Genomic DNA, 57,671 nt, shown 5'->3' with positions numbered 1-57,671 from the left:
CTATACTTCCAATTTGAAGGGTGAATACAATGCATATAATATGCTAACAGCTATAAAAATTGGAGAGTTTGTAGGTTTTAGTTATGAACAAATTCAAAAAGGATTAAGAGAATATCACACGAGTAATGGACGTATGCAACAGTTTTTTATTTCACAAAATATATACCATCTAAACCTAGCTAAAAATCCACAAGGGATGAACTGTACGCTAGATTATTGCATACAAAATAAGAGGATAAAACAATATGTTTTTATATTAAATGACTTGCTTGCTGATGGAAAAGATATCTCCTGGATTTGGGATGTTGATTATGAACTATTAGCAAACTCCAATGTAAGCCATATAATTTGTGCAGGAACACGTGCCCACGACCTTGCAGTTCGTTTAAAATACGCGGGGATTTCTGTAAATAAAATAAAAGTTATCTCAAATATTTCGACTGCCTTACAGAATAGCATTGTGGCAGGGAATGAAACATCTGTAATTAGTAATTACACAGGATTAAATACTGCCCGACAATTTTTAAATACTAAAGGAACTGTGTCTCCTTTATAAATAAGATGGTATCTACATATATTTAGTCTAATAACTTAACTACGCGCACATAGATTTCAAATGCACCGAATAAAGATTTAAAACTAAAAATAACAATATAAATTAGGTATTACCCTAAAATATATATAAGATTTGATTACGTTTTTAACATCAGGAGGTACTATGAAAAAATTAATTATCTATCATTACTTCCCCAATACTCTTAATCTATACGGCGATCGAGGGAATGTGACTATTCTACAAAAACAATTAGAATGGAGAGGAATCGAAGCCGATATTCATTATGTGGAACAAGTAAAAGATTATCCTATATCTCAGGCTGATCTAATTTTTATTGGGGGAGGGAGTGACAATGAACAGAAAATAGTCCAAGAACAATTATTTTCAATTCGAAAAGAATTGAAAGTAGCAATAGAGGATGGCTTAGCAGCATTGTGTATTTGTGGAGGATATCAACTATTAGGGGAGTATTATGAAACTGCAAACAGTGATATCATACAAGGCCTAGGAGTATTACCATTTTATACATCATGTAAGAACACAAACTCATTGAATCGACTAGTAGGGAATGTAAGAGTACAATCTGAAAAGTTTGGAAGAATAGTAGGGTTTGAAAACCACAGTGGCCAAACGTTTCATTCTTTTGAATATCTGGGTCAAGTTCTACAGGGTTATGGAAATAATGCAACAGAAAAAAAGGAAGGGCTTTTGTACAAAAATTTGATAGGTACGTATTTACATGGGCCATTTTTAAGTAATAATATTCATGTATCAAACTGGTTAATATTGCAAGCACTAAATAGAAAATATGGACTTACAGAATTAGAGCCATTAGAATGTAATTTGGAAAAGAGAGCATCCGATATCTCATGGGATACGAGGTAAAATAAGGTTTAAGTGCTAATATAATTGAATTTGAAAAGAGATGTGACTTTACCCATAAAGTTGACGCTAAGGGAAGCATAACCTTGCCGTGAATGCTGTTGCTTTGTAATAAAGTTTGATAAAAAAACTGTGATTACAAGAACATTATCCTTAAATATTGCGAAAATTTGATTTGATATCTTAAAGCAACTAGATTTTGAATCAAGCAAATTCTGGTTATTTTTCCACATTATGAGTAATCCGTTGAACATTCGCTCTTCATAAAAAACGGGGGATTGTCTAATGAATGTAGAAATGAATTGTACAACAATAAGAAACCTGATAGAAAATAAGAGAGCAGAAATGATTCAATTAACAAAATATGGTTCTGGTACGAAGGTAAACTAAAAGAGAATATAGCACATATATTTCTAGCGGAATTGTATTTTATGCTGATAGCCCGAATAATTGATGGATAAATTCTTTCTGTTTTTGAACAGACTGATCATGTAAATCAATCTGTTCTTTTTTAATCATATGCATGGCTTCTACTCCTGCAAGAATAGAAGTAGCTGTGCTAAAAGACTTGAACCCTAACATAGAACGCACACGTTTTATTAAAAAACGTGTACCTTATGAAGTGGTTGTTAAATAATTAATTTACTAAATATTTCGGAATTTCATCCGAATGAACGGAAGCTATTGTTCATGGAATAATCTTAGCATTCGTACTTATTTTACCTTTAGGGGTACAGAATGTATTTGTATTTTCACAAGCAAAATTAATTCTCGCAGGTACAGTCATGAAAAAGATAGATGGTACAGGAGGTTTAATGAACATATTCAACAAATGTTCCGCACTTTTTATCTGGGGAACTGCAATTTATCTTTATATTGGATTAATATAACGTTAAGTTATAAAAATATTGTGCTCATCACATAACCCATAAACAATCGTTTATAGGACTGTATTTCTTTATTTTTACCCAAATAAAGAAAAATACTGTTTAAATCCATTTTCAAAACTCATTACCAAAAATAGAAGGCCCTACATATTAGTCATATATAATATGTAGGGCCTTCTATTTTAAGTTTTTTTGGGTTTTAGGTCTTAATCATATACAATTTTCGCATATGATTTGAGCACCGTTAATGGATAGTTGTTTTCTTAACGTATAGGGAACGGGCCAAATTGTGTCTAAAGTACAATTTTCCCGAAATGATATAGTCACCCCTTATAGAACGTTGCTGTTCTCGTAAAAGAGTCAATTCTTCTTTTCCCTTTTTATGTATCCTGGCAATCCTTTTTTAAAACATATCTATTAAATTATCTCTGGTGACAAACGAAAATGAGGTCATTATTTACTTTTATTTAAAGGAACGACTAATTCTAATTCCTTTATTTCTTTACTAAATCCTTCACTATTTGTTCGACTTGGCTTGAGTGTAAATGATTTTGGTATGGTATCCATTGAAGGCAAAGTCAGTACCATATGATGACCATAGTTCCCAACAGCCATGCCTTCCTGTAGTTTTAGTTTATCATATACCTGACCATTATTATCGACTACAGAGAAATTAAACCATGGCCAACTATCGTTTTTATCCATTTCGGCAGGGTAATCAATCGTTAGGTCTATTCTTGTTGATAAAGGTGAGAATGTTACTTTGTCGGCTGTTAGTGTATACACTTCATCAACCGTTTGTGTTGTAACTTCTGGATAAAACTCAAATACATCACCTTTTATTTTTTCAAGTGGGAAAGCCACCTTCAACTTACCTTCATAGCCAAATAAATCTTCTCCATGGACCTCAATCTCAATGTTATCGCCATATTCATTATACTTAGAAAAGGTAAATTGATGATGTTCAATTATTGTTTTCGAGTTTACGTCATCTTGCCCTATTGAACCCATCGCTGGTTTAACTTCTTGTTGTCCATTAATTGTTATATAGCTAAATCCGGCCTTTTCTTCTTTCATCGAAAGTTCTTTTTGACCTGTGTAAACAACTGTTACGATTAACCGGTTTCCATCATAAGCTGCTTCTTTTACAGTCATTGTTAAGCCGTTTTTACTATCTTGTTTATCAATTACTGTCGTAAGTTGATCGTGTTCAATTTTATCTGAGGCAATGTCTCTAAAATCTTTATAAATTGGACCAATTAGGGGAACATTTGATAAGGCTTCCGCCATGCCTGTTGAAACAAATCCAGAACCAAGCAAAGATAGACATAACCCACATGCAACCAAGATTGACCGTTTTGTGGTTCTTTCGGCTTTTCTTTTTTTCTTGGCTTGAAAGATAGCCGCCTTCTCCCTAGCCATTAGCTTTTCAACAGGTACATTTATGTTGTCGATGGACCAATTGAATTTGTCTTTATTCATAAAGATAGCCCTCCTTTAAAATGGGTCTTAACTCTTTTTTCGCCCTATTTAAGTGTGATTTCACGGTTCCTTCCGGGTAATTCATGATGGTGGCAATTTCCTTAATGGACAAATCGTGATAATACCTTAACAAAATAATGGTCTTAACAGTAGGATTTAAGAATTTAAATGCTTCTGATAAATCCATCGAATGCATGATAAAATCAACATTTTCAGAAGCGATTAATTCAGTAAAGATTTCCTCATTATCTGTAGTAAAATGGCGAGACTCTTTCCGAATAAAATCAATCGATTTAAAAACTAGAATTTTTGTAATCCAACTCGAAAAATGTTCAGGCTTTTTTAATGTCTTTATTGAAATATAGGCTGTATAAATTGTTTCTTGATAGACATCAAGAGTATCTTGTTCATTTCTAACATATGCATAGGCTGTTCGATACAACTTTTGTCGAACAGAATCAATCAGTTGTTCAAATGCTTCATCATCACCCTTTTTTGCTTTTTTCACTAATTTTGCTATATCCATTTTGGTTCTCCTCTCCGTTACACAATAAAGTCGAATGAGGAAGTAAATTGGTTGCAAAATAATTAAATATATTAAAATTGTTATCCATTATCTTTTTCCATTTCCTTTAGCCTACGATAAAATGCCGCCTGACTGATTCCTGTAATTGCACATATCTCCTTTACAGTTTTATTGGTAGTTTTACGTAATTCAATGGCATGATTCATACCTTGATGCTTATCTGTATATTTTTTAACTCTTCCTCGATATTTCCCCTTTTGCTTGGCCAATTTAATTCCTGAACGTTGCTTCTCTTTAATCATTTCTCGATCTAGTTCACTAAAGGCTGCCATTACCGTTAAAAAGAATTTACCAGTTGGTGTTCTGGTATCTATTCCTAAGTTTAAAATAACAAAGTGTATATCTCTTTCTCTAAGTTGTTCAACTAACTGCAGTAACTGAATAGTGTTTCGACCAAGACGATCCATTCGTGTCACAACTAATGTATCATTAGGAGCTACCTTGGAAAGAAGTTCATCTAAAAGTGGCTTTTGTTTAGAAACGCCACTTATTTTCTCCTCCACAAGTTCATCTACTCCGTATTTTGTAAGTTGATCAATCTGGCTATCTAGATTTTGATCTTGTGTACTTACTCGAGCATATCCATAAATCATTTTTATCCCTCTTTTAATCTATATTTTTGATAAGTGTTATTGAGAGTCTATTAAGTTAATAATATCAAGGAGCCAAAATTCTATCAATAGAGTACACCCTATTGAGAAGATGGATATGCAATTATGCATATCCTTATTTATTATTTTAATAGTAATAAAATCTAATATATAATTAAAAAGTTTTTAATAAATTAATAAGGAGATGCGAGTATGAAGAAAGTCATAGGACTTATAGTATCATTATTTTTATTATTTTCTACCTATGCACCAACATTTACAGAAGCAGCCGAAGTTTTAAATAAGGTAGGCTGGGTCAAAGAAAATGAGAATTGGTACTACTATCAAAAAGATGGAAGTAAGCAAAGAGATAACATTACTTTGGATGGAATAGAGTATTCCTTTTTTAAAGATGGAAGGCTATATGAAGGGAGAAAACAGGAAGGGAAAGACACTTTACATTATAGTGAACCTGGTAAATTAAAGACCGGATGGAGTTTTTCTGCAACTTCATGGAGCTATTTAAAAGATGGGAAGTATGTGACAGGTACATTTACCTATCAAGGAAAACCATTTGAAATTAATAAGTACGGGGATATGGAAAAGGGATGGATTACACTTCGTTCTGCTGTTAAAAGAATCTATCCAAAGCCAGAAACAAAATTTCTATTTAAATCTAAATCTGTAAAGGATGGAGATGTTTTAGAAGTCATCTCAAAGCAAGGTTTATGGTACCAGGTCAAATATCAAGGAGAAGTCGGTTATGTTCGGGTATTTGAGTCTGTTGTGATTGGTGAATCACCAGTTCGTTCCTGGGATGTAACAAAGGAAGCGACGAATTTATCTCATTTTATGATAACTGAGTATCATAAAGATCCCGAAAAGTACTTTCCGCCCAATATTCAAAAGAAATTTGATAAACAATTAGATAGTGATTTAACTCTTCTTGCGAATGGATTACAATGGATTGATCAATTAAAAGAAGCACTCTATTTAGATAATAAGCAAGGGTGGGTACAAGAAGAAGGAAAATGGACGTATTATAAAAAAGACGGGCAAAGAATTACTGGTTTCCAAGCAATTGATGGGAAACGTTTTTATTTTGGTACCGATGGTTATATGCAAACGGGATGGGTACATACAAATGGATCAGATTATTATCTGGGAACCGATGGTGTGGTGCAAACCGGAATTCAACATATTGATGGGAAAATCTATTATTTCAGTCCATTAGGTTCTGTGCAATCAGGTTTTACAAATGTTGATGGGAAACCATATTATTTTGATGCTTCTCATGAATCAAAAAATGGTTGGATGAAGCAAGAATTTAATTGGTATCTACTACAGCCTACAGGTGCATTACAAACAGGTGATTTTACTTATAAGGATAAGAAATTCTCCTTTAATCAAGATGGAGAAATGATTAAAGGGTGGGTTACATTAGAATCCGTTGTTAAAAAAGTATATCCAGAGCCAGATTTAAAAAAAGTATTGCGTGCAAAACGTGTTAATAATAGTGAAGTGATAGAAGTAACTGGGAAAGTCGGTTCTTGGTATGAGGTTAATTATCAAGGAGAAAAAGGATATGTGCGTATCCATGATGCAATTATTTTTGATCAGGAAGCTAAAAGTCCACTTACGCTGCTTGATGGAAAAGTAAAGATATTTGAAGGTGTATTTAATTATTTAAAAAGTGACGAAACACTTATAAATAACACCATTAAGATTTTAGAAGAAGAAGAACAACGTTGGGTAGATCAGGCAGAAAACTTTGAGAATCTTTCCAGAGACATTAATGATGCAAAGCAAGATGTACAGTATAAAATGCAAGTGATGAAAGAATCACATGATAAATTGCAAGAACTAGTGAATGCAATGAAGGGTGATATAAAAAATCTAACAGTTACTCAAAGAAAAGAACTAGTAAAATTACTTGGGGCTGACGGAAAAGAGTTATTAGATTTTGGTGTAGAAACATACAGTTTTATACTTCAGTACTATGAATCACTTATTGAGGCCTATGTTGGTTATTATCAAGCATTAGATGTAGTTGCGGCCAAAGCCATTGAATGTCAAAATGAGATTAATAAAGACATTCATCAAATCACATTGAATATGCAAGAGTTATCGAAGGGATTTTCTGGTGTAGTTAAAGATTTAGGGCCAGTTGTAAATAGTTCCATTCGTTTGAAGCATTCTATTGATGAAGCAAAACCTGGTATGGAGGAACTTGTACAGGTAACAAGAAAAAATGTTCCAGTCATTGCGCAAGATTTACAAGCGTTAGATGCGAAAGTCCCAGGATTCTTCACAGATTTCAATATGGGAATAGATCTTGCAAATATCTTTATGGACTCGGCTAATAAAATAGCAAGTCATAAAGTTGATGTATCTGCTGCAGCTAGAAATATTGGTAATATTGATTTAAGTAGTGCATTGTATGATTTGGGTGGAGATCCATCTCGTATCTATAATCGTGCGAATGATGGGGATTTATCATTCGTATTGGGCATTACACCAATAATTGGTACAGGAAAAGAAATTGGACAACTTATCAAAGGTGAAGACTTAGTAACAGGTCAAAAATATGGTCCAGATGATTATGCATGGGGCACATTGGCCGTCGTATCTGGTGGTACAACACGAGTTGTTGGTAAAGTTGTAGGGAAGATTGGCGATCTTGAAAAGAAAGGAAAAGCACTTGAAGCAGCTGCTAAAGGTGGTCGTTCTGGAGAGATTGTTCTGGATAAGGTTCAAACATATGAACAAGCAAGAAATAAAGCAATGAGTTTATTGGGAGATTTAGGGGCTAATTCACAACCATTTATAGGAACAATGGAAAAAAGCGCTGGTTATGGTAAAATTGTTGGTAGAAAAACAGCCGATAATAAAGCTAGATGGCGTTTAGACTATGATCCTAATAAAGGAATGCATATCAATGTAGAAGATTTTAGAAATGGAAAGAAAGAGCAAGCAATAAAATATGCAATTCCTTTTGAAGGAAATGAAGAAACTTTTAAAGCATTATTAAAACATTTAAATAATTAATCAGGTGATAAAATGGCAACATTATTAGAAGAATGTATAGAGGCATTAGGAGTAAATATTGAGATTTTAGAAGAAACACAAGGAAGAACAATAATAAGAAAATTTGAAAATACATTTCCTATCACATTTTGGGGAAGAATTGATTGGGAAAATATTCAAAAATATGTTGAGCTATACAATGAGGATGAAATAAAAGCATATTTACAGAATTGTTTTGGAACATATTCTCATATGGTATATCTTATTTGGGATGACGCGACATTACCAGTAATTAAGACAGAATTGCATCAAGTTTTGGAAGTAATATATGATGTTACAGCTGTTAGTTTTGATACATGGATATACTCACCAGATATAGGGTTTGTTATTGAATATCATCATGATGGTGATATTCGTATTGGAGACATAAAAAATATTATTAAATAAATAGTTTTTTATAAACAAACGTAGGATCATTGATTCCTACGTTTGTTTAGTGTTAAGTAAAAATTTAATCACCTGAAAGTATTAGGAAATACGGGTAACTATGACAGATCCTAGATGGCCTCAGGAAGACGGATGGGTCAAAATGGCCCATAATGTAAATGGTGTGGAAATACATTATGTTAAAAATACAAAAACTGGTGAATTTGATGATTTTAAATTTAATGATAAAAAATAAATAAGGGGCATTTATTATGAAAGTAACTTGTTTGTACAACACTGGAGATTATCTAACAAAGGCAACCGAGGAAATATTTAATTTAGTTATTAAAAAGGAGTATATTGTTTATGGCATATGCAAGTTACAAAGTGGTGAGTTGACATATTTAATTTTAGGAGAACGTGAAAATATGCCATCATGGTATCCAGCAGAATTATTTAAAATATCCGATGCCCTACAACCTTTAGAATGGTACTGTGCAGATCACAGACATGCTAAAAATACATATATAGATTATATATGGGGATATAAAGAGTTAGCTTTGGATGATACACACGCTCTTGGATTAATAGAAAGAGAAAATAAAGATATGGAACTATTTTTAAAGCGTAAAGCTGAAATTGATGAATTTGAGGAATTGTAATAGTAAATGAATGAATTCGTTTACTTATAAAAAACGTAGGAATTAAATATTCCTACGTTTTTTTGTACATAACATTTAAATAAACACCTTGTTTTTTGAAAAAGTTGAAGGATTAAATGGAAGATTTTCTGGTATTCGATTTGAATCAATATGATACTTTCCAAATCGATTTACGTGCGCTGTCATGTAAGGACTCAAATAACAAATCGTTTCACCTATATATCAATCTAAATTAATATAGATTACCTATAATAACATGAAGTGTTCATATAGTGGACACCTTTTATTTTGTAAGAGAAAAAGCATTGCAACTTTTTTTCAAACAGTTAATTTTTATTTTAAATCCCACAATAAGAAAAATTATCTATGATTATTAAAGTGGCCCACCTTCAAAACCGATTGGCCATCCATTGTCTTTAAATTTCACTTTATACTGCAACTCATAAGTGCCATCATAAATAAATGCTAAACTGAAACCTGGCAATATATAATCGTCAATATTAGCCATCTTTCCAAAAGATATTGTGGATAGGTAGTAGTTCTTCATTTCTTGATTAGGGAAGAATTTCTGTAGATATTTTAATGCACAGCTTATATGGAGATAGAGTTCATCGAATATTTTTTCTGCCATATCAATACTCTCAACATTGGGATTTTCGTTATTTCCTTGAATGATAACTTCTACATCTTCCCACTCTCCGATATTCATACTACAAAACCACCGTGCCTGTATGAGATACTTCTCATTTTCGCATACAGTAGGATTAACTAGGTTTAATTTTTTTACCTCATCTTTAGTTATCGGTTTATCAAGAATGAGCTTTTTATACAGAATATCTTTGATGTTAGAGATAATATACTTAGATTTATTTATTTCTAAAGAGTCCATTTCCCACCTCATAAATTATAAAATAAAGTAAATTCCCACTTAATTATATCATCATCCTAATTGAAAATTCCGCCTCATTCCTTGCTACCGATAATGAGACGTTATGTGAACATTGCATGCATAGAATATACAACCTAAAATACAGAACATATCACTTCTCTCAAATGGTACAATAAGGAAAAAAGGGGGTTCTGAATAATGTCTTTAGGAACCACTATTTCTTACACTATTATTGCGATAATTATTGGCGTACTGTTTGGCGGGATTATACGTATAATTCGGCATACCAGCAATCGTAAAAAGCAAGATCCAGTTGAGCAAAAGTTAGATAAGATTATTCAACTGTTAGAAAAACATAACAAAGATTGACCATCGCTCCAAACAGGAAGGGGCTGCTTTAATATTAGGAGGCGAAAAAATATGATTAAACAGGCTAGTAAAAATGATCTTAATGAAATTCTAGTAAGATCAAATAATGCTTTATACGAAGGAACTGCTAAGACCTTTAAACCTACACATGAACGGGTAAAAGAAATTGTACAAACAACATTAGAGCAAGGGGCATACTACCTAGTATCCAAAGATGGTGACGACTTAAAAGGATGGATTCTAATTGGCAGTGGTAAAGATTACTTTTCACAAGAAAGTGTAGGATTCATTTACGAATTATACATTTTACCAGAGTATCGTGGCCAAAAGCTTTCAAAGAAATTGATGCAAGCAGGTATAGACGAATTGTTTTTAAAAGGATATAAAGAAATACGATTAAATGTTCATGTAAAGAACTTTGCAAGAGAATTATATAAAGAACTTGGTTTTATAGATCGACAGATTTCAATGAGTTTAACCTGTAAATAATGAACTTTCGATAAAGAAAATTATGTAAATAAGTAGTCTAAATAGATAGCTTATTTTATTTTTTGCTTAGCGTGGTTTTTTTCTAAACTACTGACTGTACCTTGACTTTTAAAAAATGATAGGAGTGAAACACATGTATTATAAAAAAGATAGAGATTTTCCACCAATGAAGTTCCAATTAGATGAAAAAGTATCGTTTAAATTCGGAAATAAGATGCTCATTGGAACAATTGACATTAGAGATTTTGGCGGCTCGATTGAACACGACTATCATTCTTATGATATTCTTGTCAAAGAAGAAAACATGCTATATAAACACATTCCAGAGCGTGATGTTTTCAAACTTACACATTCGGAAAATTCCCACTAGGAAAATGGAAACTATAAATGGTTTTGATTCAACTTTTTTATAAACGGTACGGCTTTATTTTAATTTTACATTAAGGGGTACCAACGCATGCCCATCAAGCTAAGCTTATATAAGTTTAATTTCATATGAGAGTTTTTCTTTTTTCTAAAGATCCAGTGTAAGTTCTTTAAAAATTTGCATACGAAATAAACCCTATCGGGTTTGATTTTTTTGATTACGCTACATGATTTTGAGATATAGAAAAGTTGTATACGACACCTAAGATATCAAAGACTGTTTTCTTCTCATACCTATGAGATTTTCGTCCGTTTTTCTGTAAGAGATTGAACAGGCGAAACAATATCTTTGTTAATTCTTGAGTGTCTTTTTCTAGAGAGTGATATATTAGCGGAAAATAATCTTTTATGATATAAATCGCTTTATATTCGCTTAATTCTCGTTTCTTCTTGATGAGGAGTAATTGGCGCATTTGAAACATGGTGGAGGAACAAAGAAGGATACTAATTAATTGTCCATATAAATGACATTCTAGCCGTTCTAATTTTATAGAATTACAATGATGAATACGAAAAAATGATTTCCATGTTTTAAATATCAATTCAATTTGCCATCGTAAGGAGTAAAAATCGTATACTTGTTCCCTTGGTAGGTATCCCGAAGGGATATTCGTAATGTAAAAGTTGATGGCACTAAGTCGCTTACTGCGTTCTTTATAGGTGATTTGCTTCTTGTGTTCTTTAAAGGCTAAGTCCTTTTGTCTACGTTTCATTTGCGTTTTAGTTAATTTATACAGAATAAGTCTTGCAGGAAGTTTTTGATACATTCCAATATAAATCTCAGGAATCTCATATGTTTCACCAGACTGTAATTGGTCAATGAATTGCTCCATATCTAGTTGGACGTACTCAGATTGCTTTTTTATTGTTCCATTTTGAAAGTATTCAGGCTCTCTATTCTTCTGATATATACGAGTATTGAGCTTTAATCGTGAAATAAAATAAGCACCACACTCGTCTATCGTATGCAGATCTTTCAAATCAAAATATCCTAAATCACGTATACATACATCGTGCGGTTGAAGAGACGTTAAGCAAGTAGAACCATAAGTTTTATCATTGTGCTTTCCAGACCCTACATGAACATGTAAAAACTGACCACTAAGTAAATCATACTCTAGTTGAATTTTCACACCAGCACTATGACCACTACCTCCTGAACCTTGATATGTAGAAGCAAATTTATCTGGAATCTGAAAATGTGTAGAATCCAATACACGAATACTGCGAAAATGGTTTGTATATAAAGTTGAAATCTTACTAGATGTACAGAGTTGGTGGTGGAGTAAAAAGGTTAATATTTGTTGTGAAAACTGCACAGCCTGAGAATTAAATCGTTGATTGAGTCCTTCTGGACTCATAGAAATACCTGTATTCGTTTCTAAGCGACTACATAATTGTGTCAATGAAGTATGAGCTATATTTTGGCTTAACCAAACACATAGAGCCACTAAATCTTGAGCACGGTATTTACTTTTTCGTTGAACAAATCCTATCTCTCTAGCTAACTGTTCTAAAACATGTGGTGATATATATCGTTGTAATTCTTTAGAAAACAATTCTAGTTCATCTAAAATCGATAAATTCATACAAAAGCGCCATCCTTTCTGTATATTTCTACAAAAAGAATAGCGTTTTTTTCGCTTTATGAATACAATTTCTTTTTCGTTTGAAGATGACAAGATGTGAATAATCAAGATAAAAGGTCATCCGCTAAATTTAGCGGATGACCTTTTATCTTCCTCGATGTTTTGCTTTTCGTTTTTGAATTTTCAGTTGTCTCTTTTTTTCTTTTAATTCTTCTTTTTTTTGACGTGTAATACATTTCTTCGTTTTCTTTTTTTGTTCTAATTCTATTCTCAATGCTTCATACGATTTGTTAGAAACTCCTTGATTTTTCATCTCTTTAGCTGCTAATTTTATCAACCTTTTAGGATTGATGGTCTTCTTTTTTTGGTTACCAATAGAGTTTTTAACACCTGATGTACTATTTAATAACGGAATCAAATCATGAAAAATAAAATCCAATACTTCACTATCTTTGGGTTCTGATCTAAAAGTATACTTACATACCTTCAATTTATTATTTTCCATCATTTCAACTATTCCAATCCAAAATTGTCCATCAAAATAAATTGTAAGTTTCATTGAAAATCCCCCTTTTTACTACATGAGTAATGGACATCCCAGGGGGGAAGGTTACTGACAATAATTATTAAATTATTGCGTTCGGACTACCAACCGAACTGTGTTTTTTTACTCTACACTTATTATATTTCAAAATTCAGATTTGTAAACTTTTAGATAATATCAACTAGGTTAAATTATTTTCTTTTAACATCTACAAAAGTATATTCGAGTAATCATTCATTAAATTTCTTATTAATCACCAAAAATTAATTATCACGAGGGAGAGGTACGGAACCTTTTAGTAAAGAAATTACTTATTCTCGAAAACAAAAAATGAATTAGATCTCCATAAATAATTGTCTTTTATAACAACGAATTTCATTTTTATTACAAGTTAGGACAAGATCTCGTTCTGGGGGAGTTGTATTTTCTTAGCTTGATAGCGATGGGGTAGGCTCCCTTGTTAACTTAGGGGTAATTTATGTCGTATTTAGCAATTATTAATTACATAATGCAAATGATTGTTTACGTTTTGTTAGTAATCATTTACAATTACAGTAATTGTAAATGAGGAAAGGGAAATTATGATGCTAGAAAACAGAGTTAGAGAATTACGAGCACGATTTAGATGGACTCAGCAAGACTTGGCCGATGCAATTGGGGTCACAAGGCAGACAATTGGATTAATAGAAAAAGGTGATTATTCTCCATCTGTCACTATGGCGTTAAAAATAGCTGCTGTATTTCAAGTTACCGTAGAAGAGGTTTTTTATTTAAAGGGAGAGGATCGATTATGATAAAACAGGTTTTAAGATCCCCACTTATAGGGGCCAGTATATTTGTGCTGATTATTGCATTTTTACTATTTTCTCTTATGAATACACAAGTCATTTTAGCAAAGTTATGTTTCGGGATTTTAGTGACGGTTACTTTTTTATGGCTCATTCTCACAAGGATTTATAACCGAAAGAATCCTCATGATAAGATTAGGTTATTTGGTTTTATACCATCTGAATTTCGTGAAATAGATGAAGGGCAGCAGTGGATAACCTATAAGGCTTGCCGAAGTGTGTATATTTACTATAGCATTGCGCTTCCAGTAACGGCAGGGATTTGCTTCCTCTTTTCTCAACATAATTTTGTACCATTATTGTGCATTGGTTTACTAGGTGCAGGTCAATACATTGTCTATTGGTTAACTACTGTTCTTATTTTAAATCGTATTTAACAAAGGGGATGAAACAATATGGTGGAGTGGGCTCAAAATGCGGGTGCATTATGGCAATATGTAGTGTTATTTCTTTTAGCTTTTGCCCCATGGATGGATGTATCAATCGTTGTACCACTTGGTATCGCATGGGGGTTACAACCATTTGCAGTAGGAGTAACAGCATTTACAGGAAATCTTATCTTGGTTCTATTACTCGGTTTTTTCTTTAAACAGTATGCAAAATGGCAAGCAGCAAGAAAACTAAAAAAAGGTATAACAACACCTTCTAAAAAAGAAACCCGCTCAAGAAAAATATGGGAACGATATGGTATTCCAGGTTTGGCTCTTCTAGCTCCAATTCTCGTAGGAACTGATATTGCAGCCGTATTAGCTTTAACATTTGGATCTAACCGGACACACGTCATAAGTTGGATGACGGTCAGTCTAGCAGTATGGACAGTCATTTTTACAGTTGCTGCGATGTATGGGTTTAGCTTTTTAAATATTATTTAGGATATCATGATGATTTTAGGTAATCTAAAATCGCTCACTACCTAAAATTATGGAGTGATATAGTGAGTTCATATAATATCAAGACAAAAGCTTTGACCAAAAATATTTAAAGACTCAACTAGCTGTATGATATGGTCATAGTACCGTAGCTCACGAACTTATATGGGTAGAGACACATTGCTATCAAGCTAATATTTTGAAGCATCCCCAAAACAAAAAAATTGTACATTTTCATCTGGAGATGTCAATTTTCTCGTTTTGGGGTATTTGCTTTTCTTAGGTTGATGGCATGGGGTAGCGTCAGGATTTTGCGAATTTACAACGTTAAAGTAGAAAACCGTGTCTCAATAGATTAAGGTTATACGGAGTTCAAAACAGAAGACTTGTAAAAATATTAGAACGAAAAATGCATCGCTATTGAACGGCGGTGTATTTTTATCTTACAAAAATGTAATAAAAGTACGATAGTTATTTTGTAATGCCGTGCTTATACTGTTATTAAGGAAACAAAATCACATTGAATGAGCAAGGAGACTAGACATTATGACTGTTACACACATTGTATTTGGAGATTCAGCATTTGGGAATTTAAAGCACGCTTTCCAACAAAGAAATGAAAAAATTATTTGCGTGAATGATGATTTTTCAATAGGGTCGTTAAATTTTACAGACGGAATGCGAGCTAGGAAGAAATGGCTTAAAGAGGTGTTGACATCAACAGGGCAAGAATCAAACTTAGACTATGTGGAATGGGTGGAAGCAAAACTAAAGCAAAACCCAAAAATAGAAGAGGTTCCAAGTAATAGCAAGGTAGTTTTATGGTACGGAGAAAATGCTTCAGACGTTGTTGGAGTGAGTTATGTAGTAGCACTACTTCAAGACAAAGGCATAGAATTTTCAGAAGTGAACGTTACAGATTTCAGCCGCCGCATTGATTATAAAGTTCAAGATGAACACGGAAAGGAACTGTTTCATATGTTTAAAAGTTTGGCAGAAGTGCCGTCCGAGTTTATCCTAGGTGCAATTCAAATGGAAAAAGAGTTGTCTCAAGAACAGGTTCAAGAATTAGTGCAGGATTGGGAAAACTACTCGCAATCTAACGGATTACTGAGAGTGTTGGAAAACGGAAAAATAGTTACGGAATCAGAAGATTATTATGACACAGCTATTTTAGAACAGGCTACCCAAGAGTACCAACAAGCTGTTGTCATCGTTGGAGAAGTAATGGTGAAAAGCGAACAACGTATGGGCGATACTTATTTAAACTTCCGTGTGCAGCAGTTAATCAAACAAGGAAAATTGATTTTTAAAGGGAATTTCTCAAAAATGGAAATTCGTTTACCATAAATTTCAAAAAAAGGGGAGGCAAGGCTCCCTTTTTTTGTGCTAAAATAAATATATTATGCATCAACGGATTGGTATTAATCAAAGGAAAAAACCTGATTAAGTACAGATGAATAAACCCTATTGAGACACAGTTTTAACATTGTAAGTAGCTTAGCGTTGTAAATCAGCATTTTCGGGACTGAACCTCTTAATCAACTTCCAATAACGATAATTATGTAAATCAGCTGTCCAAATGGATAGTTTATTTTATTTTTTGCTTTGTGTGTTTTTTTTTAATGCTGTTGGTGCCTTGGCTTAAAAAATGTTAGGAGTGAAGCTCATGTATTGTGAAAAAGATAAAGATCTTCCACCAATGAAGTTCCAATTAGGTGAAAAAGTTTCATTTAAATTCGGAAATAATATGCTCGTCGGAATAATTGACATTAGAGATTTTGGCGGCTCGATTGAACACGACTATCATTCCTATGATATTCTTGTCAAAGAAGAAAACATGCTATATAAACACATTCCAGAGCGTGATGTTTTCAAACTTACACATTCGGAAAATTCCCACTAGGAAAATGGATACTATAAATGGGGTTACAGAAATAAAAGGTGTTTTCACATATAAAAAACACCTTTTCAGTCTACAACTATTTTTTAATAGGTTAATACTTTTTTCTATAGTCTAAAACATTTTTTAAATCAAACATTAGAATTATAACTTAACTCTGTATTTTTATTAGGAACAGCAAAATGTTGCTTTTCTAAGAGAGCTTTTTGGAATATAAACTTTATCGTTTTCAATTTTGTATTCAATATCATTCTCTTCTAATATTTCAGTGTTAACAGTATGTATACTATCGCCCCATCTAACGAATTCTTCATTTTGATTTTTTTGATAAAAATAATATGCTATTAACAAGCTGAAAATTAACAAGCATAAAAGAACAATAAATTTCTTTTTCAAATGTATTCCCCCCCAATTGATTTAAATTATAACATCGTTTATTAAATTAAACTGCCAGTTAGCGGAAGAAGGAAAACTGACATAATAACATTTTGATTCAACTTTTTTATAAACGGTACGGCTTTATTTTAATTTTACATTAAGGGGCACCAACGTAAAAACACGGTTTTTATACGCTAAGATATTTTTATAAGTAAAAACTCTAACATAAAAAATAATTATTTACGACGCCTTCTCTTTGCTTTTTTTCGTCGATTTGTTTGACTATATTTTTTTATAGGAGTGCTTTTATTTTTCTTATAATCGGGTAACTTGAGTATAAGAACAGAAATTGCAGTAAAAATGCAAAATATAAGCATTGCAATGATCCAGAGGTTAATGTCATATTCATATAACTTACTAAAATACTTTTTGTGATGAGTAATATAACTTACATTACTGTCAATTGCTTCAAGGGTGTAGGGAATTACCAAAACGTAACCAATTATCATAACAAATGTTCCAAGTAGGAAACTAGCTATATGTCTTATCAAGTTCAGTTCTCCTTTAATTATGTTTTCTATATAAATTCATATAGAATATAACGTATTTCTGCAAAGATTGTCTTTATTTAAAATAATAATATAAATTTCTATTAAGTTGATAGTGCATGTGGTGATTTCATGGAAATGAATATCTAAATTGAATATTTTAAAAAGCGTAGAAAGATTAAATTCCTACGCTTTTTCTTCTTAATAAATATTTACTGTTGTTCTAAATTTTTTATATAAGATTTCACAGCTTGCAATAAGAATTCTTCCTGCCCTATACCTGCACTCGCTGCCATTTGAACTATTTTCTGCTTAAATTCATGATCTGCATGAAAAGTTAATGGCTCTACATTACTTTTAAAGTAAATTCCTTCAACATGTGGAAGTATCGTACCGGATTTCATATGAGAATGTAAGTATTTAATCTCTTCTTGAAATTGCAACGGATCAACTTTTAATACGAAAGGTTTAATTTCTAATTTAATAGTATCAGATGAAACACTCAATCGCATATTTGTGACTCCTAGCTCTTTATAAAATAAATTTATTAAATTATAAGTAATGGAATTAAATAGTTGAGGTTTTTTTAATGAAAAAGATAAATACCCTCGTTTTGTAATTACAGCTTGCTTACGGAAAGGTTCAAAGGAGTAATCATGTTCTTTATACGTGGATAGAGGGAAAATTTCTTCGTCTTCTGTAAGAATCTTACCGTCTGCTCCATTGATTTCTATTACTCTCGCTATTTTTCTGGTATGTTGATGTGTTAATAATTGATATAAATATATATCTTCGTCTTGAATCTTAGCAATGAATGTTTTTCGCTCTTTTGATGTAGTTTTTTCATAAGTAAGTTGAAAAGTTTCAAGGTCATCTTTATCAATGATATATACTTCTTTTCCACGCTTTTCAATCTTTGAAGCAGGTAGTTTTCCAGATTTGATATATGTAAAGACAGTAGATGGTGCTACATTAAGAATCTCAGCTGCTTCTTTTGTACTATAACCCTCAATCTCTTCGTTATTTTTTAAACGTTCAATATCCTCTAAATAAAAAATCTTACTACCGAATTGCTTCCAGTTATCTTTATATACACATTCTATTAATCCATCTTTTTCTTTCTTTAAAATTGTTTGTACCGTTACTCCTAATAAGTCGGCTGCCTCTTTTGTCGTTACAGTAGGTTTTGTAATGAACAATAAATCTTGTGTCATGAAAGGACACCTCCATAACTATTGTTTACTAGTGTTTTAGATATGTATATATAATATCAGAATATGAGATATATTTAAAATGAGAAATAAAATTTATTAAATTTCTTATAAATTATTGTATTTTTAAGGAATTTTAGATTTGATTTATATCTTAATTTAATTTTAAATTTATCTTCTTTGTAAAACAGATTTGAAATCTAATGTATTAACTATTAAATAATATCTATTTACTAATAATTTATAAAAAAATATATGTATGTTTAGATAGAGAAGAATATAGGATTCTTACAGAAAGAATATGAATTATCATTTGTATAATAGATAGAAGTGAAATAAAATAAGACTTATAGGTAATAAAGAGAATTATATTCATAATCTTCAATAGGAGAGGTGAATTCGAATTATGGGTAATAACAATACAAAAGAAAATGTACCTATTATAAACAATAAAAGTAAGTATATGAATACATATGTAGAGAATATAAGTGGTATCATTCCATTTCTGCATAACAATCGTTATGTAGATAAAGTGGAAGAGAAGATGGAGGTTGCAGAAAAAGAGGGAAAGAGTAAATATACGTATTTAAGTGATATAGAAGTCATTTATCATTTTGTGCATTTACAAAAAGATATGGATGAAAAGAAGAATAGAAAAGAGGATACGAAAAAGAGTTATGTGTCCGAAATCTTGTCATTTTGTCAGTGCATGGTGCAGCACGCAGAGGAATTCGAATTGAATGGGGAAGAGGTACAGCAAAACGACTCTTTATTAAAAACATTGCAACCTTGGCATATTCGTAAATATAATGCTTGGTTGAAGCAGGTAGAGAACGGTAGAAAAGGAGATACGTACGCGGTCGCAACACTTGCGAAGAAAACAGTACTCATTCGTTCTTTTTTAAAACATCTTCATGTTTTTTCATATATTGAGAAGCCTCTTCATGAGGAACTGCAGCGCGCTAATGTAAATGAACAGGATCGGCCAAATCGGGACCTATCCTATGATGAAGTAATGAAAATTTTAGGGTTTTATAAAGAACAAGGGCATTTAGTAAACTATACAATTTTACTAGCTCTAGCCAGTACTGGTGCAAGAATTCAAGAATTGTGTACCGCGAGAGTAAAAGACTTACATTATGACGGAAAGTATTGGTTAAAAGTCACAGGAAAAGGAGATAAAGCACGTGAACTTTTCATTCCTGAGCATTTATTCCAATGTATTAGCGAAATGAGACGGAGAAGAGGATTCCAAACTATATTGGATCAGGGAGATGAATGTCCTTTATTCTTAAATCAAAGAGGGAATTTTTATAATCCGAAAACGTTATCAAATCAGGTAACAGATATGATAAAAAAGACACATTTAGATTTTCTAAAGTATCGTGAAAATCCTGTAACGGCACATACATTTCGTCATGCATTTGCAATCATGGCAGTTGAACAAGGAAATGCGGATCTATATCATTTAATGCAAACACTGGGTCACGAAAATATCCAAACAACAAAAATCTATTTAGAGAAACATATGAAAAGAAAGAATAATGTGGGGACTTCATTTGCGGATATGTTGATCTGAGATTTTAATATAAGAACCTAATTTTATTATGTGTTTTTTATATAATTAACAAGGGTTTTATTGGTATGAAAAAACAATAAGAAAGTGATTCGATTCTATTGATAAAAAAATACATTCAATCAAAGTACTTTTGTAGTTAAGTTTAGTGACAGCTTGTAAATTAGGGGCTACACTTGGAATAGATACATTAGTACGTGCGATTGGCTCTGTCAGTGGAGAGAGCCAATCCCTCAATGATTAATAGTTGAAGCAAACTGACTTTTAAAATTAGATATTTTCCTATCTAATTTCATTGCTACTGCCTATTTTTGGGTGGGAGTCTTACTGTTGAATTTGGAGGTTTTTGAAAATAAAAGAGCCTTTTTAAAATAGGAAAACAGGCTTTAAAAGCTTAAATAAGAATTAAAAGTATGAATATATTTTTGGGTCAAGAGGTGGGAGAATTGGGATATTTAATTTTAGCATTTATGGTTGCAGTTAGCGTATATTTCCTAGTTTTTGATAATCCTTATATAACTATTTTTATTATATTTCTCATCATGGTAGGGAAATCGTTATATGACAGCAGAAAGAAGCAGCAGTAATCAAGAATACAGGGGCAATAGGGGAGTAAGGTAGCGAATTATTGATATAATATAAATTATAAAGTAGGTGGTTTTTGAAAATAATTCTTGAAAATGTTAGTACGATAGGGGCACTCGCTTTTCTATTTTTAATAATTTATCTTGCGACAAATCCTAAAGATGTAAGCTTGCTAACAATCCCAGCTTACTTTGGTGGAATGTGGGTGACTCATCGGCTTACCGAAAATGGATTTCAAGGTACATTTATTTATACGAGTTGATTAGTAATCTACGTCGTTATAATGATTTGCCTTTTCTTCGCTTCAATCCGTTTAGGCATACGTAACATAAGATATATTAAAGAGAAAATAAGAAAACGTGGAGCTATAAAAAAATAACGCAAAGAGAAACCGTCCTTACAGGCGGTTTTATTGTTATACTGAAGTGCAATTTAGATTATTTTACATGTGAGGAGGGTTAATTATAGAGTACTCAAGAATCTACACATTACGAAATGGCCAAGAAAAATCAATAAAGGTAGAGCCCTGGCGTCCATTTAGAGAAGAAATGAATGTGTTAGGAATTCAGGATCCAGATGTGTTTCAAATTTAGTTAGTGGAATATGGTAAAGAGAGAATGAAAAAGAGTTCTCCTAAAAACAATAGAAGAAAATAGTTTACGTATAAATATTATAATTAAGCACATGTTATATACAAATATAGTGGAGGTGCAACTATGAATATTCAAAGACACGAAAGTAATACAAATGAAATTCTTATTTCTGCTGCTGCAAGTGCCATTGAACAAATGAAGTATGAAATTGCCCGTGAATTAGGAGTCACACTTGGACCTGATACATCATCACGTGCAAATGGATCTGTCGGTGGAGAAATTACAAAGCGCTTAGTTCGAATGGCGGAAGAACAATTATCAGGACAATACAGATTACATTAAGTTAAAATAACAACAGGAAAAAGGCTCCATAAAACGGATTCTTTTTCCTGTTATTTATATAAAATCTGAAAATTAATTTTTATAACTTAAAAACGCCCTTTCAAATTCCTTTATAAGAGGTTTTATTCAATAAGGTAATACAATAGGGCTAAATTTAAAATAATCAATTACAAGTAGATTAAGAGCTATTTTATATATTCTTATTATATTTTATAAAATTTTTACTAGTTTATTAAAAATTTATAATTAGTGAAGTCATCTCTTTAATTAACCATTGATATTGATCGATAAATGGGGGTCACCATATCATTTCGGGAGTCTGATAATCAAGCGGCTTAATTCAAAAAAATGAAACCCGTTAGGGTTTATTTCGTATGCAAATCTTTAAATTCCCTACACGTAACCTTTAGAAAAAAGAAGCAACCTCTACTATGATTGATGTTGTATGAGCTTAGCTTGATAGAGATGGGGTTTACCGTATGAAAAAATATAGATTGGGATTACGTCGCCCCACCATCCGTTAATAAAAGCGGAAAGTCGAATCTTCAACTAGCTTTAGATGGCGGGGTACCTTTTACAACAGGATAGCTACAAAATTGAGTTGCATTATTTAACGCAAAAAGAACCTGGAGCAATGGTTGAAATACCAGCCAATAAACATGATGAATTTACTAAAGCATTACATGGTTTAGTAGAATCAGGAGAAAGTTTTAGAAACGACAAAGAGCTATATAAACATAAACAGTATAATAATTTTAGAAACAACTATTGGAAAATGAGAACGCGAGAACATATAGAAGGGAAATAAAAAGATGAATGACAAGATTATTTCAATCATTACCAAATATGAAAAAAATGGCGATTTTATGGGAGGGATAAATGAAGATACAATTCGAGAAGCAACACAAATGCTAAACATTAATTTCCCAGACAGCTATCATTGGTTTTTAAAACAGTACGGTAGCGGCGGACTGGATGGTATGGATATCCATGGTTGTGAGACAACAGCTGTGGATTCTTCCGTTGTTTACCACACCAAGTTATATAGAGAAACATATAACCTTCCTGAACAATACATTGTTTTAAATGATATCGATGGTACTGTGACATGTTTAGATACCAATCAAATGAAAGATGGCGAGTGCCCTGTTGTTTTTTGGAGTCGTTTTTCAAAGGAACTGTATACCATTACTTATGAAAACTTCAGCGACTATCTATTAGATTCTTTACAAGAATCTGTAGATAATTTGTATGATGAGGATTAATTGATTATAGAATACTAAGAATCATATTTTATGTAATAATATATATTTATAGGTTTCATATGATTTTATTTTTTTGATTTACAAAGAAAAAGCCGATTATCTCTCTAAACTTAGAGTAAACGGCTTTTTTTCTATGGAAATTTGCCTAGCGTACGAAATTCGCGTTTTGTTGGTGCTACTCCATCGCCATCAAGCTAAAATTTTAGAGCACCCCCAAAACGAAAATTTTTTAATCCTACTAGTACACGCAAGGTTAGAAAATTATTTACAAGAATTTAAACCATTAAAATAGGAATTAGTTTATATTAAAATTAGTTACATAGATTGAATATTGGAGGTATAGAATTAAGTTGGAAAAAGAATTTATGGTAATCAATAGCTTTTCTGGTGAAAATTTGACTGGAAATCCTGCAGCTGTTTTTTTTGAACCCAGTGGTTTAGATAATAATACTTTGCAAAACATCGCTAAACAGATAAATCTTGTGGAGACAGTATTTGTATATCCCTCTTATAATGCGGATTTTCTATTTCGTTATTTTACTCCTAATAAAGAAGTATCGCTTGCTGGACATCCAACAATCGCAGCATTTATGGCACTAGTAAATTCCAAGAAGATTGATCTCAGTAAAAAAAATATATATCAAATTGAAACTCAAAATGGAATACGTGAAGTTGTTATTGAAAATGTTAGAAATCAAGTGCTTGTAAAAATGAAGCAAAGCTCTCCTAAGTTCATTTCACCAATAATAAACAAAAAGACAATAGCCAATACTTTGGGAATTAATGAAGCAGATATTGCTTTCAATCTTCCAATTCAAACGATTGATTTAGGCGTGAAATATTTAGTGATAGCAGTAAATTCTTTAAATGCATTAATGTCAGTTAAACGCGATATTCAATTGTTACAAGAGTTGTGTGAGAACTTGGGTGTTCGCGAAGTACAAATATTCACATTTGATACTTATGGAGAGGATTTTGATTTCCACACTAGAAATCTATGCCCTAGGGAAGGCATGGAAGATCCTGCTTGTGGAATGGGAAACGCTGCTGTTGGAGCATATCTTGCCAATAATTATTATAATAAGCAAAAGTGTATTCACCTTCGAGCTGAGCAAGGTACGATTGTAAAAATGCCTTGTTTAATAGAATTGTTTATATCCAAAAAAGAAAAAGATATAGAACTTTATATAGGTGGTACTGGTAAAAAAGTGGTTGAGGGTAAGTTCTTTATTTAATTTATAGTAGGGACATCAATCTAAGATGAATTTATATCTATAATTCCCAAAAAACGCTATTCTTTTTGTAGAAATATAGATAGAAAGGATAACGCCTTTTTTGCTTTATGGATAGTGCAAAACTTTAGTTTTATAGCGATGTAGCGGTACCAAATAGCCGTTTAATAATTATTTATGCCACCTTTATATATCTATATAATCAAACGTTATTACTCATTTTTAATTGCTCTAAAAGATAATCACAGACATTCACAAAAATACATTGTTTTTTTAAACTTAATAATAAGTATTTCAATTCAAATTCTTGATAAAAAATCTTCGTGATATATAGTTTAAACTCATCTAAATTAGGCTTTTCTGGGCTGTATAGCATATCTAAAGGAAGTTTAAATTTAGAAAATAAATGATCGTTTTGGGCAAAAATCGAAACTTCTTCTCTAGTTAATCGATCATGAAATGCAATTAAAATTTTTCTTAAGGCATTTACTTGTTCTTCTTCAAATTCATGATCTATAACAAATCTATAAAATGGGAATTCATCTGACTGGATCATACTTTGCATAAGTCTAAATTGATATCTTAATAAAGTCACTTCTTTGATTAAATCCATATTTCTCCTCCTTTATTTCCCTAAATTAACCAGTTTATCATAACAATTTATAACTTGAAATACAAATACTTATGATATATCACCCATACAATTTTTATTAACATAACCTATCATTATCAATAGTTAACGATGTATAAAATTTTCGTTATGGGGGTAATTAAAACTATTAGCTTGATAGCGATGGGGTAACGCCACATGCCCATTAACTTAAGATTTTAAAGTAGCCCCTAAACGAAAATTTTTCTTTTTTTAAATTGATTGATAGTAAACAAGAAAGGTTGGCAAATTACCAATCTTTCTCGTTTGGAGAGTTTTAATTTTCAGTTATCAAACCAAAAATAACCAAAATAATATCCTACGCAGTATTCTCCTCATGACTTTTTTTTAGAGTTTAACGGTTTTTGAGAATCTTTGTAACAGAACCCAATATTTCATTTTAAATAGCTTTAGGTATCAATAAAGAGAATTTATCATCCTTGAAACATTTTAATAATCAGAAATTTTAGACGAATAAAGGGATTGTATGATAATATATTTATATGCATTACTTTTCCATCTTTACAATAAACTTACACACGATTAAAAATATTGAGGTGATTCATTAGTGGTTAATAATACGTGTGAAACTAGAAAGTATAATTCAATACATAAAAAACGTTTTTATAATTCTGTTTTTTCAATCCCTTTAGTTGCTTTAGCTTTATTTATATTATCTTCTGTACAACTAGAATTAACTACTTTTTTGCTTATTACTTTTGTTTCTGTTGTTATAGTGCTCTTTCAATTGATTTATTTTTACAGTAAATGGAAATTAGTGTAAAAAGTTAAATTTTAGTCAGTTACTAATAACAGTTCTAATTCATTGTACACCGAAAAGAAGGAAGCGTTCCTTTTGTCAAAATGATAGCAAGCATCTAATTATTACGCTCTTCTCCGCAGAAAGTGAGGTTCTGACCATGACGAGACGTTCAGAAGCTGAACATTGGAACGAGGTGTTTGCCGATGTGAATCTCGGCAAGCCGCAAGTAGATTTTTGGCTGGAAAAATACGAGCCGATGCTAGAATTGGCCCAAGATGGACCGGTCATTGATCTTGGCTGCGGATATGGCAGCGACTCTTTGTTTTTAACAGAACGAGGTTATCGGGTCATCGCCTGCGACTTCTCCTCTGAGTCGTTGGCGATTATACGCAAATATGTGCCAGGCGTTGAAACAAACCTATTCGATATGACAGGAGGATTGCCGTTTCCGGATGGTAGCGCGAGGGCGGTTGTCGCGGATTTGTCCCTGCATTATTTTCACTGGGACGATACTGTTTCTATTGTTAGCGAAATTGCGAGAGTTGTCGGCACTGGCGGATTGCTGCTAGCCCGCTTGAATTCCACGTGCGATGTTCATTACGGTGCCGGTCAGGGCATCGAATTGGAACCCCGTTATTACGAGCATGAGGGGCGGCGGAAACGTTTTTTTGACGAAGCAGATATGCGTCGGTTGTTTGACGGATGGGCGATCAACGTGTTGACGGAAACGGACATGCACCGCTACCGGAAGCCGAAAATTTGCTGGGAGATGGCAGCTTGCGTCCGCTGATGGCGGGGGCTGTGTGTGCCGACGAACTTGCCGATGTGAATCCGACTGTCGGGACAGCTGGTCGAAAGCAGCCGGACAAAGAGACTCAAACCTTTTTTGTTCCGCTCACGGGGATCGATAATGCAATAAACCAAAAAACAATCTAACACTTTATTTTCGTGTTATTGACTAGTTTTTGGTTTATAAATCCGGATTAGTATAAATTTTCCTCGAACAGAGTTAATTAAACAACTTAAAACTACATTGAATACATGTAAACAAAGTGACAACCATTGATTTAACAATGATTGTCACTTTGGAGTTAAGATAATCGGAAAAAACCCACGCTAATACATTTTCTAGAAAATCAAGGTTGCTTTTTCTACGCTAAAGAAATTCTAACCTATAATCATCAGATTAAAGTCTTAAAGCCCACAAAAGCAAAAATAACAAGTATAACAAAAAATGAAAAACCAACATACACCCTACAGTGTTATATTGGCTTTAAAGCATTATATGTTTAGGCAATAACATCTTGGTTAGGGTTTTTATTTCCACAAACAATCTTTTAGGCGAAATTACTCCATACCCATCAAATTAATATTTTGAAACCCACCATAACGAAAAGTTTGTTTCCATTTAAATAGAAAAATCTTACTTTCACTTTTATCGTTTGGAGGATTGTCTGTTTCTTAAACTGTTAATAGACGTACAGTTAATCTTCTTTATAAAATTTATATTTACCAGACAGGTCTAAACTTCAATGGTGAATTACTTTCATTTGCTTCATAAACTAATTTTGTTAAATCTTCCTTGAGCATTTGCATTCGTTCAGCACCTATGTTTTCAATCCAGCGCTCTTCAATCTCAGTTAGTATCTTCTCTTTTGCTTGCACTACTAACCAACCCCGTTCAGTCAAAACAATAATTTTCCCTCTCTTATCAGTGGGATGAGTTTTACGCATTACATAACCACTTTTCTCAAGATAATCCACCATTTTACTTACAGCTTGCTTTGTAATTCCTAAATATTCAGCTAGTTCTATACCTGTCGCTCCATTAGGGGTGATGTATTTAAACATAAAACCATGTATAGGTCTAATATCTCCAAATCCCAATTCACTCAATCTGTCATGTAGTTCATTAATCGATGTACTAAAGGATAATGACAAAAGGGATGTAAGATCTAATTCACTAAATACTTGATGATTCATACATAAGACCTCCTTAAAAGTCAATTAAGTTGACTTTTTGATTCATTGTACTACGAATAACATAATCCATCAAGTTAACTATGTTGTTTTTGTTATGAAAGTAATATGCCTCACTTACAACATCAAGAAATATTTATTCACATAAAAACTTAGTAAAATTACATATTAAATAAGAAATAACATGATAAAAATATCGATTTTTTCAAAAAATTTTCCTCATTACAAAAATATACAGGTTACTTTAAATATCCAATTAATTATAATTTCCTACCAAAATAAAGGAATTGTTTTATTTATTTGATATAATTTATGTGATTACAATAAATACACGGGGAATAAAAGATTACAAATCATCTATACGGAGGTATGAAAGATGGATGAAAAACGAGACATAGGACCTAAAATAGAAAAAAGCTTTGAATTAATAGGGAAAAGGTGGACAGGATTAATTATTTATGTACTAATGAGTGGTCCTAAACGTTTTAGTGAAATTCATTCAATGATTCCAGATTTAAGTAAACGTATGCTTACAGAAAGAATGAAAGAACTTGAGGATAACGATATGGTAGTGCGACATGTGAGCACGGAACGCCCTGTACGAATAGAGTATTTACTAACAAAAAAAGGAACAGAATTAGGGAAAATTCTTGGACCAATTAGTCAATGGGCTGAAAGTTGGATAAAAGAGTAAATATAAAGGTTCTTACAAATACAAAAATCAAACAAATATTAAGAATAGACAAAGTGCAATCTCCTAAAAAATATAGTCAATACATTTAATAAGTAGACAATTCATATTAAAAAAATTACACTGTTTCATATTAAAGTAATAGCTGACCTCATTTTAGAAAGGTAGGAAGAAACAAATGGCAAATCTTCTTTATATTACAGCGCATCCATTTGATAATACCGAATCATACAGTTTGACAGTTGGAAAAGAATTTATTAAGTCCTATAAAGAATTAAATCCCTATGATGAAGTTGTTCATCTTGATTTATACAAAGCGGATATTCCATATCTTGATGCTGATGTATTTAATGGTTGGGAGAAACTTAGATCTGGAATTCCTTTACATGAATTAACACCTATTGAAATATCAAAAGTAGGACGTCTAGCTGAATTAGGCGGACAATTTCTATTAGCTGACAAGTATGTATTCGTCACTCCAATGTGGAATTTTTCTATTCCAGCCATTTTAAAAACATATCTTGACGCTGTGGCTGTATCAGGAAAAACATTTAAGTATACAAAAGAAGGATCGGTAGGATTATTAACAGGTAAAAAAGCATTGCACATTCAAGCACGTGGTGATATTTACTCTGAAGGACCAGAAGCGCGTAAGGAGATGGGCCATCGGTATTTAGAAGTTATGATGGAATTCTTTGGAACCTCTTTCTTTGAAGGGATATTTGTCGAGGGACATAACAAATTTCCAGAACAGGCCGAAGAGATTAAGAAAAAAGCTATTATTAGAGCTAAAGAAGTTGCTAAATATTTTTAAATATTTCAATCTAAAAACACAGTATTGCTAATTATATTTATTATAGTAACAATACTGTGTTTAATAAAAACTCTCCTAGGCTTTTCTTCACTTACCTTGTATCTAATTTATCCCACAATAGTATCTAGCACTATAGTATTGTGTATATCAACTTAATCCACCAAAATAATTTTCAGTTGTTTACTCGAATCATTTTAGGACTATAATTATAACCGTTATCAGCGGATACTAAAAGAGATGGCCCCGGTAGAATACCGAGACCATCTCTTAAGCGCTTGATTTTTTAAGGCCTTTTTATTAAACTTTCCATTTTATAGGGTACCCTTCAAGCGTCTGAGGGGAATTTTAAGGACTTTACAACCTCAATTGATTGACAGTAACTTTATTTACATCAACCAAGAAATGAAGAAGGGCAGGGTAACAAGAGACATAAGCGCACTAATAAAGAAGGAAGAGGCTGTCTCACCTGCTAGACTGTCAAATTTCAACGAAATCATAGCAGCTACTGAAGATCCTGGGAATGCTACTAATAAAACTAACTTTGTTACGTCATCTGAAGATAATCCTATTGCATGTGCAATTCCAAGCATGATAAGTGGTTGAACGACTACTTTAAGAATTGAAATCCCAAATGCAGTTGGGCTAAATTGAACTTTACGAATTCCGATTGTAACCCCAACAGCAAATAACGCTGCACCCGATGTAATACCACCAATTTGCTCTAAACTCTTCTCTAATAAATGTGGTGACTGGAACCCGCATAGCACAAGAATAACCCCAATTAAAGGAACACATGCTAGCGGCTCTGAAAGACCATGTAAAATTGATTTAACAGTTACTTTCAAAAGACCTTCTTTCTCGTCGGTCTCTTCATTCTGACGTTGACCCACTGCACCAATAATAGTAGCTAATGGATCTAGTATGGCATTCACAACGATTCCTGTAATAGCAATTGGAAGCGCGGCCACACTTGCTCCAAACAAACTCCCTAAAACCGGAGTCCCCATAAATGCAAAAGTTGGTTGGGCTGAGTTTAAAGAAAACATTGATGCTTTTGTTAATGAAAACTTAAATACGTATTTAGCAATTAATAGGAAAACAATATAAAAGCCTACAATACCAATAACTAAGGCAAGTAAAAATGGCCATTTTTCAATTAATGTTTGCTTAGGGGTTGTTGTAATCCCCACAAACAGATGGGCTGGTAATGCAAATTTAGTTACTAATGTATTTAATCCTTTTGATGTCGTCGCATCAAATTTTTTAAAATATCCAGCTAAATATCCTAATAGGATGGTAAAGAAAATAGGTGTTAAAATAATAAAGATTTGACTAGTTTCCATTTTAAAATCCTCCATAATACATATCTAAATTACGATTTAACTTCATAGTGAATAATTTCCGGTAAATACCGATGCCTATCAAGGTGATAGGCATTCATTTAAACCTACATAGTTATCTCCGAATTTTCACTAGATTTGATTGATTTATAAGTTGGATGCCACATAGCATCTTTTACAGCTTGTTCAACATCTTCTGGAACCTGTTGAGCCACGCCATCTTGAATAGCTGCTTTAGCAACTTGAATTGCTACTGCTATAGAAACAGAACGCAAGTCCTTTGTACTTGGAAGTAATGAAGCACCAGCTTTACGACTATCAGTCATATCAGTTACAGCATTTGCAACAGCAGTAAACATACCACTTGTAATCACTTTTGCTTTTACGACAATTGCACCAAGTCCTAAACCAGGGAATACAAATGCATTGTTAGATTGACCAATTTCGTATACGGTACCTTTATAAGAAACGGGCTCAAATGGACTTCCTGTTGCAATTAGTGCTTTTCCCTCTGTCCAAGTAAGTAAATCTTGCGGAGTTGCCTCTGCTAATGGCGTTGGGTTTGACATTGGCATAATGACTGGGCGTTCCACATGCTTGGCCATTTCTTTTACGATTTCTTCTGAGAAGGCTCCCTTTACACCTGATGTTCCAATCAGAATAGTAGGTTTTACTTGTTTAATCACTTCTAGAAGAGTTATTTTACCGGATTCATCACGCGCCCAACCTTTTACTTCTTCCGTTTTTTGTAAGTAAGGTTTTTGGAAGTTTAAAATACCATCCATATCGTCTGTTAAAAGTCCTCGGTAATCAACAGCCCAAAATCTACTATATGCTTCTTCTTTCGAAAGACCATCAAACACCATCGCATCATGAATTTGATCAGCATTACCAATCCCTGCAGCTCCTGGTCCAAATACCACTACTCGCTGCTCTCGTAATGGGACATCAGTAACTTGAACAGCAGAAAGGATAGCTGCTAATGTAATAGCTCCAGTACCTTCTATGTCATCATTAAATGTTAAAATCTTATCTCCGTATTTCTCAATAATGTTGCGAGCATTGACATTACCGAAGTCTTCCCAATGTAATAAAGCATTTGGGAACATTTCTAATGCTTTTTCAACATAGGCATCAATAAATTCGTCGTATTTTTCGCCTCGAACTCGTTCATGTCGATTTCCAATATAAAAAGGATCTTGTAACAACTCTTCGTTGCTTGTCCCTACATCTAATACAACAGGCAACACACGACTGGGATCGATTCCAGCTGCTGCCGTGTAAACAGCCAATTTACCAACAGAAATATTGATTCCATTTGCTCCCCAATCACCAATACCAAGAATACTTTCAGAATCTGTAGCTACAATTAAATCAATATCCTCTGCTTTAAATCCACTATTTGCAAATGCTTTTTCAATTCCACCCATATCATTAATAGAAAGATAAACACCGTCTGGACGATGATATTCATGACTATACTCTTGAATGGCTTGTCCAACAGTCGGAGTGTAAATGATAGGTAACATTTCACTAAGATGATTTGTTAGCAATCGATAGAATAATACGGTATTGCGATTAGATAAATCGTTTAACCAAACATTTTTCCGTAAGTTATTAGGTTGTTCTTTAAATTGTAAATAAGCACGTTTAACTTGTTCTTCTAATGATAAAACTGTTGGGGGCAATATCCCTTCTAAGCCAAGATCTTTACGCTCTTTATTTGTGAATGCTAATCCTTTATTTAAGAAAGGTTGAGCAAGTAGATTTTTCCCTTTCAAATTTGTTTGAATAGATCCGTCATTGGAAAGATTAAATGTATTCATGTGATTATTCCTTCTTCCTTGATGTTTTGTATTGTATTTTCAACTCTCAATGTATTTGTAAAGTGTCTTATTTGCTTGCGTTAATAAAGGTTACTAATAGTAACCAAAAACACTTTATGCCACTATAGTAACCAAGGTAAATAAAATAGTCAACTATTTTTACTATTTTATTTACCTTCTGATTATTTTTTATTGGCTAGTAAATAAATAGTTTCCTAATTATATAAACACACCTTAAAATCATATAAAATAAGGATTTAATTTTTTACTTACATCAAAAAATTAATAGAAATAATTTTTAAAATACGAACCCATATAGACGTTTTTTTAGAAAAGAGAATATAAATACAACACAAAAATAATGACTAAATTAATCATTTAAGTTACTATTTGTAACTTAGTTATTTTTTCTGGTTATGTCGGTTTATTTTCTATCCTATTAAAATCAGAAAGGTGAGAATGAATAATGGCAAAAGTAATATAAGATTGAACTCACTCAGTATTTGATGATTCATATATAAAACCTTCTCAAATGAAGTCAATACAGTTGACTAAATTCAAATCCTATTGTACTATACAGATTGTAGTCAACTCCATTGACTATATTTAAAATATAAAAGAAATAGGATTCACCGAAATAAAATTAATACATTATGGAGGTTTCTCATGGCTAATATTGTAAAAATTAGAGGAAGTGTATTTGCTCCGTATGCTTGCTTAGAACCTATTAAGGATTCTGCAACAGGAAGGATCTTAGAATATACTGGTGATGCACGTGAATTTACACCATACGCCGTAAACACGATGCGCTCAAGATTAGAGCAAGAAGTGATTATTGATTTTTATAAAAAAGAAATTTTCACATTTGCAGATGCTTGTATTACAACTGTAAAAATTACAAATCCAGATGGTTCTATTGAGCATCAAAAAGGAAAAACAGGTACAGAAAACATTGTATGTACGAATGTTGTGTGGAGCGCTGATGAGGTTTCTTTTGAAATGAAGGCCAGTGCCAGCAACCCTTTAGATGCAGCAGCACCTGCAGCTGACTATTTATTAACTATACGTGTTAGCAAAAGTGGAGCTTTGCATATTGAAGGTAAACATGATGGGTTCCCTTGCTATGAATTTTATAAGCAAACAGACTTCGGACGATTTGAATTAATCTATACACACGATTACAGAAAAACTGGTGATACTCCAAAAGCGCTAGCTGGAGAGATGGAATACAGTTTTAAAAAGACAATTTAAATATAAATACAAATCAAAAAAGGATCATACTTAACAATCGGTAGCGAGTATTAAACGTAAAACAATTGATTGTCCTAAAAAATTGTGACCTGTTTTGCTCAATGAGTCAATGTTTTGTATTACTTAAAAATAAAATTACAGAGGTGTTTCTCATGGCTGATATCGTTAAGATTAGAGCAAGTGTATTTATCCCAATGTCTTGGGTTTCAATAGGTTGGACTGGATCTAATCAAACGGGAGACTTAATCGAGTTCGAAGGTGATTCACGTGAATTTACCCCTTATGCTGTAAATGCTATGCGTTCTAGAGTTGAACAAGAAGTAGTTGTAGATTTTCACAAAAAAGAAATTTTCACATATGGAAATACGGGTATAACAACGGAAAGAGTTACAACTCCAGATGGTTCCGTTCATAAAAGAACAGGAAAAGCTAGTACAGAAAGTATTGTATGCACTGATATTGAATGGAGTACTAATGACGTCAAGTTTCAAATGAGTGCAAGTGCTAGCAACCCATTAAATATAAATGCACCTGCTGTTGACTATCTTTTAACTGTGCATGTTAAAAAAGACGGTACTATTGATATTGAAGGTAAACATGATGGATTTCCTTGCTATGAATTTTATAAACAAACAGATTTTGGTCAGTTTGAACTAATTCATACACATGATTTCAGAGAAACTGGTGATACAGCTGAAGCGCTAGGTGGAGAAATGGAGTGCAGTTTTAAAAAGACATTATAAAGACAATATAATCCCTTTAAAAATATAACAACGTGAGAAGAGTAACAGGAGGAAAAGAGAATGACAACAGTTTTATTTGTAAAAGCAAACAATCGTCCAGCAGATCAGGCGGTTAGTGTGAAATTATATGAGGCTTTTTTAGCAAGCTATAAAGAATCACATCCAAATGATACAGTGATAGAACTTGATTTATACAAGGAAGAATTACCATATGTAGGAGTAGATATGATTAACGGCACATTTAAAGCAAGTAGAGGATTTGACTTAACAGCAGAAGAAGCAAAAGCAGTAGCTGTTGCTGATAAATATTTAGATCAATTCCTTGCAGCTGATAAAGTAGTCTTTGGTTTCCCGTTATGGAATTTAACAATCCCAGCTGTACTGCACACATATATTGATTACTTAAACCGCGCAGGAAAAACATTTAAATATACGCCAGAAGGTCCAGAAGGTCTTATTGGAGATAAGAAAATTGCATTATTAAACGCAAGTGGCGGTGTATATTCTGAAGGACCAAAAGCTGAAGTAGAAATGGCTGTTAAATATGTAGCAAGTATGATGGGCTTCTTCGGTGTAAAAGATATGGAGAAAGTCGTGATTGAAGGCCACAACCAATTCCCAGATAAAGCAGAAGAAATTATTTCTGCAGGGCTTGAAAAGGCAGTTAAAGTAGCAACTACGTTCTAATTAACAAAACACTCGTCACTCAATATGGCAGTACCAACAATTCTATAGCGGTGGTACTGCTTTTTTATTTGCTTATCTTGCTATTTTGGAGAAGTAAGAACCTAATTGATGCGAGTTTTTTATTTTCAAACTTATTCAACGATAGAAAGCAGGATTATATTACAATGGAACGTTTATGGACAAAAAACTATATCATGCTGACAATTACAGCATTATTACTATTTAGTGGTTTTTATCTACTAATGCCAACATTGCCTATGTTTATCAAACAATTAGGTGGAAGTGAATCTCAAGTTGGATTTATTATTGGCGTGTTTACCATATCGGCAGTTATTTTTCGTCCTATTGTTGGAGGATTGATGGATCGATATGGGCGACGAGTATTTATAATAAGCGGACTGCTATTTTTTGCAATTACAATGTATTTTTATGATTGGGTAACAGGAGTTATATTTTTAGTGGTATTACGTATCCTTCATGGAATCGGCTGGGCGGTTGCTACAACTTCGATTGGAACAGCTGTGACTGATGTGATTCCACCATCTCGTCGCGGAGAAGGAATGGGATGGTACGGACTTGCAATGACTTTAGGTATGGCTTTAGGACCAATAGTAGGTCTTTGGGTAGCAAAATCATTTTCATTTCATTATTTATTTCTACTATGCACAGCATTAGCACTTATTGCATTCATACTTGCGCTTGGTACAAAAATTTCAGCCGTTCAGCATACCTCAAAACAACCAATTTCATTTTTTGAAAAAACGGTTTTACCAATCGCTAATGTGACATTTTTCTTATCCCTTACTTTTGGTGGCATTACAACATTTTTACCACTGTTTGCGGCAAAGATTCAAGTGAACGCTGGTACTTTTTTCTTAGTTTATGCTGTCACACTTATAGTAATTAGACCGATTGCAGGGAGAATATCCGATAAGCGCGGAGAAGGGATCATTATTGTTCCTGCGCTTTTTATAATGATAATTGCACTATTAGTCCTAGCAATGACAAAAGGTCTTGTTGGACTCGTAATAACAGCTATTTTGTATGGAATTGGATTTGGATCGGCCCAACCCGCTCTTCAAGTAGTAACTATACGTTTAGCTCCACCAGAGAAAAGGGGCGTAGCAAACGCTACATTTTTCACTGCTTTTGATTTAGGGATTGGTTTAGGATCAATCATTCTAGGGTTTGTTTCACAACTCATGGGATATCAAATGTTATTTATTGTTTGTGCGGTATCTGGGTTTATTAGTCTGTTGATTTTTATTTTGTTTGTAAAAAAGACATTATAGGGATGAGCATACATGCCCATCAACTTAAGAATTTACTTTACCCCCAAGTGTAAAAGAACGCTATCTTTCCTATAAGTTTACGGAAGGAAAGCGTTTTTTTATTTTAAGGGGTATTTTATTTTGTTAGATTGATAGTGATGTGGCGGTACACCTTTAAGAAAAGACTTAAATCCATATATAAATCAAAGGGGATTGTTTGCATATTAGCTTTGGTTTTATGTACAATAAAGGTAAAGATATAGTCTAAAACAGGAAGAGGAAAACCATGTCCAATTCGTTAGTAAACTTACGTATCGATTTTGCATTTAAGCAGTTATTTGGCACAAATGGGAATGAAGATATTTTAGTTGCCTTTTTAAATGCCATATTAAAAGATTCTTTGGAATCACCTATTGTTGCCCTACAATTAGAAGATCCACATTTGCATCGCGAATACGAAGAAGATAAATTATCAATTTTAGATATTTCGGCTACATTAAATACAGGAACAAAGGTAAATGTAGAAATACAATTGAATAACAATCATGATATGATCAAACGAAGCTTGTATTATTGGGGAAGGTTATACACCTCTCAATTGCAAAAAGGAATGCCTTATAGCTCACTTCATAAAACGATTACCATAAACTTATTAAACTTTGTAATGTTTCCAGAATATGAAGCATTTCATACAACAGGAATCCTTTGGAATCAGCAACAACAAAAGTTATTAAGTGACGATATAGAAGTTCATATTGTAGAGATTCCAAAGTTACTACAGCAATGGCGTGAAGAGAAAGTTAATCCGTGGGAAGATTCGTTTGTTCGTTGGTTATTATTATTACCAGCGAATGAAGATGAGTATCTCACACAAACATTGGAGGACATTGCCATGAACCAAGATCCAATTTTACAAAAAGCAATGAATAAGTGGGAACATATGAGTCAAGATTCTTCTTTCCGTCAAGCATATGAAGCAAGAGAAAAGGCCTTAATGGATGAGGCTGCAAAGTTTGCTCATGCTCGTAATGAGGGAAAAAAAGAAGGAATTCAAGAAGGGGTTCAGCAAGGGAAAATACAGATGATTAAAGGGATGCATGAACTTGGTGTACCAATTGAAACGATTGCTAAAGCCAGTAAATTAGGCATTGATGAGGTTGAACGTATTTTAGCACAAAAATAATAAGCAACAAAAGAGAACCTATTAATTGGGTTCTTTTTTGTTGATCTATTTATCAACTAGGGTTAGAACCAAATTGCTATCAAGTTAAGACTTTCATATACACTTTAGTTGAGAATTCTCTACTTATTAATCCCTTTATTTATATAATATGTTGTAAAATTAAGTGGTGAGTAATTCAAAAGAGCGTATCTTATTTTAATCTTTGTTAAAACATGCAATTTTGCATACTGAAATAACAGAAACTGATATGCAGAGTATGAGTAAATTATTCAAAATTCACTTTAAATTAATTGAATTTTGAATAGATTTTATTTAAAACCGTATATATCAAGTAATAACTATTAAGATTAATGTTTGGATATTCAAAGATAACTTTATATACATATAGTATTTTCATTTGAACACATATTAAATAATTAAGATACTTAAAAAAATCCGACAAAATTCTACTATTTACGCACAAAAGATTTAATGTTTTAATAAAGGTGTAATTGGTAGTTCACTAAGAAGGGAGAAAAAACTAATAAAAGTATCATAAATTTTCAAGTAACATTATGTCGAATTTATTTTCAGAATAATCAGTAAATTTATTTTAAAAATCTAGAATTAGCAAAGTATCATATTTTTAAACAGGCAGAAGTTTATGTTCTTGGCAATGTTTAATAACCATGAATTATAACTCCGAACAACAGATGATAACTGATATGTGCTCTATGGAGGCTTTTATATTGTGTACATGGAGCTGCCGATTAAAAATATTGGGAATATATCAGAAGTCATATTTGATTTCATTAATTTATCGAAAGCGCTTTAACGTAAAATTCAAGAAGAAAGGGTGCTCCATATGAACAAAAGGAAGAATCGTAGATTACAAAAACCAATAAAGGTGCTTGCAACATCCGCTATTTTGGCAACTACGTTATTTACACCTATTATGACAAATAATTTAAGTGTACACGCTGAAACAGTTGCCGCACAAACTGTAAATCAATATGAACAGAGAGAGTTTGATCTTCCAGCTACAGGGAGTTATTGGGATGAAGCGAAAAGAGAGCGAAGAAGTCAACAAAAAAATTATATGCCAACAGGAATTTATATAAAACCGAATGAAGAGGTTACAATTGAAGTATCGGGAACGAAAAATATTAGAGCGATTATTGGGACACATGGCTATGATAAAGAATGGGGAAAAGAAATCGAACTTTCTCCTGGTACGAATAAGATATCTTCTCCAAACGGTGGGTTATTAGGGCTTGATAATCATCAAAACACAGGAACAGTTAAGGTCAAAATTACACAAGGTGGAAGCCCTGTTCCATTCTTTGAATTAGGGAAGCATACGAAAGAAGACTGGATTGCAATGATGAAAAAATATCCAGATGCTCATGCTGTACAACTAAAATCAAAGAAAGCAGTACTTACAGTTACACAAGATAGTGCTAATAAGTATATAGTGAATCAAGATCCAGTTCCATTATTGGAAGCATACGACAAACTGATTGGAGCACAAGATAAAATATCAGGGTTATCTGAAACAGATCCTAATCCGTTACATCGGCCAACACAACGTATGTGGGCTGCTTTTGAGAATCCTAGAGAATCTTGGGGCTTATATGCAACTTTTGATGGAGCAGCATTCGTTGGTGCAACAATTAAAGAAACTTTAGATGTAAATAAGATTGGACCAGGGCAGATGCATGAATATGGACACGCGAGGCAACAACAACCATGGACATGGTGGGAAGAGGAGACAGGCGGATGCGGAATGGGTGAAGTTACTGTTAACCTGTATACTGCGGCCGCATATAAAGAAATATACCCTAATCAACCATCACTTTTAGAAGGTAGTAATCGTTACGATCAAGCCTTTCAATATTTAAAACAAACAGATAAAGATTATACAAAACTTAGAGATGCGGATATAAAAATAGTTATGCTTTGGCAACTTTATTTAGCATATGGTGAAGAATTCTATGCAAATCTTCACAAACTATATCGAGAGTTACCAGAGGATCAACTTCCAAAAACAGATGCAGATAAAATACAAGCCTTTATTTACAATACATCCAAAGTAGCGAAACAAAATGTACTTCCATTCTTTGATCAGTGGGGACTGAAAGCAACGCAAGAAACAAGACAAAAAATCGAAGCTTTGAATAACCCGACATTAATTGCCCCTATCTGGGAAGCAACTGACTCTAAACCTGTAAAACCACTAGCTACATTGTCGAAAAATATAATGAAAGCAAGTGCAAATAGTGAGGAATCAACTGGTTCAGCGAGTAAAGCAATTGATGGAAAAACAGATACAATGTGGCATAGCAGTTGGACAGCAAATCAATATCCATATAATTTGACGTTAGATCTTGGTGAAACGAAAACTATTACACAAGTAGCATATCTGCCAAGACAAGATAGTTCGGAAAATGGCCGTATTTTAAATTACAATATTTATACGAGTGTAGATGGCGTTAAGTATGACAAAGTATCCTCGGGAACATGGGAAAATAATAGTGATAAGAAAACGGCAACATTTAATCCTGTTACTGCGAAATATGTGAAAGTAGAAGTAACGAATGGACAGAATGGGTTGGCTTCTGCAGCTGAAGTAGATATTTTGACTGATGTTACATCTGTTAAACCATATTTATTGCCTAAAAACACCATGAAAGCAAGTGCAAATAGTGAAGAATCAACCGGTTCAGCGAGTAAGGCGATTGATGGAAAAACAGATACAATGTGGCATAGCGGTTGGACAGCAAATCAATATCCATACAATTTAACATTGGAGCTTGATAAAAATCAAACGATCTCAAAAGTAGACTATCTGCCAAGACAAGATGGTTCGGAAAATGGCCGTATTTTAAACTACAATATTTATACGAGTATAGATGGCGTTAAGTATGACAAAGTATCCTCGGGAACATGGGAAAATAATAGTGATAAGAAAACGGCAACATTTAATCCTGTTACTGCGAAATACGTGAAAATAGAAGTGACAAACGGACAAAATGGATTGGCTTCTGCAGCTGAAGTAGACATTTGGGGATATTAATCATTTAGCGATATAAATGAACATGTTATCGCGGGAGAGAGCTACTTGAGAATTCCATTGTGATAACGTGTATTAGTTTCATAGTTTAAGTTATTTTTTCAGAATATTCTTTAAAATTAACAGTTAATTAAAAATGTGGAATTACATCAGAAATCATAATTCATTTCATTAATTTAGCGAAAACGCTTTAATAATACTAATTTAAGAAGAAAGGGTGCTCCATATGAACAACAGGAAGAATCGAAGATTACAAAAACCAATAAAAGTGCTTGCAACATCCGCTATTTTGGCAACTACGTTATTTACACCTATTATGACAAATAATTTAAGTGTACACGCTGATACTACTGCAACACAACAAGTTAATTTATCATCTCCAACTTTTGACGTTTCTAGTTTAAAAACGATGTCGGCTAGTGATATTATCGCAATGACAAGTGATGCCACCAATTTGTCAAAAATACTGCAAGCACAATTTATAACACAAAGTGGTGGAACAGAAAAACTGCAAGCATTCGCAAATAGGGGGCCAGCATATGCACAGGGCCTAAACTGGCTGATGTCAAACAATGATGTGCTTAACACATATTTGCAAGGTGGCGTTCCTAGTGGTGATCCGATGAAATCACTTGAGATTTTAGTAAAGTTATGGGTTGCGGATAAAGACATTGCCAATCAAACAAGCAATGGTGTTTATCTAAGAATGGCTATGGCAGTGGCATTAGACTTTTCAAAGCCAATTACTACTTGGGAAGCAACTAGTGTAGCGGCCGATGGCAGTGGGGTTCATTCAGAAATCGATCCTGTTTCTAGATATCTAAAATTCAAAAAGATGCAACAGAACGGTAAGTTGTTTACTAGTTTCAATGGGTATGACGTAGTGCATATGCGTATGGTAGTGGACACTAGTTTGACAGATGCTGATATTGATTATATTCAGGACTACGTTCGTTCAAGAATAGGAACTGAAAAGTTCAATTCTGCTGGTATTCAATTAGATCAAAGTCATATTTCAAATGTTCTATGGTTGTTGCCTTATCAAGATAAAAACCCTAACAATAACAATGCCAGCGTTCATGAGGGATCCGACAAATTCTTTGGGGTTCCTTGGAATTTATCAAATGTATTAAGAGACGGTGGTGTTTGTGGTACCATTTCAATGTTTGGTAGTCAAGTTGCAAAGGCTTTTGGGGTTCCAGCAAGCGTGTACGGACAACCTGGCCATGCAGCTATGTCTTATATGGGAGTTCAAGACGATGGAAAATTCTACTGGCAACTCAATAATGATATTACTGGTTGGGGACAGTCAGTAAGTACATGGTATCAGCCTTGGGGAACTGATTTTCTAATTTCAGGTGGACCGAACTTTTCCCCTTCTTACATTAATACGTATGAAAATGCAACCAATCATACAGGTGCAATGACACCTACTGTAACTACTCAAGAACAGTTACGTTTCTTAGCTAATTATCTTATAAGTCAAGATGCTAATGCGGCTAATAATATTCGTTCTGCTGCGTTGACCTTGGACCAAGCTGGACAGCCAAACTTTCCGCTTTGGGCTGATTATATTAGAGGTCTTGTCAAGCAAGGGAATACAACATCAGCACAATGGTTCACTATCAATGATCAAGTCATGAAACAATTTGCAAATGATCCTCGAGCACTTTATGACCTTGTACGTCTATATAAGGATCAATTAATTAATAATAATGATACAAATAAGCAAAATTTAATGACTCAATTAAATAATACACTTGCTAACGTTAAAAGCACTCCTAATAATGCGGAACGACAAATGTTAACAACTGTACGTTCAGAAATTGAAAAAGACGGTCTTGCTTTGCTTTCAATATACGCGGTATCTAGTAAAGAAAATGATAGTAGTCAAGCTGCAATAAATGCAATTGATGGGGATCCATCAACATTCTGGCATAACAAATGGGATCAAAGTGATAAAAATCCTTACATCACTTTAAAACTCAATAGATCTCAAACCATTTCTAGTTTGACATATTTACCAAGACAAGATAATGGTAGTAATGGTAATATAACTTCGTATAATATTTATACTAGCCTTGACGGTACAAATTTCACAAAAGTTGCAAGTGGAAATTGGGCAGATGATTCTACTAAAAAGACTGCTACATTTGCAAATACTAATGCACAGTATGTAAAATTGGAAGTAGTGGCAGGTCACAGTGGTTATGCATCTGCAGCAGAAATAGCAGTCACTTCAGCTCAACCATATGTATTACCTAAAAACACGATGACAGCAAGTGCAAGTAGCGTGGCATCACAAGATTCAGCTAGTAAGGCGATTGATGGAAAATCAGATACGTTTTGGCATAGCAGTTGGGTAGCAAATCAATATCCATACAATTTAACATTGCAACTTGATAACAACAAAACGATTTCACAAGTAGACTATCTACCAAGGCAAGATGGATCTGAGAATGGACGCATTTTAAACTACAATATTTACACGAGTGTGGATGGCACTAAGTATGACAAGGTAACTTCTGGGACGTGGGAAAATAATGCAGATAAAAAATCTGTAAAATTCAACCCGGTTACTGCAAAATATGTAAAAGTAGAAGTAACAAACGGACAAAATGGATTCGCTTCTGCAGCTGAAGTAGACATTTGGGGGTATTAATCCTTTAACAATATAAATGAACACGTTATAGCAGAGAGAGCTATTTCGGAATCCCTTTTAATATGTATGAGTTTCGTAGACAAGTTTAAACAAAGAAAAAGCAATGAATTCACTAGCAAGGGTGATATCTTTAAAGAAATAGGTTTTTAACGGAATCATATTTTATACTATAAATCCAAACATTTGGTAAATGAACTCTTTTTGATTTTGGACAGACTGATTTTCTAAATCAATCTGTCCTTTTTTATCCTATGCACGGATTCCACACCACTCAATATAAAGATTCCTGTTTTAAATAACTTGAATCAAAACTACAACTATACAACTAAGACAAACACCTTATAATAATCACTGTTTTCATTAACTATTATGTATTTATTACACATTAATTATCCTTATAGTAATTTAACAGAAGTTTTACTTCCTCATAGGATAACTCATCCTTTGCTTTATATTGTTTATTCACTGTCTCATAATGACGAAAGGGAAGTGAATGATGCATTTTTAAAGAGGCAAAAACAAACACTTCAAACTTCGCACGAAATACCGTTTTTACGAATAATTATAAGCTTATATAAAAATCTAATACACTATTTAGGGCTTTTGTGCCTAATTACATTAATCTTAGTGTATTGATATGTACCTATATAATTCACATTTTATATAGAAATTATTAAATACTGAGTTACTCGTCAATAATGTTTATAGTAAATTACATTTTAATTTATAAAATCTTTTCTTATGTTGATCCAATTAACTCCTCATAATCATGATTAAAATAATCAATTCATATTTGATAACGACTTTTAAACAGTTTCCACATATTGATTTTTGTATGAAGAATCCTTTATTTTATCTACATTCACATGTAATTTTTATTTATCAATTGGTTATCTATAATTTTCAATAGAATAATTACACTATCCTTATTCAATTTCGGGTATATTCAAGTAACTATAATTTAATTATGTAAATAAGTCTGTGTAAAAATTGAATTTAATGCGAACTTGTGTTCGTGTACATTTTCTGTTATAGTGTATATGAGGTGATTTTTATGGAATACAGCAAGCAACGTCAAAAATCCGTACATCGTAAGAAATTATACGAGAATTTAAATGAAATGCCCTTTTACATAGAAGAATTTGTGGAGTACAAAGAATTGCATGATGCCTCTCCCTCCACCCTACTGAATTATGTATATGATTTTAGAGTCTTCTTTAATTGGCTATTATCTGAACAAATTATTGAATTTAAGCCGATTAAAGACATATCCTTCTCTGATTTGGAAAATTTAAAGAAAAAAGATGTTGAGAACTTTATGAGGTTTCTAAAACTACAACAAAACATGCAGAATTCCTCTGTTAACAGAAAAATTTCAGCCTTAAAGTCTTTATTTAAGTACCTTACCTCCCTATCAGAAAATGAAGATGGAGAATGTTATTTTTATAGAAATGTAATGGCTAAAATAGAAATACATAAAGATAAAGAAACATTAAATGCTCGTGCAAAACGTATGAGATCTAAGATATTCCATAATGATGACGATCAAGAATTTTTGAATTACTTGAAGTACGAACATGAGAAATCGTTAACAAAACATCAGTTGTTCTATTTCCTAAGAGATAAAGATCGTGATGTAGCTATCCTCTCCCTCTTTCTTGGTAGTGGTATTCGAGTAAGCGAATTAGCCGATCTTCGTATAGAAGATATAAACTTAAAAGAAAGACTAATTGATGTAATCCGAAAAGGAAACAAAGAAGATTCTGTATGGATTACCCCAATTGCATTGAATGATCTTGAAAAGTATATGGAAATCAGAGATAACAAATATGCTCCAGGAAAAGTATTAAAAAATGTGTTTTTATCAAAGTATAAACATACTGCACAGCCACTTTCCGTTAGGGCTATCCAAGATATAGTGGAAAAATATACGAAGGCCTATGGCAAAAAAATGTCTCCTCATAAATTAAGACACACACTGGCAAATAAGCTATACATGGAAGAAAAAGACTCGTTACAAGTGATGCAGCAACTTGGGCATACCAGTCAAGATACAGCTTTGTTATACACTCAACTTGGAGAAACAACTATCAAAGATAGTTTGGGGAGAATTGGAAAAAATAAAGAATAAAAGGTCAGCGACATCTAATTGCTGACCTTTTATTCTTTTCACATCATCTTTGATTTTATTATATAAAAAATACATAGTTTAAATTCTACTTTAATTAGTAGATAAAAATTCCCTTGTTAGAGAGATGAGAAAAAAAGAGAAATCTAGATTCTCATATTTGTTGTTTAAATTAAATCGCAATATAAATATATAAGAATCTAAGTAACCTTTTTAAACAACTTTGTTCACAAAAAGCAGAGGCGTTCAAAAACATTATTTTTCATTGTAGCTTCAAATGTAGGGTTGGGTAGTGATGTCCTGCATCATCTGTAAGCGAGTTACTGTGATCGAGTAATCCTCATTACAGATGGATCTTTTTATAATGAAATCTATCGCGGTGACAATTGTTCGAAACTTCACAAAAACATCACAGATGTACTATCTTCACTAGGAGGTAATTAACATGAATTTTCGTCAGCTTGTATATAATAATGTCAGAAAGAAATCTCCATCCTTATTCAAACTAAATAATTATGAAAGGTAGGATGCGGGAATGGAACAAACCCATTTCCTTTTTTTCTTACTACTACGAATTTAACATCGAACAAGTCGTACAGCAATATAATTTGACAATTCTAGATTTTTTCCAACATTTTTTTCCACCTTAAGCAAAAATATTGAAGGTACCTGAAGTTGTTACATCCCTATAAAAAACAAACAACCTTACCAACAAATACAAAGTTGTTTGTTTTTTATAGTATTCAGGTGCAATCCGGTCCTATTTGTACAATCCCTTTTATTGGCTGTCCTATATTTACACTCTCCTCCTTTTGTAAAATCTTAGCACCTTCATATAAATTATCTGCATAATTTTTAAGGTCTTTCCAATTATCCTTCGCTGTATCCAGATTTGCTGTTATGATATCTGTATCCAGATCTGCTGTTATGAGAAAAGGAAGCTGGTCTGTGCTAATATTGCCAACACTTTCAAGCAATGATTTATATTTGCCCTTGATTACATCCCACCGAGTCTTTATATTCTCAAGCAAAGTAACAGCTGTACCAACTGTTGCAGCCATATGTTCCGCTTTATTTTTGGCATCAGTCAAAATAACTACTTCTGCCTCTGCTCCAGAAATCCTGGACTTTAATTTTTCTATTTCTTGTTGTGCAGATGCGATATTCTTGTCAGCAGTGACAATCATTGGTATACCAATTGGAGGCATAAATACAGATAAAGCTATATAGCCACCACGTTTATCATAGTTTTCTTTGATTATATTATTATAATTATCGATTTGTTGTTGTAGAACTGGAATACCGGCGTTCGTACTTTCTAAAATATTCTCGAATTGATTAAAATCATCTTTGAATTCACTTGTATTTTTTGCTATTTTACCCTGAAAATTTTTAAAAATTTCTAACAATGCATCTACTTCGTGACTATTTTTCAAAATACTATGGTGCAAGTTTTCTAGTTCATCTATTAATTTCCGTTTATCTTTTTGATCTATAGCAGTTAGTAAAAGGTTATAACTTGCTTGAAACGTATCATTATAACTTACAATATTCTGATGTGTTTCCATAATACGAGGTTTTAAAATCCCTAACCAATATTCGGCATTCACTGTTGCATCCAATTGATGCTGAATCATGTTTGCTCGTAAATCACCATTGATAGAACTTATTTTACTTAAATCTGTCTGCTGTTGATTACGGATTGTTTTGGCATATGAATCCATTGTAAGGATATTTGCCCCCATTTTCTCCATTACTTCTTTAAATTCACCAGGACCAAGAGAATATTTCTTCGAACTTTCTTGCTGTTGGGGCACAGTTTGTTCTGCTGCCAAAGTATGAAGTGGAATTACATTACTCGCTGCCATTCCCGTAATGATTGTTGACAAAATAATTTTCTTATATAAATTCTTATTCATCTTTTTCACCTACTCTTTCACATGCATCATATATTTTATTAAATTCATAAGTTTCTATTCTTTACTTCAAATGAATTACGATTATTGCAAATAAAACAACATATTAAAATAGAGATTCTCGTACTTTCTTATTCTATAATCTTTATTGGGTTTCATAGCTATATAGGAAGTCTCCTGCTCAAACTTGAACAGGAGACTCACATCATATGTTATTCAAAGGGGAAACTCAGTATATTATATTTTTCATTACTTCGGCAATTTATTGAAGTAATATTATTTGTTCACGAACTTAATCTCACCATTTTGAATAGTTTCAGCATACTCTCTAATCTTCGTCCACTCCGCCTGTACTGTTTTCAGATCTGCCGGTATCTCCTCATCATCCAATTCAATGACTTCTGGGTCAACACCTGTAACCCTGTTAATGAATGTTACATATTTCGATCCCATATTCTCCCACGAAGTCTTTATAGTTTCAAGAGAATCAATAGCTTTATCAATTGTTGCTGTTAAATTTTTAATATCACTTTCCACTATCGTTAACCTACCTACCTGTAGTTTCGCCATTGAAACATTTTGTGTTAGCGTTATAATTTGTTCTTGTGCCTTGATTATCTGCTGCTGCGATGAAACTACTCCGTATATCCCAGCTCCTAATACAGGTGCACCAATGGGCGCTAAAGGTGAAAGAACCATAAATGCACCAGCAGCAGTTGCAACCGACGATGCAATATAAATTTTGTTATTTTCATCAATTAATATTTTATTTGCTTCGATTTGTTTCTGGTACAGTGGAATTCCAGCTTCTTCACCAGTTAAAAGATTTACGATTTTGTCAGCATTCCCTTTTAAGTTCGTTGTATCTTTTCCTAATTTGACGCGGAATTTTGTCATATCATCCACTAATGTGGCTACTTGATCTTTATACGCTGAAATGTCCCTATTCAAATTTGTAAGCACCGTTTTTAGTTTGGTTGGATCATTTCTATATTTTAATAAAAGTTTATGATAATTTTGGTATTTTGTATCATAACTGATAATATTTTGATTCGTCTGAATCAATCCTGGTTTCAAATTTTTCAACCAGTATTCTGCATTCTCTCTAGTAAGTTGTTGGTTGGCTTTAATTTCTGTTTTTAACGTATCATTAACTGCAGGTATACCATCCATATTAATATTTGATTGTTTAAGAATAGTTAAAGCATACAGGTCCATTATCAACATATTGGATTTAGTATCCCGCAACGCATTCTCAAGCCCTGCTGGTCCAAGATAATAACTAGGGTAATTAGGGTTTTGGTTTTGGTTTTGATTTTCATAAATAGGTGCCGGTTCCTTTGCCGAGGCATATGATGGCATAATGCCACTCCCTACGATTGATGCTATTAATGTAGATAAGGCCATTACTTTATAAGGTTTTTTCATCACATTTTTCTCTCCTTACATTATATTATTGAGAATTGTTGTTCTTTATTCTACAAATTTCATCCTGTTACTTTTATTTTTGTAACACTCTCTTGATATTCCGTTGTTTGTTTTTTCAATTCATCCGTAAACTGTTTAAGCTCATTTAATCGTGCTTGTAATGAATTAGAATTTATTTTCTCATCATAATTAAGACTTTTCACCGTTTTCATTATGTTATTAAAGGTGTCCCAACTACTTACTAGATTGTCAAAACTCTGAGTTTGTTTTGTAACTGTTTTTGTAAAGTTATTTAATTGCTGCTCAATAAGTGTCATTCGAGTTGCTTGCACTTCAATATTCGATAAATTTTGTACCAATTGAATTAGTTTCTGTTGCTTCTGAGCAATAGCTTTATTCAGTTCTGTTACTTTATCATTTTTGAGTTGTCCATATTGGTTATAAATCGCTTCCAAATTAGACACGTCTACAGTTTTATCCTTAACTCCGTCTGTCAAAATAGTAATAATCGACTTTGTAATATTTAAAGAACCGTCTAGATTTTCTTTTGGTAGAGCTAGAAGTTTTTCCAAATCTCCTTGAATGCCTCCATTAAGTTCTCCCATTTCTTTTCTTAATTTTTCAATGTCTCCATTTGAACTCTTATAAGATTCAAACGCTCTGGTAACTTTATTAGAAAATTTATTACTATCGTCATTCAATTCGTTTTTAAAATCATTTAAGTCTTTTGAATTTATTTCCATATTATACTGGATTTTTTGCACGTCACCTTGAAGTGAATTAAAAATACGTACAAATAATGCTTTTGCTTGCGGATCTTCATTCATTTTTCCAGCTAGTTCAACCAATTTATTATAATAATTTGTAAATCTTATTCCGAAACTCTGTATGTCTTGATTTACTTGGATTAATTTGGGGTTATATACATCCAGCCAGTTTTCAACATGGTTTCTTGCAGCACCTTGATCAGTTGTTATTCCATATATAGTACTTACATCAAGGTCTGGTTGCTTTAATATGATTAGCCCATATCCTTTAATTAATGGTGTCTGTGATCCTAATTTCGTAATCGAATTTGATAACCTCTTCATAGCGGGTTCAAGTTCACTACTTGGTTGTAAATAAGTTGTATTACTGTCTGCAAAAGTATTTATGGGTGCGACGTAACTTGTAGATACTACTGTAGCTAATAACCCTACGACTAACGCTTTTTTCATGGTGATCCCTCCCATTTATTGGTGTCTTTTGATAAAATAGTTGGACTAAATTTTAATTAATTTGAAATCCAACACTACAACTAATAATCTATATAGATTATTTTATAGATGAATTTTAAGGAATATAAATATAGATTGTAAACATTTGTACATAATGCCCTACTATAAACTTATTCCCTAAGTCATTACATAAAAAGCATATACGAAGATGATCTTGATTTTATATGGCTTAAAATGTAACTAACATCTTATGCCCCTATTAAAACATCAAATTTTCAGTGCGTATATAGTAAAATTTTGTCGGTTTTTGTATAATTTTGTCCTTTTTGTTTTTTTATCTTAATTATTTAATATGTGTACACATTAAAATACTATACTTCTAAAATTGCTATGGAACTTCACTTCTGCAATTAAAATAATTATAATTTAATAACACTGATAAAAAGATACCTATTTTAATTTAACCAGGTGAATTTTCATTTCCTAAAAATTATTTTAGTATAATTTTTAAGTACTCTTCAATTATTTCTTCCTCTATATGGATATGTAAAATTGCATATCTATATAGGGGAATGTTAACTATTATATATACATAGTCATAAGTGGTAATTTTGCAAATAACTATTATGTACTACCGCTACATCAATATTAAGTTTCCATAACTTGTTAAAAACGTTAGAGTAACGGAACTTATCCATTACTTCTATAACAATTATGCGTTGGATTCATCAGTCTTGGACAAAAGAATCCGACATGATCTAAAACAACTAAATGCCCCCCTATAGAGTCAATGAAACATATATGGGGTACCACATTGCTAAGACCATTTTCAAATCGATCCCCATTTTTAACAAGGTTAAGAAAGTTTCAATGGTCTTAAAGAATCTAACGAGACCATTTTTTCTGAACTAACCGGTATATATACAAATTCATTTGAAAGAAATTATGAAACAATTACAACCTGGTCAAGTGTATGAATTACATGATGTATATATGGGGAGTAAAGACAAACTGCCTAATCGCATTGTGGTTTATAGATGTACCGAGGAGCAAAAACAGAAACGCCTACGTGATCAAGCTATTCGCGAAAAGAAAAAAGGAATTACATATACAGAGCGTACAAAACTTTTACAAGGCATTACGATATATATGACAAACAATCCCACGGAATGGGTACCAAAAGAGAAAATCTATGTTCTATATCCACTACGTTGGAAAATTGAACTGCTATTTAAAATATGGAAATCTTGGTTTCAAATTCATCGTTGTAAATCTATTAAACAAGAATGATTAGAATGTCACCTTTATGGGCAACTCATTAGTATTCTATTATGTTCTTCTACTATATTTAAAATGCGATGTACATAATTAAGAATTATTTTTTACTTTTTACCAAGCATTACACAAAAACACCCAAGAATCACCAAAGGTTCTCCTTCGTCTATTCAACCTCTTACAGCACAACGGACGAAAATCTCATCGATATGAGAAAAAGACAGTCTTTGATATTTGGGGTGTTATATATGAGTATACTACTTCTACTCATCAGGTAGCATAGTAAAAAAATTGAAGCCCATCAGAGTTTATTTGATATGCCAACTTTTATAAAATTCATAAAAGATAATAAAAAACTATATGGAAAGAACGCATTTTGCATAAAAATATACCTTAAGTTGATGGATGTGTGATGCTACCCCATCGCCATCAACCTAAGAAAAATAAATACCCCAGAACGAGAAAATTGGCATCTCCAGGTGAAAATGATGGAGAAAAGAGGATTATCTGTTGCTCATACAACGATTATGAGCTGGGTTCATTCATTTGTTAGACAAAGTATGGTAACATCTTAAATCAACAAATAACTCATGGAAAGCCGATAAAACCTATATTAAAGTAAAAGGACAATGGATGTATTTATATCGTGCCATCGATTCAGAAGGAAACACGATTGATTTGTAGCTCTTGAAAAAAGTTTGATTAAATTAACTTAATACATCCTGATAAAACAACAAATAGAAAAATCGTGTTTTGAAAAAAGATTAATCAAAACACGATTTTTCTATATTCAATTGAGTCATCCTTTTATAAAAAAATATGGTCTCAATCTTTTAATTCGATTAATTCTTTTTTCACTGTAACTCTCGTTACTTTAACAGCATATTTAAGTAATCATTTTCCATCCTACTAAATAGTTTACGGGCTTGTTCCATAAACCTATTTATAAAAATTCGCATCTTTGTTATTGACGGAAAATTCAAATTCATTATATAATTTTTGGTATTACCAATATACTTAACATGTATTACCATAAAAATAAAGGGGAAGATGGCTTGAAAGAAAAGGAAAGCACCTCAGATAAAATTGAGAATGAATTAATTAGATCCATATTGGGTGGTGTTTATTCTGTAGGAAGTACTTTACCACCGGAAAGAGAGCTTGCGAAAGAATTTGGTGTTGGTCGCCCAACTATTCGTGAGGCGCTTCAACGTTTAGGAAGGAGTGGATGGATAACAGGGAGAAAAGGAATGCCATCGATTATTAATGATTATTGGAGCAATGGTAATCTAACGACACTTATTAATATTGTTGAGAATCATCATACCATTACAGATGAATTTATTATGTATTTATTAGAATTTAGAAGTTCGTTGACTCCGACTTATATTCGTAATGCTGTTACGTTTAATCAACCTAAAGTGGTTGCTCTCCTGGCTAATCTTGAGCAACTTGAAGATAGTGCAGAAAGCTATGCAGCATTTGATTGGTATTTGCAAAAAAGGTGTGCTGGGCTTGCTGCCAATCCGATCTTTCTACTCATTTTAAATAGCTTTGATTCCATTTATGTAGATATGGCAAAAAGGTATTTTTCTGTAAAAGATCATCGTGAGTTATCCTTCAACTATTATCACGATTTATTAAAAGCTGCATTAAAGGGAGATGCGATTGAAGCAGAAAGATTGTGTAAGACAACTTTGGAAAAAAGCTTGGCTCTTTGGAAAGATAGAAAAAAATAAAGAAAGCTGGAGGCGTGATAAATGAAACTAAAATATTTTAAAGAATATTTTTCCTATCCTGATATTTTGATTATGAGCTGTCTTTTCCTCACTAGCTTTGGATTTATGATTTTACATTTAACCTCTATCGAAATTTGGGGTGCTTTTATTTTAGGAATGATTATGTATTCCTTAGCTGAGTACGCTACTCACAGGTTTATTTTTCATCTAAAGCCACCAAAGAATGCATTTTTATTAAAAATGCTTAAGCGCCTACATTATGACCATCATACAAATCCGAATGAATTACATTTATTATTTTTACCCTTATGGTATAGTGGGCCAAACATTGCAATTTCAGGAGCCATTTTTTATTTTCTTTCATCCAGCTTTGTCATGACAAACGCATTTATTGCAGGTATTATGCTCTTTTTATTATTTTATGAGTGGAAGCATTATATCGCGCATCGCCCCCTTCAACCAATATCACCATGGGGGCGTTGGATGAAAAAAGTTCATTTATGGCATCACTTCAAAAATGAAAATTACTGGTATGGTGTTACAAATCCAGCCTATGATTTTCTCATGGGAACCTTTAAAGACCAAAAAGATGTTGTCCAAAGTAAAACTGCTAAAAATCTAGAAAAACGTGGTGACCAGAAAATAGAATTATAAAAAATAATTCATTGTCATCATCCCAGAAATGTCGAAAGAATTTTGCAGCTTCGACATTTCCCAGGGAGTGACAGGTATTTTTCCTATTAAATAGTACGTTAAGAAACTTTTCACATATTAACGTAAAGGATTTATTTAGCAGTTATTTAATGTCGAATTTATCAGAATTTTGTATTTTTTTGTTGTTTTATCTTGTTATTGATGTTAAACTTATACTTACAAAGAAAGAGATTGAATAGGAAACTTTGCTTTATAAATTTTCTGATTTTTCAGTCTTTTAATATTTTACTCCACTCCGTTAGATTGGCATGTTTATGTATTCCTTCCCTACTCTTTCTTTGTTGTACCCTTCATAAGAAAACAATTTGTTCCTATCCAAGTTGTTTTCTTTTTTTATTAATATTCATTTCCCTTTTCCAAATAACAAGTCTAATCACCACATAATTCATAGAATTTCCTTTCTATTTTTCAATATATTTACTAAGGGGGAATATGGCATGCTTTTTACAGGATTCATCATTAATCTATCTATTTTTGCATTCTTAGTTAGTACATCTATTTTTATTCAAGTATTTATAAGTAAAGTAGAATCTAAATCATTTCGTTTATTTTGTGGCATTTACGCAGGTATCATAGCTGCCATTTTAATGATTTTTAATTTTAAGCACATGGGATTGTTTTACGACCTGCGAGTCGTTCCACTAATTATTTCGTTTATTTATTTTGGTCGTACAGCTGGCTGGATTACATTAATGTTTATTGTATTTATGCGTATTTTCTACCTTGGTGGTGATTGGGGACCAGCTTTAATAGCAACTTTAGGAATAGCTATTATATATACTATATTCAAAACATATCTCAAAAATATCCATCCTTTTAAAAGCGTTTTTCTTTATCTAGCTGCTTATCTAGTTATAATTCATGTTGTATTTGGATTCTTTTTTCCTTCTATACCACTTATACTTCTTAACATCCAAGGTACATTTTTTATATCATGCGGACTCTTAATTGGGATTTTTCTTATGGAGTCGTATCAAAAGTTATATGTTTTAACACAAAATTTAGCCAAAGCGAATGAAACATTACTAGAATCAAAACGAGAATTAAAGGATACCGTACACCAATTGCAAGGAGGTATTTTTAAATTTAAAAAAGTAGGAGGGGATTTTGTCCATACTCTATGTGATGGACAATTATTTTATCAATACGGGTTTCACTCTCAGCAAGTTGTAGGTAAATGTTTATCTAATATAGATGCTTCAATTATTCCATTTCATTTAATTCCTCGACTATTAAAATATTATCAACAGGCATGGGATGGTGAAGAAGTAACTTTTGAACTACCATGGCCAAATGATGAGACTACGATACTTCTCTCTCTTAGACCTGTTAAAAGAGGGGGAAAAGTGGTTGAGGTAGTTGGTTCTACTGTTGATATAACGAAAAGAATACATGCGGAAAATGAACTGAAGGTTACAAAAGAGCGACTAGAGTCATTTATTAATCATAATGTGGATGCTATCACTATATTTGATTTAGATGGACATTTGTTACAAGCAAATAAATCTTATGAGAGAATATTTGGTTGGTCAGAAAAAGAATCTGTAGGAAAAAAATTACCTTGCGTACCTGAATTTTTAATAGATCAAACTTTAGAATATATAGACCACATTAAAAATACCAATATGAATGACCCAATTCTTACCCGTTTTGAAACTGTTAGACAAAGAAAAGATAAAACTCTAATTGATGTAAGCCTGACAATTTCCCCTATTTTAGATTTTAGAGGTAATGTAATTGCTTTATCAGGAATTTGTAGAGACATTTCTGAAAGGAAACAAGCAGAAAGAAAACTGCATCAATTACACCAGCAATTAAGTGACAGTGAAATGAAATACCGTGCACTCATCGAACAAGCAACTGATGCAGTATATGTAGTGGAATTGAATGATAATGAATTACCAACTCGCTTTATCGAAGTAAATCCTGTTGCGTGTAAAAGATTTGGATATAGTAGAGAAGAACTTCTTTCGATGCAATTCCCTAGTAACGTTCCACCAGATTCTTCCATGGTCCAAAGAATCATAGAAAAAATTAGAGAAGGGCAAACATCTTTTACATTACAAGATGAATTTGTTTTTCCTGGAGGAAAGAACCTAACAATTGAATTTTCTGTTCGTGTGTTTAACTTGAATGGCAAAAAAGTTTTCTTAAGCATCTCTCGAGACATCACTGAACGGCTAAAAACAGAGGAATTATTACGAAAATCGGAGAAACTTGCTGTAGTAGGTCAATTATCCACTGCAATTGCTCATGAAATTAAAAATCCTTTAACAGCAATGAAAGGATTTATACAGTTATTAAATTCAATGGGAAATAAGGATACTAAGTATTACATAGATATAGTGTTATCAGAGATTGAACGTATAGATAGTATTACTAATGAATTTATGACATTAGCAAAACCTGAGGCATTAGAAATTAAAACTAATGACCTGAATGTATTAATGAAGCAAGTTGTAATGTTACTTGAACCTCAAGCGACAATGAATTGCATACAAATTAAAACTCAGTTTACATCTGATACTTCATTTATACTTTGTGAATGTAATCAATTAAAGCAAGCTTTTATAAATATCTTAAAAAATGCAATTGAGGCAACTTCAATGGGAGGGGAAATATTGATTCAAATCGAATATGCACCTGATCAAAATCAAGTAAACATTCGATTTACTGATTATGGGTGTGGAATTGAACAGGAACGTATACCTTACCTAGGAGAACCATTCTATAGTCTCAAAGAAAATGGTATCGGTTTAGGATTAATGATCTGTTATAAAATTATTGAGAAGCACCAAGGAAAGATACTTATTGAAAGTGAAATAGATAAAGGAACAACAGTTAATATAAGCCTTCCTATATCTACTCTCAACGAATATAACAGGCATAACATTTTTTAAACAATTACATTATTTTGCTCCTTTAGACATAGCTATCTAAAGGGGCATTTTTCATGGTAAAAAGCAACAAAATAGCGTATATTGAGCTATTAACCATACAAAATCCTTGTAAACTGTTTGAAATGGAGGACTTCCTTCGAATGAAGAAAAGGTTATATTGTGACCTGTTATGTGGAATTTTCTCTGACTACTATTTATGGGTAATCCTTCTATTGAGACTCCCACGACTGAAGTTGGAAGCCTTAATGTCGATTTGAAATAAAACCCAAGAATTTGAAATCAAAAAGGCCGTAAAGCGTTTTAAAAGCGCTCTACAGCCTTTTTGATTTTGTATTCTACCTAGATTCATTTCTCCTATTATTTCTACTAAGTCAATTACTATTAAGATAATACCTAGTTAATAATAGTTTCTCTTTGAAGTCACTTAGCTTAGATATACATAATATCTAGAAATTAGTTGATAGCTTCAATATATCCAAGTTTGATAAGTTATTTGTACCAGAACTAGTCTTTCTATCTCTTACGTTGACGAACAAATACGAATCCACCTAAAGCCAATAACAACATTCCAGCAATATATGAAATCATATCCATTGATGTTCCACCTGTTTTAGGAAGCCATACTGATGTCTTAGAATTTTCTTGAGTAGGTGGATTTTTTGAATCTGTACTTGGATCTTTTGGATCT

At 32.6% G+C, this 57,671-nt stretch carries 51 protein-coding genes and 8 pseudogenes (1 of these 59 running past the window's edge); 40 read left to right on the top strand and 19 right to left on the bottom strand.

The window, feature by feature from the left end:
- Together DN390_RS13290 and DN390_RS13285 are read left to right on the top strand one after the other, a co-directional pair.
- Positions 1-556, top strand: the 3' end of a protein-coding gene (locus tag DN390_RS13290) for a MurT ligase domain-containing protein (protein WP_147807520.1). The gene continues 773 nt to the left of window position 1, outside the view; 556 of the gene's 1,329 nt are visible here — the last part of the coding sequence; the start codon falls outside the window, past its left edge; it ends in the stop codon at positions 554-556.
- Between the two features lie 162 nt (positions 557-718).
- Positions 719-1,441: a type 1 glutamine amidotransferase gene (locus tag DN390_RS13285; RefSeq protein WP_147807519.1), complete on the top strand. Its 723-nt coding sequence runs from the start codon at positions 719-721 to the stop codon at positions 1,439-1,441.
- A gap of 426 nt (positions 1,442-1,867) precedes the next feature.
- Here DN390_RS13285 and DN390_RS13280 read toward each other — a convergent pair.
- A pseudogene (locus DN390_RS13280) lies at positions 1,868-2,047 on the bottom strand (IS6 family transposase); the annotation flags it as partial.
- 74 nt (positions 2,048-2,121) lie between these two features.
- On the opposite strand from DN390_RS13280, the pseudogene DN390_RS13275 reads away from it, so the two are divergent.
- Positions 2,122-2,205 (top strand): annotated as a pseudogene (locus DN390_RS13275) (LysE/ArgO family amino acid transporter); the annotation flags it as partial.
- Positions 2,203-2,328 (top strand): annotated as a pseudogene (locus DN390_RS31135) (LysE/ArgO family amino acid transporter); the annotation flags it as partial. The pseudogenes DN390_RS13275 and DN390_RS31135, both read left to right, overlap by 3 nt.
- 450 nt (positions 2,329-2,778) lie before the next feature.
- Here DN390_RS31135 and DN390_RS13265 read toward each other — a convergent pair.
- The 3 genes from DN390_RS13265 to DN390_RS13255 all read right to left on the bottom strand — a co-directional run bounded on the left by DN390_RS13265 (position 2,779) and on the right by DN390_RS13255 (position 4,986).
- Complete coding sequence (locus DN390_RS13265) at positions 2,779-3,807, bottom strand: DUF4179 domain-containing protein (RefSeq protein WP_147807518.1); 1,029 nt, start codon at positions 3,805-3,807, stop codon at positions 2,779-2,781.
- Positions 3,800-4,333, bottom strand: coding sequence for a sigma-70 family RNA polymerase sigma factor (locus DN390_RS13260; protein WP_000350214.1), 534 nt, complete (start codon positions 4,331-4,333; stop codon positions 3,800-3,802). The genes DN390_RS13265 and DN390_RS13260 overlap by 8 nt, the downstream gene beginning before the upstream one ends.
- A gap of 80 nt (positions 4,334-4,413) precedes the next feature.
- Positions 4,414-4,986, bottom strand: coding sequence for a recombinase family protein (locus DN390_RS13255; protein WP_097815844.1), 573 nt, complete (start codon positions 4,984-4,986; stop codon positions 4,414-4,416).
- Between the two features lie 210 nt (positions 4,987-5,196).
- Between DN390_RS13255 and DN390_RS13250 the strand changes: the two genes are divergently transcribed.
- The 4 genes from DN390_RS13250 (at position 5,197) to DN390_RS13235 (ending at position 9,098) form a co-directional block, all read left to right on the top strand.
- Complete coding sequence (locus DN390_RS13250) at positions 5,197-8,031, top strand: pre-toxin TG domain-containing protein (RefSeq protein ID WP_147807517.1); 2,835 nt, start codon at positions 5,197-5,199, stop codon at positions 8,029-8,031.
- A 12-nt stretch (positions 8,032-8,043) separates the two neighbouring features.
- Positions 8,044-8,457 carry a CDI toxin immunity protein gene (locus DN390_RS13245; RefSeq protein ID WP_147807516.1) on the top strand — a complete coding sequence of 138 codons (414 nt, stop codon included), beginning with the start codon at positions 8,044-8,046 and terminating at the stop codon, positions 8,455-8,457.
- Positions 8,458-8,557: 100 nt separating this feature from the next.
- Positions 8,558-8,692, top strand: a complete 135-nt coding sequence (locus DN390_RS31130) for a MafB (protein WP_086790713.1) — start codon at positions 8,558-8,560, stop codon at positions 8,690-8,692.
- A gap of 16 nt (positions 8,693-8,708) precedes the next feature.
- The gene (locus tag DN390_RS13235; protein ID WP_097820545.1) at positions 8,709-9,098 is read left to right on the top strand and encodes a hypothetical protein; all 390 of its coding nucleotides are present in this window, start codon (positions 8,709-8,711) and stop codon (positions 9,096-9,098) included.
- 373 nt (positions 9,099-9,471) lie between these two features.
- On the opposite strand, the gene DN390_RS13230 is transcribed toward DN390_RS13235, so the two are convergent.
- Positions 9,472-9,987: a hypothetical protein gene (locus DN390_RS13230; protein WP_147807515.1), complete on the bottom strand. Its 516-nt coding sequence runs from the start codon at positions 9,985-9,987 to the stop codon at positions 9,472-9,474.
- 198 nt (positions 9,988-10,185) lie between these two features.
- Between DN390_RS13230 and DN390_RS13225 the strand changes: the two genes are divergently transcribed.
- The 3 genes from DN390_RS13225 (at position 10,186) to DN390_RS13215 (ending at position 11,215) form a co-directional block, all read left to right on the top strand.
- A complete protein-coding gene (locus DN390_RS13225; RefSeq protein WP_147807514.1) occupies positions 10,186-10,356 on the top strand; it encodes a DUF4083 family protein in 171 nt (56 codons plus the stop codon).
- Positions 10,357-10,407: 51 nt separating this feature from the next.
- The gene (locus DN390_RS13220; RefSeq protein WP_147807513.1) at positions 10,408-10,845 is read left to right on the top strand and encodes a GNAT family N-acetyltransferase; all 438 of its coding nucleotides are present in this window, start codon (positions 10,408-10,410) and stop codon (positions 10,843-10,845) included.
- 133 nt (positions 10,846-10,978) lie between these two features.
- The gene (locus tag DN390_RS13215) at positions 10,979-11,215 is read left to right on the top strand and encodes a hypothetical protein (protein WP_147807512.1); all 237 of its coding nucleotides are present in this window, start codon (positions 10,979-10,981) and stop codon (positions 11,213-11,215) included.
- Between the two features lie 214 nt (positions 11,216-11,429).
- Here the strand turns inward: DN390_RS13215 and DN390_RS13210 are convergent, their stop codons facing one another.
- Positions 11,430-12,860, bottom strand: a complete 1,431-nt coding sequence (locus DN390_RS13210) for an IS4 family transposase (protein WP_147807511.1) — start codon at positions 12,858-12,860, stop codon at positions 11,430-11,432.
- A 145-nt stretch (positions 12,861-13,005) separates the two neighbouring features.
- A complete protein-coding gene (locus tag DN390_RS13205) occupies positions 13,006-13,419 on the bottom strand; it encodes a YjdF family protein (RefSeq protein WP_147807510.1) in 414 nt (137 codons plus the stop codon).
- Between the two features lie 566 nt (positions 13,420-13,985).
- On the opposite strand from DN390_RS13205, the gene DN390_RS13200 reads away from it, so the two are divergent.
- The 6 genes and pseudogenes from DN390_RS13200 (at position 13,986) to DN390_RS13175 (ending at position 17,027) form a co-directional block, all read left to right on the top strand.
- A complete protein-coding gene (locus DN390_RS13200; RefSeq protein WP_098157645.1) occupies positions 13,986-14,198 on the top strand; it encodes a helix-turn-helix transcriptional regulator in 213 nt (70 codons plus the stop codon).
- Complete coding sequence (locus DN390_RS13195) at positions 14,195-14,629, top strand: hypothetical protein (RefSeq protein ID WP_147807509.1); 435 nt, start codon at positions 14,195-14,197, stop codon at positions 14,627-14,629. Before DN390_RS13200 ends, DN390_RS13195 begins: the two co-directional genes overlap by 4 nt.
- 18 nt (positions 14,630-14,647) lie before the next feature.
- Positions 14,648-15,124 (top strand): small multi-drug export protein, encoded by a 477-nt coding sequence (locus DN390_RS13190; protein WP_087968916.1) that lies wholly within the window; start codon positions 14,648-14,650, stop codon positions 15,122-15,124.
- Between the two features lie 354 nt (positions 15,125-15,478).
- Positions 15,479-15,592: pseudogene (locus DN390_RS31625) on the top strand (MmcQ/YjbR family DNA-binding protein); the annotation flags it as partial.
- 75 nt (positions 15,593-15,667) lie between these two features.
- Positions 15,668-16,471 (top strand): DUF1835 domain-containing protein, encoded by an 804-nt coding sequence (locus tag DN390_RS13180; protein WP_147807508.1) that lies wholly within the window; start codon positions 15,668-15,670, stop codon positions 16,469-16,471.
- A gap of 319 nt (positions 16,472-16,790) precedes the next feature.
- The gene (locus DN390_RS13175; protein ID WP_147807507.1) at positions 16,791-17,027 is read left to right on the top strand and encodes a hypothetical protein; all 237 of its coding nucleotides are present in this window, start codon (positions 16,791-16,793) and stop codon (positions 17,025-17,027) included.
- 165 nt (positions 17,028-17,192) lie between these two features.
- On the opposite strand, the gene DN390_RS13170 is transcribed toward DN390_RS13175, so the two are convergent.
- The 3 genes from DN390_RS13170 to DN390_RS13160 all read right to left on the bottom strand — a co-directional run bounded on the left by DN390_RS13170 (position 17,193) and on the right by DN390_RS13160 (position 19,164).
- Complete coding sequence (locus tag DN390_RS13170; protein ID WP_147807506.1) at positions 17,193-17,420, bottom strand: hypothetical protein; 228 nt, start codon at positions 17,418-17,420, stop codon at positions 17,193-17,195.
- 218 nt (positions 17,421-17,638) lie between these two features.
- Positions 17,639-17,953, bottom strand: coding sequence for a hypothetical protein (locus DN390_RS31125; protein ID WP_074593971.1), 315 nt, complete (start codon positions 17,951-17,953; stop codon positions 17,639-17,641).
- Positions 17,954-18,162: 209 nt separating this feature from the next.
- Entirely contained in the window at positions 18,163-19,164 is a 1,002-nt protein-coding gene (locus DN390_RS13160; protein ID WP_147807505.1) for a helix-turn-helix domain-containing protein, read from the bottom strand.
- A gap of 403 nt (positions 19,165-19,567) precedes the next feature.
- Here DN390_RS13160 and DN390_RS13155 point away from each other — a divergent pair, with 403 nt between their 5' ends.
- From DN390_RS13155 to DN390_RS13120, 6 genes and pseudogenes are all read left to right on the top strand, one after another.
- On the top strand, positions 19,568-20,740 hold the full coding sequence (locus DN390_RS13155) for a tyrosine-type recombinase/integrase (RefSeq protein ID WP_147807504.1): 1,173 nt from the start codon (positions 19,568-19,570) through the stop codon (positions 20,738-20,740).
- Positions 20,741-21,404: 664 nt separating this feature from the next.
- A pseudogene (locus tag DN390_RS31620) lies at positions 21,405-21,701 on the top strand (hypothetical protein).
- 337 nt (positions 21,702-22,038) lie between these two features.
- Complete coding sequence (locus DN390_RS13145) at positions 22,039-22,257, top strand: alpha/beta-type small acid-soluble spore protein (RefSeq protein WP_002161812.1); 219 nt, start codon at positions 22,039-22,041, stop codon at positions 22,255-22,257.
- A gap of 559 nt (positions 22,258-22,816) precedes the next feature.
- A complete protein-coding gene (locus DN390_RS13135) occupies positions 22,817-23,065 on the top strand; it encodes an HNH/ENDO VII family nuclease (RefSeq protein ID WP_147807503.1) in 249 nt (82 codons plus the stop codon).
- A gap of 4 nt (positions 23,066-23,069) precedes the next feature.
- Positions 23,070-23,522 (top strand): SMI1/KNR4 family protein, encoded by a 453-nt coding sequence (locus DN390_RS13130; RefSeq protein ID WP_147807502.1) that lies wholly within the window; start codon positions 23,070-23,072, stop codon positions 23,520-23,522.
- Between the two features lie 350 nt (positions 23,523-23,872).
- Complete coding sequence (locus tag DN390_RS13120) at positions 23,873-24,757, top strand: PhzF family phenazine biosynthesis protein (RefSeq protein ID WP_147807500.1); 885 nt, start codon at positions 23,873-23,875, stop codon at positions 24,755-24,757.
- Between the two features lie 199 nt (positions 24,758-24,956).
- Here the strand turns inward: DN390_RS13120 and DN390_RS13115 are convergent, their stop codons facing one another.
- The gene (locus tag DN390_RS13115) at positions 24,957-25,367 is read right to left on the bottom strand and encodes a DUF1878 family protein (protein ID WP_147807499.1); all 411 of its coding nucleotides are present in this window, start codon (positions 25,365-25,367) and stop codon (positions 24,957-24,959) included.
- Positions 25,368-26,323: 956 nt separating this feature from the next.
- Between DN390_RS13115 and DN390_RS13110 the strand changes: the two genes are divergently transcribed.
- Together DN390_RS13110 and DN390_RS30635 are read left to right on the top strand one after the other, a co-directional pair.
- Positions 26,324-26,956 carry a class I SAM-dependent methyltransferase gene (locus DN390_RS13110; protein WP_170833710.1) on the top strand — a complete coding sequence of 211 codons (633 nt, stop codon included), beginning with the start codon at positions 26,324-26,326 and terminating at the stop codon, positions 26,954-26,956.
- Complete coding sequence (locus tag DN390_RS30635; protein WP_170833709.1) at positions 26,944-27,102, top strand: hypothetical protein; 159 nt, start codon at positions 26,944-26,946, stop codon at positions 27,100-27,102. The genes DN390_RS13110 and DN390_RS30635 overlap by 13 nt, the downstream gene beginning before the upstream one ends.
- 573 nt (positions 27,103-27,675) lie before the next feature.
- Here DN390_RS30635 and DN390_RS13105 read toward each other — a convergent pair.
- On the bottom strand, positions 27,676-28,149 hold the full coding sequence (locus tag DN390_RS13105) for a MarR family winged helix-turn-helix transcriptional regulator (protein ID WP_147807498.1): 474 nt from the start codon (positions 28,147-28,149) through the stop codon (positions 27,676-27,678).
- Positions 28,150-28,522: 373 nt separating this feature from the next.
- Between DN390_RS13105 and DN390_RS13100 the strand changes: the two genes are divergently transcribed.
- Both DN390_RS13100 and DN390_RS13095 read left to right on the top strand, forming a co-directional pair.
- Positions 28,523-28,840 carry a winged helix-turn-helix transcriptional regulator gene (locus DN390_RS13100; protein ID WP_147807497.1) on the top strand — a complete coding sequence of 106 codons (318 nt, stop codon included), beginning with the start codon at positions 28,523-28,525 and terminating at the stop codon, positions 28,838-28,840.
- A gap of 175 nt (positions 28,841-29,015) precedes the next feature.
- Entirely contained in the window at positions 29,016-29,651 is a 636-nt protein-coding gene (locus tag DN390_RS13095; RefSeq protein WP_147807496.1) for an FMN-dependent NADH-azoreductase, read from the top strand.
- Between the two features lie 386 nt (positions 29,652-30,037).
- Here DN390_RS13095 and DN390_RS13085 read toward each other — a convergent pair whose 3' ends face one another.
- Together DN390_RS13085 and DN390_RS13080 are read right to left on the bottom strand one after the other, a co-directional pair.
- A complete protein-coding gene (locus DN390_RS13085) occupies positions 30,038-30,994 on the bottom strand; it encodes an AEC family transporter (protein ID WP_147807495.1) in 957 nt (318 codons plus the stop codon).
- Positions 30,995-31,098: 104 nt separating this feature from the next.
- Entirely contained in the window at positions 31,099-32,817 is a 1,719-nt protein-coding gene (locus DN390_RS13080; protein WP_147807494.1) for an NAD-dependent malic enzyme, read from the bottom strand.
- 666 nt (positions 32,818-33,483) lie between these two features.
- Between DN390_RS13080 and DN390_RS13075 the strand changes: the two genes are divergently transcribed.
- The 7 genes from DN390_RS13075 to DN390_RS13045 all read left to right on the top strand — a co-directional run bounded on the left by DN390_RS13075 (position 33,484) and on the right by DN390_RS13045 (position 43,666).
- Positions 33,484-34,068: a DUF3238 domain-containing protein gene (locus DN390_RS13075; RefSeq protein ID WP_147807493.1), complete on the top strand. Its 585-nt coding sequence runs from the start codon at positions 33,484-33,486 to the stop codon at positions 34,066-34,068.
- 152 nt (positions 34,069-34,220) lie between these two features.
- Entirely contained in the window at positions 34,221-34,811 is a 591-nt protein-coding gene (locus DN390_RS13070; RefSeq protein ID WP_147807492.1) for a DUF3238 domain-containing protein, read from the top strand.
- Between the two features lie 60 nt (positions 34,812-34,871).
- Positions 34,872-35,498 (top strand): FMN-dependent NADH-azoreductase, encoded by a 627-nt coding sequence (locus DN390_RS13065; protein ID WP_147807491.1) that lies wholly within the window; start codon positions 34,872-34,874, stop codon positions 35,496-35,498.
- Between the two features lie 50 nt (positions 35,499-35,548).
- The gene (locus tag DN390_RS13060) at positions 35,549-36,790 is read left to right on the top strand and encodes an MFS transporter (RefSeq protein ID WP_255443946.1); all 1,242 of its coding nucleotides are present in this window, start codon (positions 35,549-35,551) and stop codon (positions 36,788-36,790) included.
- A gap of 265 nt (positions 36,791-37,055) precedes the next feature.
- Positions 37,056-37,952 carry an Rpn family recombination-promoting nuclease/putative transposase gene (locus DN390_RS13055; protein ID WP_147807489.1) on the top strand — a complete coding sequence of 299 codons (897 nt, stop codon included), beginning with the start codon at positions 37,056-37,058 and terminating at the stop codon, positions 37,950-37,952.
- Between the two features lie 844 nt (positions 37,953-38,796).
- Positions 38,797-41,007, top strand: coding sequence for a discoidin domain-containing protein (locus DN390_RS13050; RefSeq protein WP_147807488.1), 2,211 nt, complete (start codon positions 38,797-38,799; stop codon positions 41,005-41,007).
- A gap of 223 nt (positions 41,008-41,230) precedes the next feature.
- Positions 41,231-43,666, top strand: a complete 2,436-nt coding sequence (locus DN390_RS13045) for a discoidin domain-containing protein (RefSeq protein WP_147807487.1) — start codon at positions 41,231-41,233, stop codon at positions 43,664-43,666.
- Positions 43,667-43,828: 162 nt separating this feature from the next.
- On the opposite strand, the pseudogene DN390_RS13040 reads toward DN390_RS13045, so the two are convergent.
- Positions 43,829-43,971 (bottom strand): annotated as a pseudogene (locus tag DN390_RS13040) (IS6 family transposase); the annotation flags it as partial.
- A gap of 749 nt (positions 43,972-44,720) precedes the next feature.
- On the opposite strand from DN390_RS13040, the gene xerS reads away from it, so the two are divergent.
- Entirely contained in the window at positions 44,721-45,797 is a 1,077-nt protein-coding gene (xerS, locus tag DN390_RS13035; RefSeq protein ID WP_147807486.1) for a tyrosine recombinase XerS, read from the top strand.
- 740 nt (positions 45,798-46,537) lie between these two features.
- Here the strand turns inward: xerS and nheC are convergent.
- From nheC to nheA, 3 genes are all read right to left on the bottom strand, one after another.
- Positions 46,538-47,713, bottom strand: a complete 1,176-nt coding sequence (gene nheC, locus DN390_RS13025) for a non-hemolytic enterotoxin subunit C (RefSeq protein WP_147807485.1) — start codon at positions 47,711-47,713, stop codon at positions 46,538-46,540.
- 273 nt (positions 47,714-47,986) lie between these two features.
- Positions 47,987-49,138 (bottom strand): ClyA family alpha-helical pore-forming toxin, encoded by a 1,152-nt coding sequence (locus DN390_RS13020; protein WP_147807526.1) that lies wholly within the window; start codon positions 49,136-49,138, stop codon positions 47,987-47,989.
- A 59-nt stretch (positions 49,139-49,197) separates the two neighbouring features.
- On the bottom strand, positions 49,198-50,355 hold the full coding sequence (gene nheA, locus DN390_RS13015; RefSeq protein WP_147807484.1) for a non-hemolytic enterotoxin subunit A: 1,158 nt from the start codon (positions 50,353-50,355) through the stop codon (positions 49,198-49,200).
- 912 nt (positions 50,356-51,267) lie between these two features.
- On the opposite strand from nheA, the pseudogene DN390_RS13010 reads away from it, so the two are divergent.
- The 5 genes and pseudogenes from DN390_RS13010 to DN390_RS12990 form a co-directional block, all read left to right on the top strand.
- Positions 51,268-51,913: pseudogene (locus tag DN390_RS13010) on the top strand (transposase); the annotation flags it as partial.
- A 196-nt stretch (positions 51,914-52,109) separates the two neighbouring features.
- Positions 52,110-52,308 (top strand): annotated as a pseudogene (locus DN390_RS13005) (DDE-type integrase/transposase/recombinase); the annotation flags it as partial.
- A gap of 377 nt (positions 52,309-52,685) precedes the next feature.
- Entirely contained in the window at positions 52,686-53,369 is a 684-nt protein-coding gene (locus tag DN390_RS13000) for a GntR family transcriptional regulator (protein WP_147807483.1), read from the top strand.
- A 21-nt stretch (positions 53,370-53,390) separates the two neighbouring features.
- Positions 53,391-54,023: a sterol desaturase family protein gene (locus DN390_RS12995; RefSeq protein WP_147807482.1), complete on the top strand. Its 633-nt coding sequence runs from the start codon at positions 53,391-53,393 to the stop codon at positions 54,021-54,023.
- 497 nt (positions 54,024-54,520) lie between these two features.
- Complete coding sequence (locus tag DN390_RS12990) at positions 54,521-56,983, top strand: PAS domain S-box protein (protein ID WP_147807481.1); 2,463 nt, start codon at positions 54,521-54,523, stop codon at positions 56,981-56,983.
- 513 nt (positions 56,984-57,496) lie between these two features.
- Here DN390_RS12990 and DN390_RS12985 read toward each other — a convergent pair.
- Positions 57,497-57,671 (bottom strand): LPXTG cell wall anchor domain-containing protein (locus DN390_RS12985; protein ID WP_147807480.1); only part of this gene is annotated, 175 nt, incomplete at its 5' end.

Origin of the sequence: Bacillus sp. SH7-1, from assembly GCF_008042405.1 — a bacterium.
Taxonomy (GTDB): domain Bacteria; phylum Bacillota; class Bacilli; order Bacillales; family Bacillaceae_G; genus Bacillus_A; species Bacillus_A thuringiensis_N.
The sequence above is the reverse complement of the archived record's forward strand: the minus strand, read 5'-3'. Positions and strand labels throughout refer to the sequence as shown.

Coding starts and splice junctions, on each gene's coding strand:
- DN390_RS13080 (WP_147807494.1), bottom strand. CDS start 32,817: ATGAATACATTTAATCTTTCCAATGACGGATCTATTCAAACAAATTTG.
- DN390_RS13130 (WP_147807502.1), top strand. CDS start 23,070: ATGAATGACAAGATTATTTCAATCATTACCAAATATGAAAAAAATGGC.
- DN390_RS13180 (WP_147807508.1), top strand. CDS start 15,668: ATGACTGTTACACACATTGTATTTGGAGATTCAGCATTTGGGAATTTA.
- DN390_RS13110 (WP_170833710.1), top strand. CDS start 26,324: ATGACGAGACGTTCAGAAGCTGAACATTGGAACGAGGTGTTTGCCGAT.
- DN390_RS13135 (WP_147807503.1), top strand. CDS start 22,817: ATGGCGGGGTACCTTTTACAACAGGATAGCTACAAAATTGAGTTGCAT.
- DN390_RS13160 (WP_147807505.1), bottom strand. CDS start 19,164: ATGACACAAGATTTATTGTTCATTACAAAACCTACTGTAACGACAAAA.
- DN390_RS13065 (WP_147807491.1), top strand. CDS start 34,872: ATGACAACAGTTTTATTTGTAAAAGCAAACAATCGTCCAGCAGATCAG.
- DN390_RS13225 (WP_147807514.1), top strand. CDS start 10,186: ATGTCTTTAGGAACCACTATTTCTTACACTATTATTGCGATAATTATT.
- nheC (WP_147807485.1), bottom strand. CDS start 47,713: ATGAATAAGAATTTATATAAGAAAATTATTTTGTCAACAATCATTACG.
- DN390_RS13105 (WP_147807498.1), bottom strand. CDS start 28,149: ATGAATCATCAAGTATTTAGTGAATTAGATCTTACATCCCTTTTGTCA.
- nheA (WP_147807484.1), bottom strand. CDS start 50,355: ATGAAAAAAGCGTTAGTCGTAGGGTTATTAGCTACAGTAGTATCTACA.
- DN390_RS13155 (WP_147807504.1), top strand. CDS start 19,568: ATGGGTAATAACAATACAAAAGAAAATGTACCTATTATAAACAATAAA.
- DN390_RS12990 (WP_147807481.1), top strand. CDS start 54,521: ATGCTTTTTACAGGATTCATCATTAATCTATCTATTTTTGCATTCTTA.
- DN390_RS13085 (WP_147807495.1), bottom strand. CDS start 30,994: ATGGAAACTAGTCAAATCTTTATTATTTTAACACCTATTTTCTTTACC.
- DN390_RS13070 (WP_147807492.1), top strand. CDS start 34,221: ATGGCTGATATCGTTAAGATTAGAGCAAGTGTATTTATCCCAATGTCT.
- DN390_RS13055 (WP_147807489.1), top strand. CDS start 37,056: ATGTCCAATTCGTTAGTAAACTTACGTATCGATTTTGCATTTAAGCAG.
- DN390_RS13250 (WP_147807517.1), top strand. CDS start 5,197: ATGAAGAAAGTCATAGGACTTATAGTATCATTATTTTTATTATTTTCT.
- DN390_RS13050 (WP_147807488.1), top strand. CDS start 38,797: ATGAACAAAAGGAAGAATCGTAGATTACAAAAACCAATAAAGGTGCTT.
- DN390_RS13145 (WP_002161812.1), top strand. CDS start 22,039: ATGAATATTCAAAGACACGAAAGTAATACAAATGAAATTCTTATTTCT.
- DN390_RS13285 (WP_147807519.1), top strand. CDS start 719: ATGAAAAAATTAATTATCTATCATTACTTCCCCAATACTCTTAATCTA.
- DN390_RS13175 (WP_147807507.1), top strand. CDS start 16,791: ATGTATTGTGAAAAAGATAAAGATCTTCCACCAATGAAGTTCCAATTA.
- DN390_RS13020 (WP_147807526.1), bottom strand. CDS start 49,138: ATGAAAAAACCTTATAAAGTAATGGCCTTATCTACATTAATAGCATCA.
- DN390_RS12995 (WP_147807482.1), top strand. CDS start 53,391: ATGAAACTAAAATATTTTAAAGAATATTTTTCCTATCCTGATATTTTG.
- DN390_RS13220 (WP_147807513.1), top strand. CDS start 10,408: ATGATTAAACAGGCTAGTAAAAATGATCTTAATGAAATTCTAGTAAGA.
- DN390_RS13075 (WP_147807493.1), top strand. CDS start 33,484: ATGGCTAATATTGTAAAAATTAGAGGAAGTGTATTTGCTCCGTATGCT.
- DN390_RS13255 (WP_097815844.1), bottom strand. CDS start 4,986: ATGATTTATGGATATGCTCGAGTAAGTACACAAGATCAAAATCTAGAT.
- DN390_RS13245 (WP_147807516.1), top strand. CDS start 8,044: ATGGCAACATTATTAGAAGAATGTATAGAGGCATTAGGAGTAAATATT.
- DN390_RS13230 (WP_147807515.1), bottom strand. CDS start 9,987: ATGGACTCTTTAGAAATAAATAAATCTAAGTATATTATCTCTAACATC.
- DN390_RS13215 (WP_147807512.1), top strand. CDS start 10,979: ATGTATTATAAAAAAGATAGAGATTTTCCACCAATGAAGTTCCAATTA.
- DN390_RS13210 (WP_147807511.1), bottom strand. CDS start 12,860: ATGAATTTATCGATTTTAGATGAACTAGAATTGTTTTCTAAAGAATTA.
- xerS (WP_147807486.1), top strand. CDS start 44,721: ATGGAATACAGCAAGCAACGTCAAAAATCCGTACATCGTAAGAAATTA.
- DN390_RS13045 (WP_147807487.1), top strand. CDS start 41,231: ATGAACAACAGGAAGAATCGAAGATTACAAAAACCAATAAAAGTGCTT.
- DN390_RS13190 (WP_087968916.1), top strand. CDS start 14,648: ATGGTGGAGTGGGCTCAAAATGCGGGTGCATTATGGCAATATGTAGTG.
- DN390_RS31130 (WP_086790713.1), top strand. CDS start 8,558: ATGACAGATCCTAGATGGCCTCAGGAAGACGGATGGGTCAAAATGGCC.
- DN390_RS13265 (WP_147807518.1), bottom strand. CDS start 3,807: ATGAATAAAGACAAATTCAATTGGTCCATCGACAACATAAATGTACCT.
- DN390_RS13100 (WP_147807497.1), top strand. CDS start 28,523: ATGGATGAAAAACGAGACATAGGACCTAAAATAGAAAAAAGCTTTGAA.
- DN390_RS13235 (WP_097820545.1), top strand. CDS start 8,709: ATGAAAGTAACTTGTTTGTACAACACTGGAGATTATCTAACAAAGGCA.
- DN390_RS13115 (WP_147807499.1), bottom strand. CDS start 25,367: ATGGATTTAATCAAAGAAGTGACTTTATTAAGATATCAATTTAGACTT.
- DN390_RS13260 (WP_000350214.1), bottom strand. CDS start 4,333: ATGGATATAGCAAAATTAGTGAAAAAAGCAAAAAAGGGTGATGATGAA.
- DN390_RS13195 (WP_147807509.1), top strand. CDS start 14,195: ATGATAAAACAGGTTTTAAGATCCCCACTTATAGGGGCCAGTATATTT.
- DN390_RS13205 (WP_147807510.1), bottom strand. CDS start 13,419: ATGAAACTTACAATTTATTTTGATGGACAATTTTGGATTGGAATAGTT.
- DN390_RS13200 (WP_098157645.1), top strand. CDS start 13,986: ATGATGCTAGAAAACAGAGTTAGAGAATTACGAGCACGATTTAGATGG.
- DN390_RS13095 (WP_147807496.1), top strand. CDS start 29,016: ATGGCAAATCTTCTTTATATTACAGCGCATCCATTTGATAATACCGAA.